Here is a 40,985-nt window from a genome sequence, read left to right as displayed (position 1 = left end):
AGATCGTGATCCTTGTCCTCGGCGACGCGGTCGGCGTTGCCGTGGCCTGCGATCGCGATCGCAAGACAGCTGTCGGTGACCTGGCGGTCGGCAATGATGGCGCCGTCGGCGCTGACGACGATGCCGGTGCCGTATTCGACGGTCTTGCGCGGCGGCGGGCCGGCGACCTGCGCGCCCGCCGGGAACGGGTTGAAGGCGCTCGACATCGCGATCACCACCGGCTCGACGGTGTTCTCGGTGGCCTGGTCGTACAGGATGGTGAGGATGCGGACCTCATCGCCCCTAAACGTCCCGCGCACATAGAATTTCTTCAGGCCCTGCAATCCCGACAGCACGAAGAAATCCGGCTTCACCACGGTGTAGTCGATCTTGCGCCCGGCGGGCTCCTTCTTCTCCTGCTCGGCGAGTTTGGCGGTGGTCGGATTGGCCTGCTTGCGGCGGGCCAGCTGAATCTGCACGGTGCCGGTGGCCGAAGTCCATCTGGCGCCATTGTTGTCGGAAGCTTGCTGCGGCACCAGCTTGGTCGGCACGCCAAGCCGCGCGCCGGTGCCGGGATCAGTGACGATCTTCCAGCCGACGTTTTCCTGCTTGCGCTTCGCCGTCTCGGCAAGCATGCCGCGTTCCTGCGGATTGAGCACGCCGGTCTGCTTGCTGCCACGGCCCTTCTGGAATTCCTTGATGGCGGCGACCATGCGCTCGCTGACTTCGCCCGTGATCGCGCCATTGTACTGCCCGACCCAGGCCAGATCGGACTGGATCGCCAGGCGCTCCGCCTGCGGCATCGCATTGGCGGTATCGGCCGGGGTCTGCAGCGCGGGGCGGATCGGTACGGTGGTGACGGGCTTCGGCCTGGCGCCTGCCGTGGCCGGCGGCGTCAACTGAGCCTGGGCGGAAGCCCCCATCGCCGCGAACATCAATGTTGCCGTCAGCAACGATCTCATGACAGGTCCCGGTCGATTGAAGTAAGCGTAATTAAGCACATCTGCCTGGTCGGCAACAGCTGCGCCATGGTTCAGGCAGGAGTATTGGTAGTGGCGATCAAAAAGGATCAAGCTAGATCATGCTGAGCGCGGAGGAACTCGAACGATACGCCCGCCACATCGTGCTGCGCGAGGTCGGCGGCCCCGGCCAGGCTGCGCTGAAGGAAGCCGCCGTGCTGGTGATCGGGGCCGGCGGTCTCGGCGCGCCGGCGCTGATGTATCTCGCCGCGGCCGGTGTCGGCACGCTCGGCGCGGTCGACGACGACCTGGTGTCGCTGTCCAATCTGCAGCGTCAGATCATCCATTCCACGCCGGATATCGGCCGCCAGAAGGTCGACAGCGCCGCAGGGCAAATCTATGCGCTCAATCCCCATGTCCGCTTCGCCGCGCACGCCTCGCGGCTGACGGCCGGCAATGCGATGGAGCTGATCGGCAGTTACGATCTGGTGCTCGATGGTTCCGACAATTTCGAAACCCGCTATCTGATTTCAGATGCGTGTTTCCTCGCGGGAAAACCGCTGATCACGGCAGCACTCGGCATGTTCGACGGGTCGCTGACCACGATCCGCGCGCATGAAACCAACGCCGGGGGTGAGTTCAATCCGACCTACCGATGTCTGTTTCCCGAACCGCCGCCGCCTGGCACGGTGCCGGCCTGCGCCGAAGCCGGCGTGCTGGGCGCGCTGGCGGGCGTGCTGGGATCGATGATGGCGCTGGAGGCGATCCGCGAAATCGTCGGCTTCGGCGAGGGGCTGGTCGGCCGGCTGTTGATGATCGACGCCCGCGCGATGCGGTTCGAGACCCTGCGCTACAAGCGCGATCCGTCCAATCCGCTCAACGGCGATGCGTCTGTCATTGTCGATCTGAGTGCGCACCGCTGAATATTCAGCGTGCCGCGGCATACTATATCTGGTGTTTTATCAGGTGCCCGTGATCTATCCGTTCTTTACATGGGGTTGTTTTGCGAATTTTTGCAAACGGCCCTGCCGGCCTCACAGCATGCTTGGCAACACGCGGTCCGGCGGCTTGTGGTTGTCGAGGAAGGTTCTGATGTTGATGATCACCTTCTCGCCCATCTCGACGCGGCCTTCGATGGTGGCTGAACCCATATGCGGCAGCAGGGCGACCTTGCCGGCCCTGGCCAGACGCACCAGCTTCGGGCTGACCGCGGGCTCGTTCTCGAACACGTCGAGGCCGGCGCCACCGATCTCGCCGGTTTCGAGCAGCTTGATCAGCGTGTCCTCGTCAATCACCTCGCCGCGCGCGGTGTTGACGATATAGGCGTCCTTGCGGATCAGCTTCAGCCGCCGCGCCGACAGCAGATGAAACGTCGCCGGGGTGTGCGGACAGTTCACCGAGATGATGTCCATCCGCGCCAGCATCTGGTCGAGGCTTTCCCAGTAGGTCGCGCCCAATTCGTCGGCGATCATGGGCGCGACGGGACGGCGGTTGTGGTAGTGAATCTGCAGCCCGAAGGCGCGGGCGCGGCGTGCCACGGCCTGGCCGATGCGGCCCATGCCGATGATCCCCAGGCGCTTGCCGCCGATGCGATGGCCGAGCATCCAGGTCGGCGACCAGCCCGGCCAGTTCTTGCCCTCGGTGAGGATCGAGGCGCCCTCGAACAGCCGCCGCGGCACCGCCAGGATCAGCGCCATGGTCATGTCGGCGGTGTCTTCGGTCAGGACCTTCGGGGTGTTGGTGACGGTGATGCCGCGCGCATGGGCCGCGACCACGTCGATATTGTCGACGCCGTTGCCGAAATTGGCGATCAGCCGCAGCTTGCAGTCGGGGTCCTTGAGAAGCTGTTCCGAAATTTCGTCGGTGACGGTCGGCACCAGCACGTCGGCGGTCCGCACCGCCTCGGCGATCTGTTCCGGCGTCATCGGCGTGTCGTCGAGATTGAGCCGGGCGTCGAACAGCTCGCGCATCCGGGTCTCGATCGAGTCCGGCAATTTGCGCGTGACAACAACGAGCGGTTTTCTCTTAGCCGGCATTTCCTGCTCTCACGAGTCTGTTGCTCGCCATCCCTTTACGTCGTCAAAAGCTTCGCCGTTGAGGCCTCATTAACCCGGTTGTTCGACACTGCGGCGTGCCGCGCGGTCCCGGTGTTTGGTAACGGTTTTGTTGTCGTTTTCTTGGGTTCCCCGATATTTCCCGCTGATTTCCGGCGAGAAATTCCGGGCGCGTCCTGGTTCAGAGCGTTCCGTCCTCTCTAGCAGAAGGCCGGGCCAAGACAAGAACCCCGACAAGGACCCGGGCCAACCGCCCGGAATGACAGATGGCGGGGCGAAATCGGTATCGCTGCGGCGCGATCGGGATCGCGGGGGCGGTCGGGCGAGTACAGGGCATTCCCGGTGTTTCAGCTCGAAGAATTTGAGTTGGGTTCTCGGCAGGAGACGAGTTGATGGCGTTGCGGCGTTTTTGCAAATTGGCGGTGCTCGCAGGCTGCATGCTGGGTGCGTCGGCCGGGCCCGGATTTTCGGCCAAGGAATCGGGCCAGACCACCAGCGGCCTGCCGCTGCCGCGCTATGTCAGCCTCAAATCCGATCATGTGAACGTCAGGGCCGGCCCGACCAAGGACAATGACGTGGCCTGGGTCTACACCCGCTCCGGCCTGCCGGTTGAGATCACCGCCGAATTCGAGAACTGGCGCCGGGTCCGCGATTCCGAGGGCGCCGAGGGCTGGGTCTATCACTCGCTGCTGTCGGGCCGCCGCACCGCCGTCATCACCATGAAGGCCAAGGACGAACTCGCGCCGCTGTACGATCGCGCCGACCCGGCCTCAGCCGTCGCCGCCCGCCTGCAGGCCGGCGTCGTCGCCCAGGTGAAGAAATGCTCCGCCGGCTGGTGCCGCGTGGTCGGTAACGGCTTTGACGGCTGGATCGAGCAGCAGCGGCTGTGGGGCGTCTACGCCGACGAGAAGGTGGATTAGGGCGCAAATTCTTAACGTCGTCCCGGCCAAGTGAGCGTAAGCGAACGCTGAACCGGGATCCATACGCCGCAGCCCATCGGTCAAGGCGATCGGTTGGTTGCCTTCCCTCAACAATTAACATCGGCGGTTATGGGTCCGGGCTGGGAGGCCGGGACGACTCGCTGAGGGAGCTCAGCGCTTCTTGCGCAGGCGCACGACCATGTCGACCCGGGCGATTTCGTAGCCTTCGGGCACATCCGGCATCTTCTGCAGCACCAGATGCGGGTCCGGAATGTCGACCAGCTCGTGGCTGTTTTCGAGATAGAAGTGGTGATGCGTCGTGACGTTGGTGTCGAAATAGGTCTTGGTGCCGTCGACGCTGACCTGGCGCAGCAGGCCGGCATCGGTCAGCTGGTTGAGGGTGTTGTAGACGGTGGCGAGCGATACCGGGACCTTGGCGAGGGTGGCTTCCTCGTAGAGCATTTCCGCGGTGAGATGGCGGGCGCCCTTGCCGAACAGCAGCCAGCCCAGCGCCATGCGCTGACGGGTCGGGCGTAGCCCGGCCGCCTGCAGCATTTCGTTGACGTCATGCCATGGGCAGCCGGTCAGCGCCGGCTGGTGACCCGCGGGGCGGGATGCAGGATGGGCGGCGTCGTCATTCAAAATCGAAGTGTCCACGCTTATTTCCACGTCAGGCACCGCACTCGCTGTCGCACTAATATTGTCATGGAATATAGAGGGAAATCCGTTAGATGCAAGTATTTCGCAACTAGAATGCCGCCATGGTAACTAGAACGATCCTAAGTTAAATGGAACCGGGTGACAGGCGCGGCGATTTACCTGGCGGTGGTGCTTGCCACCGGCGGGGCCTATGATAGAGAGCGCGCGGACTTAACTTTGCGAATCCGGCAAAGTCGAGCGCAGTTGGCCGCAGGACCATCCTGAACTGCGGTATTCGCGCCAACACGCGACAACTGGCGCACCTTCCTGCGCGAATCGGGCCCTTTTCGCTCAAAAGCACTCATCGGGACATTTGAGAGGCTGAATACGATGCTGGACCGGCGCGGCAGTTACGAATACGAGGATTTGCTGGCATGCGGCCGCGGCGAATTATTCGGTCCGGGCAACGCACAATTGCCGTTGCCCCCGATGCTGATGTTCGACCGGATTACCGAGATCTCGGAAACCGGCGGGGAATACGGCAAGGGCATCGTTCGGGCCGAACTCGACGTGAATCCGGACATCTGGTTTTTCGGTTGCCATTTCAAGGGCGATCCGGTCATGCCGGGTTGTCTCGGCCTGGATGCGCTCTGGCAGATGGTGGGTTTCTACCTTGGCTGGAGCGGCGGCGAGGGGCGGGGCCGGGCATTGGGCCTCAACGAGTTGAAGTTTACCGGCCAGGTGATGCCGAACGTTCGCAAGATTGTGTACAACGTCGACATCAAGCGCGTGATGCGCCTAAAGCTCTGGCTGGGCATCGCCGACGGCTGGCTTTCGGCCGATGGCGAGATTATCTATCGCGCGAAGGATCTGAGGGTCGGGCTCTTGAAGCAGGGAGCCGCGCTGCAGCCGGGGGCCTGAGGTTTCCTGCTGCGGCGTGCGGTTTGGACCGCTATCACACAAAACGGTAACGACAGGGCGAGGCGATCATGAGGCGGGTTGTCATCACGGGGATGGGCATCGTCTCGTCCATCGGAAACAACACCCAGGAAGTACTGGCGAGCCTGCACGAGGCGAAGTCCGGAATCACGCGCGCGGACAAGTATGCCGAGCTCGGTTTCCGCTCCCAGGTGCAGGGTGCTCCCACGCTCGATCCGGCGGGCGTCATCGACCGCCGGGCGATGCGCTTCCTCGGCCAGGGCGCGGCCTGGAATCATATCGCCATGGAGCAGGCGATCCAGGATTCCGGTCTGGAGCCGACGGACGTTTCCAACATTCGCACCGGCATCATCATGGGCTCCGGCGGACCGTCGGCCCGCACCATCGTGGAAGCCGCCGACATCACCCGCACCAAGGGGCCGAAGCGGGTCGGACCTTTCGCGGTGCCGAAGGCGATGTCCTCGACGGCGTCGGCGACGCTCGCCACCTGGTTCAAGATCAAGGGCGTCAACTATTCGATCTCGTCGGCCTGCGCCACCTCGAACCATTGTATCGGCAACGCCTACGAGACCATCCAGATCGGCAAGCAGGACGTCATCTTCGCCGGCGGCTGCGAGGAACTCGAATGGTCGCTGTCGGTGCTGTTCGATGCGATGGGCGCGATGTCGTCGAAATACAACGATACTCCCGCGACCGCGTCGCGTCCCTATGACGTCAGCCGCGACGGCTTCGTCATCGCCGGCGGCGCCGGCGTCGTGGTGCTGGAAGAGATCGAGCACGCGAAGGCGCGCGGCGCCAGGATCTACGGCGAAATCATCGGCTACGGCGCCACCTCCGACGGCTACGACATGGTGGCGCCTTCGGGCGAGGGCGCCGAGCGCTGCATGCGCATGGCCATGGAACATGTGAGAACCCCGATCGACTACATCAACCCGCACGCCACCTCGACGCCGGCCGGCGATCCGCCGGAGATCGAGGCGATCCGCAAGGTGTTCGGCGTCGGCGACAAGTGCCCGCCGATCTCGGCGACCAAGGCGTTGACCGGACATTCGCTCGGCGCCACCGGCGTGCAGGAGGCGATCTATTCGCTGCTGATGATGCAGAACGGCTTCATCTGCGAGAGCGCCAACATCACCGAGCTCGATCCCGTGTTCGCCGACATGCCGATCGTGCGCAAGCGCATCGACAATGTGAAGCTTGGCACCGTGCTGTCGAATTCCTTCGGTTTCGGCGGCACCAACGCCACCCTGGTGTTCAAGCGGATGGATGCGTGATCCTTTCATGCCCCGTGCATGCGGGGCATCCGGTAATCCGCGGCTGCTCGATTCATTCACCGACGTCTCTGCAATACTGCATCACCCGCTTTCGCGGATGATGACGATGGCAATAAAGGACAAGCGATGCAGGACCTGATGAAGGGCAAGCGCGGGCTGATCATGGGCGTCGCCAATGATCATTCGATCGCGTGGGGCATTGCCCGGGCGCTGGCGGCGCAGGGCGCGGAGCTGGCCTTTACCTATCAGGGCGATGCGCTGGGCAAGCGCGTCAAGCCGCTGGCCCAGTCGCTCGGTGTCGACATGGTGATTCCTTGCGACGTCGAAGACCTGGCCAGTGTCGATTCCCTGTTCGCCACGCTCCGGGAAAAATGGGGACAGCTGGATTTCCTGGTTCATGCCATCGGCGCCTCCGACAAGAATGAGCTGAGAGGCCGCTATGCCGACACCAGCCGCGAGAACTTTTCCCGCACCATGGTGATTTCGTGCTTCTCCTTCACGGAACTGGCCAAACGCGCGGCCGAGTTGATGCCCGAATCCGGCGGCGCAATGATCACGCTGACCTTCGGCGGCTCGATGCGCGTGATGCCGAATTATAACGTGATGGGCGTCGCCAAGGCGGCGCTGGAAGCCTCGGTGCGCTATCTGGCTGCCGATTTCGGCTCGCGCGGCATTCGCATCAACGCGATCTCGGCCGGACCGATCCGGACGCTGGCGGGATCGGGCATCGGCGATGCGCGCGCGATGTTCGCGTTCCAGCAGAAGCACTCGCCGCTCGGCCGCGGCGTGACACTGGACGAACTCGGCGGCTCGGCGCTCTATCTCCTGTCGGAACTGTCGGGCGGCGTCACCGGCGAAATCCACTACGTCGATTCCGGCTACAACATCATCTCGATGCCGCGGCCGGAAGAATTGAAGAACCTTGGGGAATAGGCCTCAAGAGTAGATTTCAGCATGACGGTGTACCGGGTTCAAGCCGATGACAGTCGTGAGCGCGATAAAGCGGGGGCTTCGGTCTACCCAGCCGCGATCTTCTCCGCGCGTTGAAACGCCGGGCGCGCCGCGCAGCGATCGAGATAGGCGTCGAAGGACGGGCGCGGCGGCACCATCTTGAACATCCGCACCGCGAAATTCAGCCCCGACCCGATGACGATATCCGCGGCCGAGAATGTGTCGCCGAGGATCCACGGGCCTTTGCTCACCGCCGTGTCGAGGACGTCGAACACGCGCCGCGCCTCGCCCCAGCCGGCAGCGACCGGGTTCATCTCGATCTTGGTGGCGATCTGCACGATCGCGGGCTCGATGCAGCCGGGCGAGAAGAACAGCCAGTACAGATATTTTGCGCGCAAGGGATCGCCGAGCGGCGGCGCCAGCTTGGCTTGCGGATAGCGCTCGGCCACATAGGCGCAGATCGCCGCGGCCTCCGCCAGCGTGGCGTCGCCATCCCCCAGCGCCGGCACCTTGCCCATCGGATTGATCGCGAGGTATTCGGGCGTCTTCTGCGCACCGGTGGCGATGTCGGTCAGCACGCGCTCGTAAGGCTGGCCGGTTTCTTCCATCAGCCACAGCGCGGTGAACGATCGCGTGCGTGGCGCCCAGTACAGTTTCATCATCGGATAATTCCCTGCTTCTTCCCTCGATACATGCCGAACCCGACAATCGGCTCGACCTGTGTCGTTTCTACAGGCAAGTCCCTGGCAAGAAAAAGGGGCGGCCTTTCGGCCGCCCCCAATCACTCTTTGTTGGTCGCCGCGCCGGCTATTCCGCCGCTTGCAGCTGCGGCGCAAGATCGAAGCGATCGGCATTCATCACCTTGGTCCATGCCGCCACGAAGTCTCTCGCGAACTTCTCCTTGGCGTCGGCGCTTCCATAGACTTCCGCGAGGGCGCGGAGCTGGGAGTGCGAGCCGAAGATCAGGTCGACGCGGCTGCCGGTCCACTTCACCGCCTTGGTCTTGCGGTCGCGCCCCTCATACCCGTCACCGGAGCCGGCCGGCTGCCATTCCGTGCCCATGTCGAGCAGGTTGACGAAGAAGTCGTTGGTCAGCGTTTCCGGCTTCTTGGTGAATACGCCATGCCTGGAGTTGCGGGCATTGGCGCCGAGCACGCGCAGGCCGCCCACTAGCACGGTCATCTCGGGTGCCGTCAGCGTCAACAGCTGTGCCCGATCCACCAGAGCTTCCTCCGGCTTCATGAACTGCGTCCTGGCGCTGATGTAGTTGCGAAAGCCGTCGGCACGGGGCTCGAGCGGTGCGAAGGAGGCGGTGTCGGTCTGCTCCTGCGATGCGTCCATGCGGCCGGGCGTGAACGGCACCGTCACGGTCAGGCCGGCATCCTTCGCCGCCTTCTCGATCGCGGCGCCGCCGCCGAGCACGATCAAATCGGCGAGCGACACTTTCTTGCCGAACCCCTTCCGGATCGCTTCGAGGCCGGAGAGCACCTTCGCCAGCTCCGGCGGATTGTTGACCTCCCAATCCTTCTGCGGGCTCAGGCGAATCCGCGCACCGTTGGCGCCGCCGCGCTTGTCGGAGCCGCGGAACGTCGAGGCCGATGCCCATGCGGTGGAGACCAGCTGCGACACGGTAAGGCCGGAGGCGAGGATCTTCGCCTTCAGCGCGGCGACATCCGCGGCGTCGATCAGGGGATGATCGACCGTGGGGATCGGGTCCTGCCAGATCAGCGTTTCCTTCGGCACCAGCTTGCCGCGGTAGCGCACGGCCGGCCCCATGTCTCGATGCGTGAGCTTGTACCAGGCGCGCGCGAACGCATCGGCGAACTGATCCGGATTCTCGAGGAAGCGCCGCGAGATCTTCTCGTAGGCCGGGTCGAAGCGCAGAGCGAGGTCCGTGGTCAGCATGGTCGGAACGTGCTTCTTCGACTTGTCGAACGCGTCCGGAATCGTGGGCTCGGCGCCCTTTGCCTTCCATTGTTGCGCGCCGGCACGGCTCTTGGTCAGCTCCCATTCGAAGTTGAACAGGTTCTCGAAGAAGTGGTTGCTCCACTTCGTCGGCGTCTGCGACCATGTCACTTCAGGACCGCCGGTGATGGCGTCGGCGCCGATGCCGGTGCCGTGTTTGCTCTTCCAGCCGAGGCCCTGATCCTCGATGGCGCCGCCTTCCGGGTCCGCACCGATCAGCGACGGATCGCCGGCGCCGTGCGTCTTGCCGAAGGTGTGGCCGCCGGCGATCAGTGCGACGGTTTCTTCGTCGTTCATCGCCATGCGGAAGAAGGTCTCGCGGATGTCCTTCGCCGACTTGACCGGATCAGGATTGCCGTTCGGGCCTTCCGGATTGACGTAGATCAGGCCCATCTGCACCGCGCCGAGCGGTTCGGAGAGCTCGCGTTCGCCGCTGTAGCGTTCATCGCCCAGCCAGGTACCTTCGGGACCCCAATACAGCTCTTCAGGCTCCCACACATCGGCGCGGCCGCCGGCGAATCCGAACGTCTTGAAGCTCATCGATTCCAGCGCGACGTTGCCGACGAGAACGAAAAGATCCGCCCAGGACAGCTTGCTGCCGTACTTCTGCTTGATCGGCCACAGCAGCCGGCGCGCCTTGTCGAGGTTCGCGTTGTCGGGCCACGAGTTGAGCGGCGCAAAGCGCTGCTGGCCGGCGCCGGCGCCGCCACGGCCGTCGGTGATGCGGTAGGTGCCGGCGCTGTGCCAGGCCAAACGGACGAACAGTCCGCCGTAGTGACCGAAATCGGCCGGCCACCACTCCTGACTGTCGGTCATCAGGGCATGCAGGTCCTTGATCACGGCGTCGAGGTCGAGGCTTTCAAACTCCTTGGCATAGTCGAAGCCCTTGCCCATCGGATCAGCGGAAGGGTGGCGCGAATGCAGCACGCCGATATCGAGGTGCTCGGGCCACCAGTCGCGGTTGCTGTGTCCGCGGCTGCCGCCGGTGAACGGGCACTTGCCCGCGCTGTCGTCAGTCTTCTTGTCCATGTTTCTCTCCGATCGTGCTGTGTAATTTTGTCGGGTCGCTCCGCGTGGAGCGACGGGTGATGGGTTCTGTGGCCGGCTTCGGTTGCCCGCGCCGGCGGTTATCGGGGGCGGTCAGCCATGGCTGTCGTTCCTTCCGGCAGGTGGGGCGGAGCCCGCATTTGACCAAGGGGGAGGCCGCGGGCGCATTGATCTGGAGCAACCACGTCAGCCGGATCCGCAGGGGTGCTCGTTGCCTTCAGTCAATTCGCTGCATCGCCACCTTGGAAGATATCTAAGATCAGGTCCAGTCGAATTGTCTTGGTCTCTCGATCAGTTTATCTGATCGATATGATCACGCTCCGACAGCTACGTTATCTTTCGGCACTGGCCAAACACGGCCATTTCGGCCGCGCCGCCGAGGCCTGCGCCGTCACCCAGCCCGCGCTGTCGATGCAGATCCGCGATCTGGAACGCACCCTCGGTGTCGCCGTGGTGGAGCGGCGGCCCGGCGATGTGATGCTGACCGATGTCGGACGCGAGATCGCGCGGCGCGGCGAGGAGGTGTTGACGGCCTCGCGCGATCTGGTCGACTTCGCCCGCCACCGCAGCGGTCTCCTGACCGGGCGGCTGACGCTCGGCGTCATTCCCTCGCTGGCGCCCTATCTGCTGCCGCGGATTCTTCCGTTGTTGCAGAGTCGGTTTCCGGAACTGCAGCTGGAGCTGCGCGAAACCCAGACAAGGCAGTTGATCGAGGACATCAAGAGCGGCGCGCTCGATGCCGCCATGCTCGCGCTGCCGGTGGCCGAGCCCGACATCGATACGATTACGCTGTTCGAGGATCTGTTCCTGCTGGCGGTGCCGGCGAGCGATCCGCGAAAGGAGACCGCGCGGGTGGCCGCGGAAGATATCGACCAGAGTCGGCTGATCCTGCTTGAGGACGGTCACTGCCTGCGCGACCAGGCGCTGGCGTTCTGCGCCAACGCGACGCGCGTCCGCAGCGGTGCTGGCGGGGGCACCGTGTTCGGCGCCAGCAGCCTGAATACGGTGATGCAGATGGTCGCGGGCGGTTACGGCGTCACGCTGATTCCGCAGATCGCCGCCGATGTCGAGCGGCGCGACGCCCGCGTCAAATTCCTGCGGCTGGAAGACCCGCAGCCCGGCCGCAGCATCGGCCTCGTGTACCGCCGCACCTCGCCGCGGAAGGCGGACTTTGCCGCGTTGGGCGAGGTGGTGAAGGAGAGTGTTGGAGAGTCTCGTGCCCCGGAACGCGGCGCAGCGTGAAACGTTGCGCCGCTGAGCCGGGGCCTTCTTCTCCCTCTCCCGCGCTTGCGGGGGAGGGCCGGGGTGGGGGTACCTCAGCGGGTACACTGCTTGCAGATAACGGATGAGAGAGCCCCCACCCTAACCCTCCCCCGCAAGCGCGGGAGAGGGGACAGACCGTGCGGTGCCGTGCGACTGAACTCAAACCCCCAGTGTGCCGGCCTTGGCGGCGGCGTAGCGCTCGGCGACCTTGGTCCAGTTCACCGTGTTCCACCATGCCTTGAGGTAATCGGCGCGGCGGTTCTGGTAGTTGAGATAATAGGCATGCTCCCAGACGTCGTTGCCCATCAAGGCGCGCTTGCCGTCCATGATCGGATTGTCCTGGTTCGGACGGGTTTCGATCGCGAGCTTGCCTTCCTTGGAGACGGTGACGAACACCCAGCCCGAGCCGAACTGGCGGCCGCCCGCGGCGTTGAAGTCGGTCTGGAATTTTTCCATGCCGCCGAGGTCCTTGTCGATCGCGGCCAGCACCTCGCCCTCGGGCTTGCCGCCGTTCGGTCCCATGATCTCCCAGAACATGGTGTGGTTGGCGTGGCCGCCGAGGTTGTTGCGAACAGCGAATTTGATGTCGTCGTTCAGCGCGTTGATGTTGCCGAGCACGTTCGGGATGGCAGCAGTGCCGAGCTGCGGATTGGTCTTGGCCAGATTGTTGAGATTGGTGATGAACGCCTGATGATGCCGGCCATGATGGATTTCCATGGTCTTGGCGTCGATGTGCGGTTCGAACGCATTGGTTGGATAGGTCAGCGGCGGGAGTACGAAGGGGCCTGCGGCCGCCGGCGCGGCAGCGGGAGCCGCGGCGGGCGCCTGGGCAAACACAGCGCGTGGCGCGGCGGCGACGGCAGCGATGCCTGCGGCCATCGTGACCAGATGGCGACGAGAAATGGCGGACATGAGAGGTCTCCCTGGCTTTGGCGAGCATGGTTGCTCGATTGAGGAACATGGTAACGAACGGCACCGGCGGTTGAGGCCGGATGGGCCCGACTGCCGGCCGCCTGTGGCCGAAAGAACGCGCGAATATCAATTACGTGCCGGGCGTACCGGTGGATTCGGTCCTCCCTGCGGCGTAAGCGCGCATGCCGGTCATCGATATGGCATCGGTGGAATGCTTTTAGCCAGCAAAAAGGGCGGCTGAAAAGCCGCCCTTCGTTGTCAGGCACAGTTGCGACGATTACTCGCCGGCGGCTTCGCGCGCCGGAGCCTCGGTCTTCTGGCTGGCTTCCAGGTCTTCGCCGGTGGTCTGGTCGACCGCCTTCATCGACAAGCGGGTCTTGCCGCGATCGTCGAAGCCGAGCAGCTTGACCTTGACCTTGTCGCCTTCCTTGACGACGTCGGAGGTCTTCTGCACGCGGTTGGCCGCGAGCTGGCTGATGTGGACGAGACCGTCCTTGGCGCCGAAGAAGTTCACGAATGCGCCGAACTCCATCACCTTGACCACGGTGCCGTCATAGATCTGGCCGAGCTCCGGATCGGAAGCGATCGACTTGATCCACTTGATCGCCGCCTTGATCGATTCGCCGTCGGCGGAAGCGACCTTCACGGTGCCGTCGTCGTCGATGTTGACCTTGGCGCCGGTTTTCTCGACGATCTCGCGGATCACCTTGCCGCCGGTGCCGATCACTTCACGGATCTTGTCGGTCGGGATCTTGAAGGTCTCGATGCGCGGCGCGTATTCGCCGAGCTCGGCGCGGGCGTTGGTGAGCGCCTTCGACATCTCGCCGAGGATGTGGATACGGCCATCCTTGGCCTGGCCGAGTGCGACCTTCATGATCTCCTCGGTAATGCCGGCGATCTTGATGTCCATCTGCAGCGAGGTGATGCCGACGTCGGTGCCGGCGACCTTGAAGTCCATGTCGCCGAGATGATCCTCGTCGCCGAGGATGTCGGACAGCACCGCAAAGCGCGAACCTTCCAGGATGAGGCCCATGGCGATGCCCGCCGTCGGCCGCTTCAGGGGAACGCCGGCATCCATCAGCGCCAGCGAGGCGCCGCACACCGATGCCATCGACGACGATCCGTTCGACTCGGTGATCTCCGAGACCACACGCACCGTGTAGGGGAATTCGTGGTGCGGCGGCAGAACCGGGTGGATCGCGCGCCAGGCCAATTTGCCGTGACCGATTTCACGCCGCTTGGTGCCGCCCATGCGTCCGGTTTCACCGACCGAGTAGGGAGGGAAGTTGTAATGGAGCAGGAACTGCTCCTTGTAGGTGCCCGACAGCGAGTCGATGTACTGCTCGTCCTCGCCGGTGCCGAGCGTGGTCACCACCATCGCCTGGGTTTCACCGCGGGTGAACAGCGCCGAGCCGTGGGCGCGCGGCAGCACGCCGACTTCGGCGATGATCTGACGCACGGTCTTGGAGTCGCGGCCGTCGATGCGCTTGCCGGTGTCGAGGATGTTCCAGCGAACGATCTTGGCTTCCAGCTCCTTGAACACGCCGGCGATGCGCAGCTTGTCGTATTTCGGCTCCTGGCCTTCCGGGAAGAAGTGCGCCATGACCTTTTCCTTGGCCTTGCCGACCGCCGCGTAGCGGTCCTGCTTGATCGGGATGGCGTAGGCGGCGCGCAGCTCGGCTTCGATCAGTCCGAGGATTTCCTTCTCCAGCACGCTTTCGTCGACGACCTTGACGTCGCGCGGTTCCTTGGCGGCCTTCTCGGCGAGTTCGATGATCGCGTTGACCACCGGCTGGAAATGCCGGTGTCCGAACATCACGGCGCCGAGCATGATGTCTTCGTTGAGTTCCTTGGCTTCGGATTCCACCATCAGCACGGCGTCGGCGGTGCCGGCGACGACGAGGTCGAGCTGGGTTTCGACCATCTCGTCGAGCGTCGGGTTCAGCACGTACTCGTCATTGATGAAGCCGACGCGGGCGGCGCCGATCGGACCCTTGAACGGGGCTCCGGAAATGGTCAGCGCCGCGGAGGCGGCAACCAGCGCCAGAATGTCGGGGTCGTTCTCCATGTCGTGCGACAGCACGGTGACGATGACCTGGGTCTCGTTGCGCCAGCCATCGACGAATAGCGGACGGATCGGACGGTCGATCAGGCGGGAGACCAGCGTTTCCTTCTCGGTCGGCCGGCCCTCGCGCTTGAAGTAACCGCCGGGAATGCGTCCCGCAGCGTAGGTCTTCTCGATGTAGTCGACGGTCAGCGGCAGGAAGTCGACGCCGTCGCGGGCGTTCTTGGCGGCCACCACGGTGGCGAGCACTACGGTCTCTCCGTAGGTGGCGAGCACGGCGCCATCGGCCTGACGGGCGATCTTGCCGGTTTCAAGCCTGAGGGGACGCCCACCCCAGTCGATTTCGACTGAATGAATATTGAACATGTAGGTCTTCTTTCATGGGTTTACGAAAGAACGGCAGCCCAGAAACACAAAGACCATGCGCAAGATTGCTAGACGCTGATCACGATACGAGATCAGCGTCTAGCGATCCTGCCATGGTCTTTACATTTCGGATGGCGTCCATCCCTTCGGTAGTACGGGCATCTTGCCCCGCCCAGCTGCCGGATTGCTGCTGGACGTGTCTGCACATGATCATCTTTCGAAAATCGAAAGTCCGGGTTCCGGAAGATCATGCGAAAACGCGCGCGAGATTGCGCGCGCGAACTTTGCTCAACGACGAATATTGTGCTTTTCGAGCAGCGCCTTGTAACGCCCTTCGTCCTTGCGCTTGATGTAATCGAGCAGGGAACGGCGCGTGGCGACCATTTTCAAAAGGCCCCGGCGTGAATGATTGTCCTTCACGTGGGATTTGAAATGCCCGGTGAGGTTATTGATGCGTTCCGACAGGATCGCAACCTGAACCTCGGGCGAGCCGGTGTCGCCGGCCTTGTTGGCATTCGTCTTGATGACTTCCGCTTTGCGTTCGGCGGTAATCGACATCGTCAAACTCTTTCATTGCTGCGAGCCGAACTGGCGGTCAGTCCGGTCAGGTTAAACACGCGCTTGGGGATGAGTTCGCCATTGCCAATTTCGGCGAGGGCCAAAAGCCGGCCTGCCACCGTGACATAGACTGTGCCGCTAGTATTGGGCGCATCCCGTCCGCGCAACAAAACGGCTTGGCCCCGATGGAGCCTTGCCGCATCAGCCCGTGTGACGGCCAGTGCCGGGATGTCGTCCAGCGCGGTCTCAACGGGCAAAAGCGCGTCGGCGAGGCTACCCTCGCCAGACGCGGCTCTATCGCACAAAGCCTGCAACTGTTCCAGCGGAATCATGTCCTTTTCGCCGAACGGACCGACCAGGGTCCGGCGCAGCGCGCAGATATGGCCGAAACAGCCGAGAATCCGGCCGATATCGCGGGCCAGCGCCCGCACATAGGTTCCCTTGCCGCACTCGGCCTCGAACACCGAATGGGAGCTATCGGGTTGTTCTACAAGGGATAAATGGTGAATCTCGACCGGCCGCGGCTTCAAATCGACGGTCTCGCCGTCGCGCGCCAGATCATAGGCGCGCTCGCCCTGGACCTTGATCGCGGAGTATTGCGGCGGGATCTGCTCGATCACCCCGGTAAAGCGCGGCAGCAGGGCCCGGATGTCCTCGGCGGAAGGCCTGAGGTCGCTGGTTTGCGTGGCCCGGCCCTCGGTATCGTCGGTGTCGCGTTCCTCGCCCCAGGCCACCGTAAAACGATAACGCTTGCGGCCGTCCATCACGAACGGAACCGTCTTGGTGGCTTCCCCGAGCGCGATCGGCAGGCCGCCGGAAGCCAGCGGATCGAGGGTGCCGGCGTGGCCGGCACGCTTGGCCGTGAACAGCCGCTTCACCACCGCGACCGCCTGGGTCGAGGTCATGCCGATCGGCTTGTCGAGGATCACCCAGCCGTGGACGTCGCGCTTGTCGCGCCGCATCTGGTTGTTGGGGCGCGGCTGCTTGCCGGAGCGCGGCCGGCTCTCGTCGCGAAACTGATTCGCGTCGCGATTCGCTTCAGAAGAAATATTTTTTTCAGGCGCTTCCGAATCGCCGATTTCCGGCTCGATCACGCTGTTGGCGGTGGTCACGATCATTCCTTGTCGTCCGAATCGGGTGCGAGATCTCTTTGCACCGCAGGTGTTCGCAGTAATTTCTCTATTCGTTCCGCTTCGTCGAATCGCTCGTCGACGCGGAAGCGGATATCAGGCGCGAATTTCAGGTTAACGCGGTGCGCGATCTCGCCGCGCAGGAACTTCCTGTTGCGCTCCAGCGCCGCGATCACCTTGTCGGTATCGCGGCCGCCGAGCGGCATCACGTACACCGTCGCGAGCTTCAGGTCCGGCGACATCCGTACCTCGGGTACGGTGATGATGTGACCCTCGAGTTCCGGATCGTGCACGCTGCCTTGCGACAGAATGTCGGCGACGGCATGGCGCACCACTTCGCCGACCCGCAACTGACGCTGCGAGCCGCCGGGGGCGGAGTCCTTCTTGTGGTGACTGGGCATGGCGGTCTCTCGAAAACAAATCGTCATGGCCGGGTTTGTCCCGGCCATCGACGTCCTTCCTGCGATTGAATCCCTGAAGACGTGTATGCCCGGCACATTCAGTGCGATGGCCGGGCAATGACGTCGAACTGGCTCAATATCCTTCTGACGAAGCCGTAAGGTTCAGACTTACAGGCTGCGCTGAATCGTCTCCACGCGATAACATTCGATGACGTCGCCGGCCCGCATGTCGCCGTAATTCTCGAACGCCATGCCGCATTCCTGGCCGGACTGCACTTCCTTCACTTCGTCCTTGAAACGCTTCAGCGTCGACAGCTTGCCTTCATGCACGACGACGTTGTCGCGAATCAGGCGGACATTGGCGCCGCGTTCCACGGTGCCGTCGGTGACGCGGCAACCCGCGACCTTGCCGACCTTGGAGATGTTGAACACTTCCAGGATCAGGGCATTGCCCAGCATGGTCTCGCGCAGCGTCGGCGCCAGCAGGCCGGACATCGCCTTCTTCACGTCATCGACGAGGTCGTAGATGATGTTGTAGTAGCGGATTTCGATGCCGTTGCGCTTGGCGGCGGCGGCCGCTTCCTTGTGGGCGCGGACGTTGAAGCCGATGATGGCGGCGTTGAAACCTTCCGCCAGCGTCACGTCGGATTCCGAAATGCCGCCGACACCTGCGTGCAGGATGCGCGCCATGACTTCCTCGGTGCCGAGCTTGTCGAGCGAGCCGAGAATGGCTTCCAGCGAGCCCTGCACGTCGGCCTTGATGATCAGCGGGAAATCCTTGCGGCCCGTGGTCTTGAGCTGCGACATCATCTGCTCGAGCGAGCCGCGCATGCCGGAAATCGAGGCAGCCGCGTTCTCGCGCTTCTGATGCGCGCGATAGCTCGTGACCTGGCGGGCGCGGGCCTCGTTCTCGACGACCGCGAGACGATCGCCGGCTTCCGGCGGGCCGTTGAAGCCGAGTACTTCCACCGGAACCGACGGTCCGGCCTCGTCGATGGTGACGCCCTGATCGTTGATCAGCGCGCGAACACGGCCCATTTCGGCGCCCGCGACGATGATGTCGCCGACGCGCAATGTGCCGCGCTGAACCAGCACGGTCGCGACCGGACCGCGGCCGCGATCGAGCTTGGCTTCGATCACGGTGCCTTCGGCCGGACGCTCGACATTGGTCTTGAGGTCGAGCAGATCGGCCTGCAACGCCACCATTTCCAGCAGCTTGTCGAGGTTTGTCTTGTTCTTGGCCGAAACCTCGACGTCGACGACGTCGCCGCCCATCGATTCGACCTGCACTTCGTACTGCAGCAGCTCGGTGCGCACGCGCTCCGGCTTGGCGTCGGGCTTGTCGATCTTGTTGATCGCGATGATCATCGGAACCTTGGCCGCCTTGGCGTGATTGATCGCCTCGATGGTCTGCGGCATGACGCCGTCATCGGCCGCGACCACCAGGATCACGATGTCGGTGACCTTGGCGCCGCGCGCCCGCATCGCGGTGAACGCGGCGTGGCCCGGGGTGTCGATGAAGGTGATCTTCTTGCCGCTTTCCGGCGAGGTCACCTGATAGGCGCCGATATGCTGGGTGATGCCGCCGGCTTCGCCCGAGACCACATTGGCGTGGCGAAGCGCGTCGAGCAGCGAGGTCTTGCCGTGGTCGACGTGGCCCATCACGGTGACGACGGGCGAACGCGGCTCGGTGTCGGAAGAATCGTCGATGATGTCGAACAGGCCTTCCTCGACGTCCGAGGCGGCGACGCGCTTGACGGTGTGGCCGAGTTCCTCGGCGATCAGCTGCGCGGTGTCGGCATCGATCACATCGGTGATCTTGTGCATCGCGCCCTGTTTCATCAGCAGGCGGATGACGTCGACCGCGCGCTCCGACATGCGGTTGGCGAGTTCCTGGATGTTGATGGCTTCCGGAATCACCACTTCGCGAATCAGCTTTTCCTTCGGCTCATTGGACTGGTGTCCCTTGAGGCGCTGGGTGCGGCGGCGGAACGAGGCGATCGAACGCTCGCGGACGTCGTCGGCGGTCAGCGCCGTGACCAGCGTCAGGCGGCCGCGCTGCTTGGCGGGCGCCGGCTTGGCGGTGGTCTTCGGCGGCACGGCGGGGCGCACGGCGCCGCCCGGCCCGCGACGGATCTGGCGCGGACCTTCGTCTTCATCGGTGGCCTCGGCGGCAACCCCCGGCGCGCGTGCGGCCGGCGCAGCGGCAGCCTTGGCCGCGGCGGCGGTCTTGGCTTCGGCTTCGCCGAAACGCTTCTTGGCTTCGAGTTCCGCCTTGCGCTTGGCTTCCTCGTCTGCGCGATGGCGATCTTCCTCGGCCTTGCGGCGGGCTTCGGCGGCTTCGCGCTCGGCCTGCTCGATGCCTTCCTTGGAATTGCGGCGCCGGGCTTCCTCTTCGGCCAGCCGGCGCTCTTCGATATCGCGGACCTTGGCGTCGGCAAGCGCGCTGGCGCGCGCGGAACGCTCGTCCTCGGTGAGGGTACGCAGCACCACGCCCGAACCGCCGCGCGGCGCGACCGGCGGGGCGGGACGGGTCATCGGCGCCGGCCTCGGCGGCGCTGCCTTGGCAACGACCGGCTCCGGCGCGTGCGGCGCATCGGCTGGCCCATCGCCACCGACGCGGCGCTTGCCACGCTTTTCGACCACGACCTGCTTGGTCCGGCCGTGGCTGAAGCTCTGGCGCACGGTGCCCGTCTCGACCCGCGGCTTCAGCGTCAAGGTCTTGGTCGGAACACTCAGTGTCTTGTCGCCAGGCGTTTTCGTATCAACCATTCAGCAGTCCTAATCTTGTTCTGTTGTGCGTGTCCGCACAGTCTGTTCAGGCGAGTTCTTGTTCGACAAATTCTTGGCACCGGCGGTCTTGTCGTCATCCGCCATCCGGTATCGGACCAGGAGTTGGCTGCGCGACAGGAACGTCTTGCTCGCCGGGCCCGCGAGCACGGCAGCATGTATCACATTTGACCGCCCTAGTGCCAAATCCAATTGTTCTGACGTCAGCGCCGTGACGACAGGCAATTCGGGCGATTCCTCGCCGATTCCGGCGTTTTGCCTGACGACGGCGTCCAATTTGCGGATTCCGTCAGCGGCGCCGTCCGAAGCATGGATCAGGGCCTGCGCCTGCCCCAGTTTCAGGGCGCCCTCGACCTTGCTGAAGCCGGATACCACCTGGCCGGCCTTGGCGGCCATGGCCAGCGCCTCGCTGACGCTGCGCACCAGCAGGGCTTCGGTATCCGCCGCCAGGGTGGCGGCGGCACGGACCTCGCGCTTGAAGCCCTTGCCGAACTGGTTACGCCGGACGGCTTCCGCCACCGCCTGTCGAGAAGCCGAAACCCACAGACCCCGGCCGGGAAGCTTGCGCTTCAGATCCGGGATCACCTCGCCCTCGGGGGCGACGACAAACCGGATCAGTTCGTCGACCGGCCGCACCGCTCGCGTGACCGCGCACATCCGCTCCGTCGCAGACCTGTTGGTCCGCGGTCCGTTGTCGAGATCGGGGTCGGCGAGTGCAAGCATGCGTGCGACATCTCTCCTGTCATCTGCGCGTTACGGTCGCGCAGAACCGGTATTCCATTTCGAAGGATCGCCGCATCAAACCGGCTGGTCTTCGGTGGCCTCGGCCTCGTCGGTCTTCTTGACGAGGTCGGCCTCGGTGATCCAGCCGGCGATGACGCGGGCCTGCATGATCATGTTCTCGGCATCGTCGCGCGAAATTTCGTTGGCGTCGAGAATGCCGGGATGCTTGGTCGGCTCGGCGCCTTCCTTGCGCTCGGTCCAGCCCACCAGATCGTCCGTGGCGCAACCGGCGAGGTCCTCGACCGTCTTGATTTCGTTCTCGCCGAACTTCACCAGCATCTTCGAGGTCACGCCGGGCACCGTCTTCAGAGCGTCATCCACACCGAGTTCCTTACGTTTGTTTTCGAGCTCGCTTTCGAGCGTTTCCAGATATTCGCGGGCCCGGCTCTGCAACTCGGTGGCGGTTTCGTCGTCGAAGCCTTCGATGCCGGCCAGTTCCTTGATGTCGACCAGCGCCAGTTCCTCCACCGAGGTGAAGCCTTCGGACGCCAGCAATTGTCCGACCACTTCGTCGACATTGAGCGCTTCCATGAACACCCGCGTAGAGTTCTCGAAATCGGCCTGGCGTCGCTCGGATTCTTCCTGCTCGGTCAGAATGTCGATGTCCCAGCCGGTCAGCTGCGAGGCGAGGCGAACGTTCTGGCCGCGCCGGCCGATCGCCAGCGACAGCTGGTTATTGGTGTCGGGAACCACGACCTCGATGCGCTCGCGGTCCTCGTCGATCACGACCTTGGCGACTTCGGCGGGCGCCAGCGCGTTGACGACGAAGGTCGCGATGTCGGGCGACCACGGGATGATGTCGATCTTCTCGCCCTGCAATTCGTTGACCACGGCCTGCACCCGCGAGCCGCGCATGCCGACGCAGGCGCCGACCGGATCGACCGAGGAATCCCTTGAAATCACGCCGATTTTCGCGCGTGAGCCGGGATCGCGGGCCACCGCCTTGATCTCGACGATGCCGTCATAGATCTCGGGCACTTCCTGCGCGAACAGCTTCGCCATGAACTGCGGATGGGTGCGGGAGAGGAAGATCTGCGGTCCGCGGGTTTCGCGGCGCACGTCGAAAATATAGGCGCGGACGCGGTCGCCGTTGCGGAACACCTCGCGCGGCAGCATTTCGTCGCGGCGGATGATGGCTTCGCCGCGGCCCAGATCGACAATGACGCTGCCATATTCGACGCGCTTGACGATGCCGTTGACGATATCGCCGATGCGGTCCTTGAATTCCTGGTACTGCCGGTCGCGCTCGGCCTCGCGCACCTTCTGCACGATCACCTGCTTGGCGGATTGCGCGGCGATGCGGCCATATTCCAGCGGCGGCAGGGTGTCGGCGATGGTGTCGCCGACCTGGGCACCGGGATTGGCGCGTTGCGCGTCGATCAATGAAATCTGGTTCGACGAATTCTCGACCTGCTCGACCACCAGCATGTGGCGCGAAAGCCGCAACTCGCCCTTCTTGGCGTCGATCTCGGCGTGGACGTCGGTTTCGCTGCCGTAGCGGGCCCGCGCCGCCTTGGCGATGGCGTCCTCCATCGCCGCGATCACGATCGAGCGGTCGATCGATTTTTCCCGCGCCACCGCGTCCGCGATCTGCAGCAGTTCAAGTTTATTGGCGCTGACAGCTGCCATGGTTCAGTCTCCTTCAGTGGGATCGATTTCGCCTCTTCGCAGCCTGTCTGCGGCGAGGCGGTGTTCCTTGGTGTTTTTCGGGGCGGGCTTCTTGACCGGCTTCAACTTCAACTTCGCCTTCGGCGCGTTGCTCTTGGTCGGGTCGCTCTTTTTCGCGTGCGGCGGCGGCGGCGGCTTGATTCCGAGATTCTGCTTCATCTCGCGCTCGGCCAGCTTGCCGCGTCGCATCGACTCCGCGACCAGCTCATCGGTCAGCACCAGCCGGGCGTCGGCGATGTCCTCCATGACCAGCAGGACCTCGGCATCCTCGTCGCCGCGAACGTCATCGCGCCGCAAATGCACGGCATCGCCCTCGACGCCACCGAGCATGCCGCGAAACCGCTTGCGGCCCTGATGGGCGACCGCCATGTCGATCTTCACGAGATGGCCGGCATAGCGTCCGAAATCGGAGCGGCGCACCAGCGGCCGGTCGATCCCGGGCGACGAAATCTCCAGCCGATAGGCCTTCTCGATCGGATCGGCGACATCAAGCACCGGCGACAATGCCTTTGAGATCGCTTCGCAATCGTCGATCAACATGGTTCCGTCGGGCCGTTCCGCCATGATCTGGACGGTGCAGCCGAATTCGCCTGAAATCTTGATCCGCACCAGCCGGTAGCCCATGCCCTGCAGCACCGGACCGGCCACGGCCGATACCCGCGCCGCGACGCCCGGCTCGACCACGAGACGCGGCTCGGCAAGCAGATCGAAGTCCACGGAACCAGTAGTTGGATCGGTCATATCAAGGGTCAAATTTGGTCTAACTTGCAGTGGGTTAGCCGGGCTTAAGCACGGTCCGGCAGTGCTGCACCCGAATGGAACCCAGGCGCCGTACTCTGCGTCAGGCTCGTTCAGGTAATAAAAAAGAGCGGGTCCCGAGGGGCCCACTCTCAATACGCGATCGTATGAGAACCATAAGTTGCGGCTGATATAGCGGTTTTCCGCTGCGACGGCAAGGCCCGAGAAGCCGCAAACCCGTGATTTTACGGCCTTTCCGGCAGATTTCAGCCTAACCCTTCCTTCACGAACCCGACCTAACGTGCCGAAATATACGCCATTGCGGCGCGTTTGAGTGTTCTGGATGACCGTCGCCACATCGCTGATCCCCGGGCTTGATGAGATCGTCAGAAATGGCGACCCAAAGCGTCGCGCCGAGGCCGCGCGGCGGATCACCGAGTTGTATCTGCAGGGCGCGGCGAATTACCGGGCCGATCATGTCGCGCTGTTCGACGGCATCCTGACCGGTCTCGTTCCGCATGCCGAACTCGCCGCGCGCGCCGATCTGGCCGAGCGGCTGTCGATCCTCGCCAACGCGCCGCGCACCCAGGTCGGACAACTCGCGCGCGAAGACGAGATCGCGATCGCAGGTCCGCTGCTGCGCCGCTCGCCCGTGATCGACGAGCAGGCGCTGGTCGAAATCGCCCGCAGCAAGGGCCAGGGCCATTTGCTGGCGATGTCGGAGCGGCCGACGCTTTCTCCCGATCTCACCGATGTCATGGTCCGCCGCGGCGATCGCGAAGTGGTACGCCGCACCGCCGGCAATGCAGGCGCGCTGTTTTCGCATGCCGGATATTCCGGCCTGATCAAGCGTGCCGGCCAGGACGCCGTGCTGACGCTCGCGGTCGGTCAGCGCGCCGATCTCTCGGCGCCGCATTTGAAGGAATTGGTGGCAGGATCGGTAGAGGTGGTCCGCCGCCGCCTGTTCGAAGTGGTGAGGCCCGAGCGGCAGGCCGATATCGAGGCGGCGATGGGCGAAATCATCGGCACACCGGGGCAGGCCGAGAGCCGTCGCGACTTCGCGCCGGCGCAGCGCACCGTGCTGGCGCTGCATAATTCCGGTGAACTGAACGAAGCCGCACTGCTAGGCTTTGCCAAGGCCTTCAAATACGAGGAATCGATTGCGACGCTGTCGGCGATGGCGGCGGTGAAACTCGCAACCCTCGACCGCCTGATTGCCGGCGACCGGCACGATCCGATCCTGATCGTCGGCAAGGTGATCGGCCTCGAATGGGCCACCGTGCGCGCGCTGATCCTGCTGCGGCTCGGCTCCAACCGGGTGCCGTCGCCGTCGGACATCGAGAGCGCACGGGTAAACTTCGCGCGGTTGATGCCTTCCACGGCGGAGCGCGTGGTGAGCTTCTGGCAGGCCCGCCAAACGGCGTGAAGCGCAACCGTCATTCCGGGGCGATGCGTTACGTTAGCATCGAACCCGGAATCTCGAGATTCCGGGTCTGGCGCCACGCACCATCCCGGAATGACGAACTCTGGGTTCCTGCGTCGCTTCCGGAGTCCTTTCCCTCTCCCAAACAGCCGCGCTATGCTGCCGGCACAGGCGCGGCACAGCGCCACCGGGGAGAAGCGAAATGCTGACGGAATCCGAAATTCAATCGCATGCCGACAGAATCCGCGACGACGGATACACCGTGATCGAGCGCGCCGCCGGCCCCGATCTGGTCGAGGCGTTGAAGCAGGCGCTGGAGCGAACCGAGCGGGAGCATCATCTTGGTCCCGCCAAAACCTCGTTCGAAGGTTTCAAGACGGTCCGCATCAACAATCTCCTGACCTATGACGACATCTTCTGGGAAGTGCCGCTGCATGAGAACGTGCTGCCGGTGGTCGAGCGCGTGCTGGACAAGGAATGCCTGCTGTCCTCGTTCTGCTCGCTGGTGCTCGGTCCCGGCCAGGAGGCGCAGCCGATCCACGAGGATACGCAGTTGATCCCGCTGCCGCGTCCGCACATCCCGATCACGGTCAATGCGATCTGGGCGCTGTCGGATTTCCGGAACGACAACGGCGCGACGCGTATTATTCCGGGCAGCCACAAATATCCATCTTCGCCGGAATACGGCAAGGACTATGACGCCGTCACCGCGACCATGCCGGCCGGCAGCGTGATGCTGTTCGACAGCGCGCTCTGGCATGGCGGCGGCGCCAACAGCAGCGACAGCAGGCGCTTCGCGTTCTCCTGCGCCTATTGCTGGGGCTGGATGCGGCAGCAGGAAAACCTGCAGCTCGGCATTCCCCATGACACCGTCAGGCGGTTCCCGCGGCGCTTGCAGGAACTATGCGGTTACAGCGTCTACAAGGGACAGTTCGGACACATCGACAATCACGACCCGATCGAGTTGCTGGGCCGCGAGCGCGGCAAGCGCATGGTGTGGGAAGCCACCGACATCCGCAAGGCGCGGATGGGCGAGGCGGCGAAGGGGTAGCGACGTTGGTTTAGGCTACCTTCCGAAACCTCAAATACGCCGCGCGTCGCCCTTCGCGCTCGGCTTTCCGCCCGTAACGCGTCATGGTGTAGCCGGGCCACGGCTGGCGCCAGTCATCGGCGCGCTCCGCCAGCCACGCGAAATCAGGCGAGCGCAACAGATGCGCCAGCGTCCAGGCGACGTAGCCGTCGATGTCGCACACGAAACGGAATTCGCCATCGGGTTCGAGTACGCGCGCCATCGCGGCGACGGTCAAATCCTGCACGAAGCGCCGCTTCCAGTGCCGCCGCTTCGGCCACGGATCGGGATGGATCAGATCGATTCGGGCCAGCGACAGCGCCGGCGCCCAGGCCACCAGGTCGGCGGCGTCGCCCGCGAACAGCCTGATGTTGCCGATGCCATGCGCCTCGATCTGCGTCAGGATCTTGGCCATGCCGTTGACGTAGGGCTCGCAGCCGATGAAGCCGGTGGTGGGAAAGGCGAGCGCTTCGGCGACCAGATGCTCGCCACCGCCGAACCCGATTTCGAGCCGGACGTGGTCGACATCAGGACCGAAAAGCCTGGCGAGGCCGTCCGGACTCGGCGCGGTGATGTCGAGCGCGAGGCGCGGCAGCAATTGCGCGATCAGGTCGGCCTGGTGTGAGCGCAGCTTGTGGCCCTTGCGCCGTCCGAAGAACGAGCCGTGCCGGTGCGCGCTCACGTCATCGTCGGGCGATGGGTCGCGGTCGTCGGGATCGCGGGGCGCGATATTCATCGCAGCGTCTGGTACAGCCGGTACAGCAGCCGTGCCCTCGGCTCGATCGACGAAATGTACATCTGCTCGTAATGGGTATGCGCGCCCTGGCCATCGACGCCGAGGCCGTCGAGCGTCGCGGTATGCGGCGCGGTGAAATTGCCGTCGGAGCCGCCGCCGGTGAAGGTGTCGACCAGATCGAAGCCGATTTCCGCGGCGAGCTCCCTGGCATGTTCGTAAAGCGCGGCGCCGGCATTGCCCTTCTCGTAAGGCGGCCGGTTCAATTCGCCTGTCACCTTGACGCTGACGCCATCGGTTCGGGATTTCAGGTTCAGGATTCTCGCGACGAGATCGTCGGCATCCGCTGTGGTCGGTACGCGAAGATCGACTTCCGCATAGGCTTCCTCCGCAATGACGTTCGGCCGGCTGCCGCCCCTGACGACGCCGACATTGACGCTGACGCCGCGCTTCAGGTCGTTCATGGCTTCGAGGGTCAGGATGATATTGGCGAGTTCGCGGATCGCGCTGCGGCCGTCCTCGGGCCTGGTGCCGGCATGGGCCGGGACGCCCTTGATGGCGATGTCGAACCGCGCGACACCCTTGCGCCCGGTGACGATCTTGCCGCCGTCGCGGGCAGGCTCGGTTACCAGCACGTATTTGGCCTTGCGTCCCTCGGCTTCGATCAGCGCACGCGAAGTCGGGCTGCCGATCTCCTCGTCGGAAACGTATAGCTGGGTCACGCCAAGCGGCGGCTGCTCGCCACTGGCGCAGAGCTGCCTGAACGCGTGATAGGCGAGGTAGGCGCCGCCCTTCATGTCGTAGATGCCGGGACCGAACGCGACGTCGCCCTCGATCCTGAACGGCAGCCGCTCGATGAATCCCATCGGGTGGACCGTATCGAGATGGCTGAGCACCAGGATGCCCGGCTCATGCTGGCCCCATGACGAACGCACCACGAGATGATCGCCGCAGCCGGAATGTCCCGCGATGCGTTCGATCGCAACCGGCAAGTCGCGATAGCCGTCCGCGACCATGGTCGCCAGCCTGTTGACCTGCTCCGGCGCTTCCGTCGGAGTCTCGATCTCGACCCAGCGGCGGATGCCGTCGAGAATGGCTCTGGAATCGAAAGGATCGGTTGTGGTCGGCATACTGAAGCCCTTTTGCAGGAACTCCCCTATCGTCATTCCGGCGCACGCGCCAGCGCGAACCTCGGATGTGCAATTGCACATCGGGGATGCGCGTCGCGCATCGGAGATGCACAAAGCGCATCGGGCAATGACGTGTGCCCTCAGCGCTTGTCGGGGGCCTCGCGTGTGGCGATCTGCTCGACCAGTTCGACGATGCTGCGCCGAAGCTTGGCATCGGCGATCCGCGTGAACGCACGGGTCAGGGCCAAACCTTCCGATGTCGCGAGGAAATCGGAAACATAGGCGGGCGAGCTTCCTTCGCTGAAGCCGCCCGCAGCGGCAGTGCCGCTGGGGCCTCCCTCGAACAGGAACGAAACCGGCACCTGAAGAATTTCTGAAATTTGCTGAATGCGGCTTGCCCCGACCCGGTTGGTGCCCTTTTCGTACTTCTGCACCTGCTGGAATGTGAGGCCCAATGCTTCGCCGAGCTTTTCCTGGCTCATGCCAAGCATGATGCGGCGCATGCGCACGCGACTGCCGACATATCTGTCAACAGGGTTGGGCGCTTTAGTCGACATTTCCAACACTCCCTGGGATTACGCCTGCAGGATGACGCAGTGAAGTTAGGCCTCAGGCGTCAGCGCCGTCAAACCTTGCTCTGAAGCTTCGGCACGAAGGCGGAAAATTCGAGCAATGATCTGACTCACTCTCGGTGAGCGGGCGCAGAATGCGAATGGCTTGGTCGGTCTGTCAACTGGTCGGGGGATTTTTCAATCGACCATTTCTGCGGGTAACCGAACCAAGTGTGAACATACAGGAGTCAGGAGGCGCGCTTTATGACACGGCGGCGAAGCACGACGAGCAGGCCGGCGGCGACCATGACCGCGGCGGGAATATCGCCAAGGCGCGCATAGACCGTCGGCGCGATGGCGGACGGCAGGTTGGCGTCCAGTACACCTTCGACGCCGAGACCGAGCCGGGCGATAATCCGTCCCACGGGATCGATCACCGCGGAAACGCCGGTGTTTGCCGCTCGAACCATCGGCAATCCCTGCTCGATCGCGCGAACCCGCGCCTGCTGCAGGTGCTGATAGGGCCCGGTCGAATTTCCGAACCAGCCGTCATTGGTCAGGTTGATCATCCAGCCCGGGCGATCGTCGCGTGACGCAACGTCACCGGGAAAAATCGCTTCGTAGCAGATCAGCGGTAGCATGCGCGGCGCGTTCGGCAGATTCATCGGGCGACGCCGCGCGCCCGCAATGAATCCGCCGTGAACCTTGGTGAGCTGCACGAAGCCGAGCTTTTCCATCCAGTCCTGGAACGGCAGAAATTCGCCGAACGGCACCAGATGCACCTTGTCGTAGACCGATAGCACGCTGCCGTCATGATCGATGACGTAGATCGAATTGTAGGCGCGGGTTGCCCGGACGCCGGGCGGCAAGTCGGGTGCCCGCACCGAGCCGGTGATCAGGACGGTGCCCCTCGGCAACAGTTCGGCGATCTGCGCCATCGCATCGGCTTCGCGCGTCAGGAAAAACGGAAACGCCGATTCCGGCCAGATCAGGATGCTGACGTCGCGCACGCCGGTGGATTGCGGCCCGGACGCGCGGTCGGACAGCGCAAGATATTTCTGCATCACCTCTGCCTTGGCGGCGTAGTTGAACTTGACGTCCTGTCGCAGATTGGGCTGCATGATCCGCAGCTTGACCTTGGCGACGAGTTCGGTCGGTTGCAGCGCCAGACGCACGCCGCCGAAAATCCCCATCGCGATCAGCAGCGCCAGCGCCAGGGCCGGCGCGATCCACGGTCGACGCCCGCGCGTGCCGCCATCGATCAGGGTCGCGGGGCTGGCGAAGATCGCAACGCTCAGGAACGTCAGGCCCCACAACCCGATCAGCGACGCCGTCTGCGCCAGCGCCAGCGGCTCGGTCAGCGCATAGCCGAACGCATTCCAGGGAAAGCCGGTGAGCACCTGGCCGCGCAGCCATTCGCTTAACGTCAGGCTGGCCGCAAGCGCGATCACCCGCGTGCCTTCCCGGGTCCAGATCAGCCTCGCCAGCGCGAACCCGAATGCGGTGAACAGCGCGAGATAGGCCGGCAGGCCGAGCACGGCGAACGGCAGTAGCCAGGCGAAGGTCGGCGCATCGACCAGGAACGCGTAGCCGATCCAGTACAGGCCCGGCACGAAATAGCCGAGGCCGAACCACCAGCCCGTCAACGCGGCCGCCGGCACGCCGCGCCAGCGTCCGGCGCCGGCGCCGTCGATCAGCCAGACCATCACCGGAAGGGTCAGGAACAGCACCGGCCATGCATTGAACGGCGCCATCGCCAGCGCCGACAACGCGCCTGCGACGAGTGCAATGGCGGCGCGTTTCCAGCCCCATGCCAGGAGGATCGCCAGAATAGCGCCGCGGAGTTTTTCTGCGGCGATCACTGCGAACCGGCTCCATCGCCGGGCCGCGGGCTCGCATTGTCGTTGGCCTGCGGCTGACTGGCCTCCGTCGCGGTGTCGCGGCGGCGGCTTTCGCGCGGCGGCCGTGGCGCGGGGCGCTCCTTGCGGGTGGCGATGCGCAACCGCTTGACCCGCCGCGGGTCGGCGTCGAGCACCTCGATCTCGAAATTGCCGGGACCGGAAATGACCTCGCCGCGCACCGGCAGGCGGCCGACATGGGTCACCAGATAGCCGCCGAGGGTTTCGACTTCTTCGCCGGCCTCGCCGGTGACGAAGTCCTCGCCGATCACCGTGCGGACGTCGTCGAGGCTGGCGCGCGCGTCGGCGATGAAGGAATTGTCGGCCTGCCGCACGATTGCCGGCGGCTCGTCGCTGTCATGCTCGTCGTCGATCTCGCCGACGATCTGCTCGACGATGTCCTCGATCGAGACCAGCCCGTCGGTGCCGCCATATTCGTCGACCACCAGCGCGAGGTGAATGCGCGAGGCCTGCATCTGCGCCAGCAGATCGATCGCCCGCATCGACGGCGGCACGAACAGCAATTTGCGGATGATGCTGGCGTCGGCGAGCGGCATAGCGAGGTTGACCGCGCGCAGATCGAGCCCGGCCGGCAACGGCTTTTTCCGCTTGGCCTTGCTGGTATCGGGCACGCGCGCGCTGGATGTCATGAAGGCCAGCAGGTCGCGGATGTGAACGATGCCTTCGGGATCGTCGAGGGTCTCGTTGTAAACCACCAGCCGTGAATGCGCCGCGCTTTCGAACAGGCCCATCAGTTCGCCGATCGGAATGTCGCGCTTGACCGCGACGATGTCGGCGCGATGCACCATCACGTCGGCGATGCGGCGCTCGTGCAGGCCGAGAATATTGCGCAGCATGGTGCGCTCGATGGCGGAGAATCCCACCTCGTCGGGCGTAGAGGCGTCGAGCACGACCTGCAGATCGTCGCGCACCGATCCCGGCTTCCAGCCGAACAGGGTGCGGATGGCGCGGGTCAGCCAGTTGTCGGCGGCGGGGCGCATCACCTCGCCTTCCTGCACCACCGCCGGCAGGTTGCTTGTATTGCGTGGATTGTCGTGGATCGGGTCGGAGTCCGGCATCTCAGTCCATCCGCTCCCGGCCGGCGTCGGGATCCCGGTCCGCATACGGATCGGGAATGCCGAGTTGCGCCAGGATCTGCCGCTCGAGGGCTTCCATGGCTTCGGCCTCGCCGTCCTTTTCGTGGTCGTAGCCGATCAGATGCAGGAAGCCATGGATCGCCAAATGGCTGAGGTGATGGTCGAACGGTTTTTGTTCGTCGTCGGCTTCCTTGCGGGTGGTCTGGTAGGCGATGGCGATGTCGCCGAGCATGCGCGGCGCGTCGTCGGGTCCGGCAGGACCGGTCGGCTGCAGCGCCGGAAACGACAGCACGTTGGTCGGCTTGTCGATGCCGCGCCAATTGCTGTTCAGCGTGCGAATGCCGGCATCGTCGGTCAGCATGATCGCGAGCTCGGCGTCGCCGACATCCGCATCGACGCTCTCGGCCGCGGCCGCGATGGCGCGATGGACCACCGCTTCGGCGTCGGGCTCGGCCTGCCAGCAATCGGCGACGACGAGAACCTCGGATATGGGAAGCGCAAGGGGTGGCATCGGTCCGGAATTTCTGTTGCGGCCGGGGCTCGTCCCCGGCGCGCGCCTGGCATCAGATATGGGCATCAAGGCCTGCTGGTTACCGGCTTCTGCGGCAATCCTTCATAGGCGGCGACGATCCGCGCCACCAGTTCGTGGCGGATCACGTCCTCGGCGGTGAATTTTACCTGGCTGATGCCTTCGACGCCATCGAGCAGCCGTGCGGCTTCCGCAAGTCCCGATGTCTGGCCGTTCGGCAGATCGACCTGGGAGGGATCGCCGGTGATGATCATGCGGCTGTTTTCGCCGAGCCGGGTCAGGAACATCTTCATCTGCATCGAGGTGGTGTTCTGCGCCTCGTCCAGGATGATGACGGCGTTGGTCAGGGTACGGCCGCGCATGAAGGCGAGCGGCGCGATTTCGATTTCACCGGCCTGCAGCGCGCGCTCGACGATCCGCGAATCCATCAAATCGTACAACGCATCATAGATCGGCCTCAAATAAGGATCGACCTTCTCGCGGAGATCGCCGGGCAGGAAGCCGAGCCGCTCGCCGGCCTCGACCGCGGGGCGCGACAGGATGATGCGATCGACTTCCTTGCGTTCGAACAATTGCGCGGCATGCGCAACGGCGAGCCAGGTCTTGCCGGTGCCCGCCGGGCCGATGCCGAACACCATTTCGTGGCGCTTCAGCGCGCGGATGTAGGAATCCTGGGCGGCGGTCCGCGCCCGCACCGGGCGCTTGCGCAAATTGATGGTCTCGAACGCGGTCTTGGCGGTCTTGGCGTCGAATTCGAACAGCGACCCCTGCGCGATCACGGCGCGAATCGCGCCCTCGACGTCGCCCTGCGCCAGTTCCTGGCCCTGCGTGGCCTGCGCATACAGCGTCTCCAGCACGCGCCGCGCGGCATCGCAGCCGTCGCGCGAGCCGGCGATGGTGATGTGATTGCCGCGCGAATCGACCACGATGCCGAGCCGGCGCTCGATCAGCGCCAGGTTCTGTCCGTAGGGGCCGACCAAAGCGGACGCCGCGCGGTTGTCGTCGAAATCGATGACGACCTGCGTTTCGGGCGGGATTTGCATGTCGCGGTCAAATTTGCGGCTGGGAGCGAGTGCAGGCGAATCCGATGCGCTTTTGGGCAAGGGTTCAGGCTCCCGTTATCGTTTGAGAGGAATTGGTCATTTGCGCAGATATCGACGGTGCATGGAGCGTGCCGGCGAGTTCGCCGAGCAGGCTGTAGCGCTCGAGGCTGGCGATGGTCACCGGCAGCACCTGTCCGATGATGTCCGATGACGCCATCACATGCGCCGGCTGCAAATAGGCGGTGCGGCCGACGATCTGGCCGGGGTTGCGGGCGGCGCGTTCGAACAGCACGTCGACGGTGCTGCCGATCGCAGCCAGATTGAAGGCCGCTTGCTGGCCGTCGATCAATTCCTGAAGCCGCACCAATCGCTCGTCCATTTCAGCCGCTGACACCGTCTCCCGCATGTCCGCCGCCGGCGTGCCCGGCCGTGGCGAATACTTGAACGAATAAGCCCCAGCGTATCCGATTTGCCGGACCAGCGCGAGGGTCGCGGCGAAATCTTCCTCGGTCTCGCCGGGGAAGCCCACGATGAAATCCGATGAAAAAGCAATGTCTTGCCGGACCGCACGGAACCGGTCGATGACGCGGCGATAATCGTCGGCGCTGTGCTTGCGGTTCATCGCGGCCAGAATCCGGTCGGAACCCGACTGCACCGGCAGGTGCACGAACGGCATCAGTTCCGGCAAATCGCGGTGCGCCGCGAGCAGCGTATCGTCGACGTCGCGGGGGTGGCTGGTCGAATAGCGCAGGCGCGCGATGCCGCGGATCCCGGCGAGGCGATGCAGCAACGCGCCGAGCGACCAGGTGCGGCCGTCCGGTCCTTCGCCGTGATAGGCGTTGACGTTCTGGCCGATCAGGGTGATTTCGCGCACGCCATTGTCGGCGAGCCTGAGCACGTCGTCGACGATCTTCGCGACCGGGCGCGATACTTCGGCGCCGCGGGTATAGGGCACCACGCAGAACGTACAGAACTTGTCGCAGCCTTCCTGCACGGTGACGAAGGATGAGACGCCGCGCGCGCGGATCGCAGCGGGTTTCGGGGCTGCGAGGAAGCCGAACTTGTCCTCGATCGGAAATTCGGTCTCCACCGCGCGGCCGTGGCTCTTCGCCCGCGCCAATAGCTGCGGCAAATGATGATAGCTTTGCGGGCCGACCACGACATCGACCGCGGGCGCGCGGCGGATGATCTCGGCGCCTTCCGCCTGCGCGACGCAACCGGCCACCGCGATGCTCATCCGGCGGCCGGCTCTAGCGGCCTCGTCCTTGACGACGCGCAGTCGTCCGAGTTCGGAGTAAACCTTCTCCGACGCCTTTTCCCGGATGTGGCAGGTGTTGAGAATCACGAGGTCCGCGTCATCCACGCTGGACGTCTCGACAAAGCCTTCGGGTGCCAGCGTGTCCACCATGCGTTGCGCATCGTAGACATTCATCTGACAGCCGTATGACTTGATATGCAGCTTGCGCGGCGGGCTCATGGAACCTGAATGCTGTGCTGAGGTGGCGCCAATGCGGCGCGGGCCTCATTATAGGCCAAAGCGCTGAAAATCCAGCGCGATAGAGTCGTCATTCCGGGGCGATGCGTCAGCATCGAACCCGGAATCCCGGGATTCCCTGGTGCGCAATTGCGCACCTGAGGTCTGGTCCTTCGGACCATCCCGGAATGACGAGGCCTAATTCGCCCCGATTTGTCCGATTAGCCCCGGTAATTGCCGCATATCGTCGAATATCGCGACGGCGCCGCCGGCGCGCAGCCGGTCGCCGTGTCCGGGGCGGCAATGGCTGCCGCCGTGGAAACCGAGCACGGGCATCCCGGCGGCGACCGCGGCGGCGATGCCGGCGGGGCTGTCCTCGATCACCAGGCAGCGCGCCGGTGCCGTCCGCATCTGCCCGGCGGCAAACAGGAACAGATCCGGCGCCGGCTTGCCGCGCTCGACTTGCGTGGCGGAGAAAATGTTTGGCGCCAGCAGATCGTGGAGCCCGGCGCAAGTGAGGCCGTGGCGGATTTTGTCCGGTGTGCCGCTCGACGCCACGCATTTCGCGAGATCGATCGCGGCGAGCGCCTCGTTGATATTTGGAATAGCTCTGAGATCGTCGGCGTAGCGCCGCAGCGTTGCCTGCTTCATCTGCGATTCGAAATCGTCAGGCAGCGCCCGGCCGAGTTCGGTCTCGATGGTTTGTCGTGCTTCGCGATCCGACACGCCGAGAAATCGCTTGAGCACTTCGTCCGGTGTGATCGGATAGCCGTGGCGCGTCAGGGTTTCCGCATGCGCGGCGCAGGAGATCACTTCGCTGTCGACCAGCACGCCGTCGCAGTCGAAGATGACGAGATCGAAAGGGACTTTGTCCTGAAGCGGTGTCTTCACGCGATCAGGATTTGTCGTCGTCCAGCGGGACGCAATACAGTTCCAGCCGGTGATCGACCAGCTTGTAGCCGAGCTTGCGGGCGATTTCGGCCTGCAGCTTCTCGATTTCCTCGTTGGTGAATTCGATCACCTTGCCGTCGCGCAGGTTGATCAGGTGATCGTGGTGGCTGTCGCGCATCTGCTCGTAGCGGGCACGACCCTCGCGAAAATCATGCCGTTCGATGATGCCGCCGTCCTCGAACAGTTTGACGGTGCGATACACCGTCGAGATCGAGATCTTGTCGTCGACCGCGACGCAGCGGCGATACAGTTCCTCGACGTCGGGATGATCGACGGCTTCCGCCAGCACGCGGGCGATGACGCGGCGCTGTTCGGTCATGCGCATGCCGGTGGCGGCGCAACGGGATTCGATATCGCTGGCCTTGTCGGTGACCCTGGGCACGGGCGTGGATTTCAATGCAGTCATGTCTAGTCCGCCTTCGGCACGCGATCAGATCATGCGCCCCTTGCAAGCGCCTTTCTGCCACTCCGGGCGCGTTACGACAAGTCGCGGCGCATCAGAAGGGCGTTCAATTGTTCCCCGTTGGGCTCCCGGTAATAGCGTTCGCGGCGCCCGACGACGGCAAATCCGGCCCGTTCGTACAGCCGGCGCGCCGGCTGGTTATTTTCCTCGACCTCGAGGAATATGGTGCGCACGCCACGGCCCGCCAGATGGCCGAGATGCGTCATCAGCAGGTCGCGGGACAGCCCGCGGCCGCGCTGATCGGCGGCCACGGCGATCGACAGGATCTCGGCCTCGTCCGCGGCCAGCCGCGACACCGCGAAGCCGATGATCTTTCGTCCCTGCCGGAGGCGATGCACCAGCGTGTTGCGCTCGGTCAGCATGGTCTCGAATTCAGCTTCGCCCCAGCCGCGGTGAAACGAGGCGCCGTGCAGTTGCGCCAGGCGGGCCGCATCGCGCGGGATCGCGGGCTCGACCACGGCAGCGCCGCCGCCCCACCATCCGCGCAGCCAGGAAGTCATGTGACTCATCATGACGACGGCGGCGCGGCTCGCTGCAGCGCGTCCTGTGAAGGCTTGGCGTCGGGCGCGCGCAGGTAATACGGCCGCGCCGGCGCCGCATCCGGACTGACCGCGGCCCCCAGCCACGCCACCCACGTAATGTCCGGCGCCGGTTGCTGGTCGACCCTGAACGGCGGCTCTGCATCGGCGGGCCAGCGCTGGCCGAGAATCTGGGCGGCGTTGCCGACCAGATGCGGCGCGCCGAATCGCGCGGCGTCGAGCGCCTCTTCGATCGGCGCGACGCGCGCCCGGACCAGCGAGCCGCCGTCGCCGCTCACCACCTGGAAATAGACATGATCATGCCGCGCATCGATCGCCGAGATCACCGGCTGCGCGGCGTTCTGGGCGACGACGGGCGCGGCATAGGCGGTCAGCGTGGTCAGCCCGACCACAGGTCTGTTGGCGGCGAGGCCAATACCGCGCGCCGCGGAGAGCCCGACCCGCAAGCCGGTAAAGCTGCCGGGGCCGGTGGTCACCGCGATGCGGTCGAGCGCGGTGAAGGCAACGCCGGACGCCTTCATCACGCGCGCGATCAGCGGCATCAGCGCCTCGGCGTGGCCGCGCTTCATCGGCTGCGATTCCTGCGCGACGATTTGACTCGTGCTGGTGTCGAGTACGGCGGCGGCACAGGCATCCAGTGCGGTATCGATGGCGAGGATCAGCATGGGGGATTGGTAACATTATTTACGACGAAAGGCGCGCCGTTCTCGCCGTCATGGCCGGGCTTGTCCCGGCCATCCACGCGTTTTCCATATAGCCCAATTCCATATGGCCCAGAAACGCTGATGCCCGGGACAAGCCCGGGCATGACGCAGAAAATACCGAGATTTCGGCGATGTAATCACATCGGCCGGACTTCGACCACGTCCGGCACGAAATGCTTCAGCAGGTTCTGGATGCCATGCTGCAGCGTCGCGGTGGAGGAGGGGCAGCCGGCGCAGGCGCCCTTCATGTTGAGATAGACGATGCCGTCCTTGAAGCCGCGGAAGGTGATGTCGCCGCCGTCATTGGCGACCGCGGGGCGCACCCTGGTTTCGATCAGGTCCTTGATGGTCGCGACCGTTTCGGCGTCGGCCTCGTTGAAGAACTCGTCTTCCTCGTCGGATGCCTCGTCGCTGGCAGCGGCACCGTCGGCCAGAAGCGGCGCGCCGGACATATAATGTTCCATGATGGCGCCGAGGATCGATGGCTTGAGATGCTGCCAGTCGCTCGAATCCTTGGTCACGGTGACGAAATCGGAGCCGTAGAACACGCTGGTGACGCCGGGCACGTCGAACAGCCGTTCGGCCAGCGGCGACCGCGCCGCGGCTTCGCGATTGGCGAATTCCATGGTGCCGCCGTCGAGCACGACGCGGCCGGGAATGAATTTCATTGTGGCGGGATTGGGCGTGGCTTCGGTCTGGATGAACATGATTTTCTCCTGCGACACCGGTTCAAGGCCGGCACGTGGCTGATTCCTTAGCAGATGGCGACGGCGGATGCACGATCAAGGGGCGGGGACCTGTCATGCTTTCGTCGTCCCCGCGAACGCGGGGACCCATAATCCCAGAGGTCAGTTGATGAAAGAGGGTTTCTAACACCGATGTCTCACCGTTAGGCCACGGTCTATGGGTCCCTGCGTTCGCAGGGACGACAAACCCTACGACAACCCGTCGATATCCGCGTCGCTGAGATCGCCGGGCACGATTGTGACGGGAATCGGGAATGAACCGACCGTCTTGGCCATGGTGGTGATGATCGGGCCGGGGCCCTCGGGGCCGGGATTGGCCGCCAGCACCAGCATCGCGATGTCGACGTCCTTGTCGATCACGTCGAGGATCTGGTCGGTGGGATCGCCCTCCCGGATCACGCGTTCGGGGGTGATCGCGGCGATGCCGTTGGCGCGGCCGGCGGCGCGGTCGAGCGCGGCGTTGGCGTTCTCCTCCGCCTCGGCGCGCATGATGTCGGCGACCCCCAGCCATTGCTGGTTCTGGTCTTCGGTCTCGATCACGCGCAGCATCACCACGCCGCCGCCGACCCGGATCGCCCAGCGGCTGGCATAGTAGACCGCGCGGTCCCATTCCGCGGTGTCGTCAACGATGACAAGGCATTTCGGCTTGTGACCGGTCTCGTAGCTTCGTCGCTGGGTGGTCATGCATGTCCCGATGCTGCGCCAAACCGACCCATGCTGCCACGGCGCGGCCATGCTCCACAAGCGGCAGGGCGGGCGCTGTGTGCTGGATCAATTGTGGCGAAGGTCAGGAAACCTGGCGCTTGCTGACGAAACCGACGATGTCCCGGGTCGCCTGCATGGTTTCGGCGGCGATCGCGCGGGCGCGGGCGGCGCCGTCGAACAGCACTTCGTCAACATAGCCGGGATCCGCCACCAGCCGCTTCATCTCGGAGGCGATCGGCGACAGCTTCGTCACGCACAGCTCGACCAGCGAATTCTTGAAGGCCGAAAATTGCCCGCCGCCGAAATCGCCGAGCAGATCGGCCTTGGTTCGGCCCGACAAGGCCGCGTAGATCCCGACCAGATTGTCGGCCTCGGGGCGCGCCTCGAGACCCTTTTCCTCCGACGGCAACGGCTCCGGATCGGTCTTTGCCTTGCGGATCTTCTGCGCGATGGTGTCGGCGTCGTCGGTGAGGTTGATGCGCGAATTGTCCGACGCATCCGACTTCGACATTTTCTTGGTGCCGTCGCGCAACGACATCACCCGCGTCGCGGGGCCGGTGATCAGCGGCTCCGGCTGCGGAAAGAACAGGCCATCCTCGAAGCCGCGGCCGCGGATCGAATCGGCAAAGTCGTTGTTGAATTTCTGCGCGATGTCGCGCGACAGTTCGAGGTGCTGCTTCTGGTCCTCGCCGACAGGCACATGGGTGGCGCGATACACCAGGATGTCGGCCGCCATCAGCACCGGATAAGCATAGAGTCCGACCGAGGCCGCCTCGCGATCCTTGCCGGCCTTGTCCTTGAACTGCGTCATGCGGTTGAGCCAGCCGATCCGCGCCACGCAATTGAAGATCCAGGCCAGTTCCGCGTGCTCAAGCACTTGGCTCTGGTTGAACACGATATGTTTCTTCGGATCGATCCCGCTGGCGATGAAGGCCGCGGTGACTTCGCGGGTGTTGCGCGCGAGCTCGGCCGGGCCGCCCCACACTTCCACCGGCTGCGTGATGGCGTGCATGTCGACGACGCAATAAAGACAATTATGCGTCTCCTGCAATTTGACGAAATTGACGATCGCGCCGAGGTAATTGCCGAGATGCAGATTGCCCGTCGGCTGGACGCCCGAAAATACCCGTTCAACCCTGCCCATTGTCAGCTTCCCGCGAATGTCATTCGTTTCGCGCCGTCCATTGCCACGGAGGGCCTAGCCGCGCAAGCCGGAAGCCTTGCTTTGCCGGATCGCGGTCGCCGCTTCGGCCCAACTGGTGACGCCGAGCAGGGCCAGCAGGCCGCCGTATACTGCGATTCCGCCTGAGATCAGCACCCCCAGCAGTGCGGTCTGCGCGAGGCCGTGCGCGGTCGCTGCCAGCGGCAACGCGAATGCCGCCGCCAGCCACAGCAGTCCGCCCATTGCCAGCGCCGCCGCCACGATGCGCGGCAGCTGCCGGCGCGCGGCGGCATCGATCGAGAAGCCGAATGTCGCAGCACCCTGCCGGAGCAGGCTGAGCGCGCTGCTCCAGGCCCCGAGCGCGATCGCGGCGGCGATGCCGCTGATGTCATAGACATGGCCGAGCACCAATGCGAGCACGATAGCCACGACAAATCCCTTCACCGTCGCCCACAGCGGCGTGCGTGTATCCTCGCGGGCGAAAAAGGCGGGCGACAGCGCCTTGACCAGCACATGCGCGGGCAGGCCGAGCGCCAGCCACGTCAATGCCTGCGCGGTCGCCGCGGTATCGGCCGCGGTGAAGGCGCCGTGCTGAAACAGGAGCCGCACGATCGGTTCGCTGAGCACGATCAATCCCAGCGTTGCCGGCAACGCGAGGGCAACGCTGAGTTCGAGCCCGCGCGACTCCGCATGCGCGATGGCGCCGGAATCGTTCGCGCGCACGCCGCGCGTCAGTTCCGGAACCAGCACGCTGCCCATGGCGACGCCGACCAGGCCGAGCGGCAGTTCGATCAGGCGATTGGCAAAATACAGCCACGACACCGCCGAGGGCGACGACGAGGCGATGACCGCGCCGCCGAGGATCAGCAATTGCGGTCCGGCGCTGGCGATCATGCCGGGGACCGCCTGGCCGAGAAAGCCGCGCATCGGCGCATCGAAGGCGATGCGCATCGGCGTTGCGATGCCGCCGCCATGCAACACCAGGATCAGCAATTGCAGCAGCCCGGCCACGCCTACCGTGGCGGCAACGGCCCATGCGGCGAAGCCCGCATCCTGCCGCCACAGCAGCAGCGCCGCCATCACCGCGATCAGCGCGATGTTGAACAGCAGCGGCGAGAACGCGGCCAGCGCAAAACGGCCTTGCGCATTCAACAGCGCCATCATCACCGTGACGGGACCGGCGAAGGCCAGATAGGGCAGCATCAGCCGCGCATCGTCCACCGCCATCTGCAGCGTCGGCGTCGCGGCAAAGCCCGGCGCCAGCGCTGTTATCACCAGCGGCATCATGAGCCCGATCAGGGCCGCCGCCGCCACCAGCGCGGCGCTGACGGTGCCGCGCACGCGGCCAGCAAACGCCGCGGCCGCCG

The 40,985-nt window shown here is 64.5% G+C and carries 38 protein-coding genes; 8 read left to right on the top strand and 30 right to left on the bottom strand.

What is annotated here, in order from left to right; genetic code table 11:
• On the bottom strand, window positions 1-941 hold a 941-nt coding region (locus tag Q8N40_RS12650; RefSeq protein WP_305712059.1), incomplete at its 3' end, for a peptidoglycan-binding domain-containing protein.
• 119 nt (window positions 942-1,060) lie between these two features.
• Here Q8N40_RS12650 and Q8N40_RS12645 point away from each other — a divergent pair.
• On the top strand, window positions 1,061-1,861 hold the full coding sequence (locus Q8N40_RS12645; RefSeq protein WP_305712058.1) for a molybdopterin-synthase adenylyltransferase MoeB: 801 nt from the start codon (window positions 1,061-1,063) through the stop codon (window positions 1,859-1,861).
• 111 nt (window positions 1,862-1,972) lie between these two features.
• Here Q8N40_RS12645 and Q8N40_RS12640 read toward each other — a convergent pair whose 3' ends face one another.
• A complete protein-coding gene (locus Q8N40_RS12640; RefSeq protein WP_305712057.1) occupies window positions 1,973-2,974 on the bottom strand; it encodes a D-glycerate dehydrogenase in 1,002 nt (333 codons plus the stop codon).
• Window positions 2,975-3,384: 410 nt separating this feature from the next.
• Between Q8N40_RS12640 and Q8N40_RS12635 the strand changes: the two genes are divergently transcribed.
• Window positions 3,385-3,912, top strand: a complete 528-nt coding sequence (locus Q8N40_RS12635; protein ID WP_305712056.1) for an SH3 domain-containing protein — start codon at window positions 3,385-3,387, stop codon at window positions 3,910-3,912.
• Between the two features lie 171 nt (window positions 3,913-4,083).
• Here the strand turns inward: Q8N40_RS12635 and irrA are convergent, their stop codons facing one another.
• Window positions 4,084-4,569, bottom strand: coding sequence for an iron response transcriptional regulator IrrA (gene irrA / locus Q8N40_RS12630; protein ID WP_305712055.1), 486 nt, complete (start codon window positions 4,567-4,569; stop codon window positions 4,084-4,086).
• A 372-nt stretch (window positions 4,570-4,941) separates the two neighbouring features.
• Between irrA and fabA the strand changes: the two genes are divergently transcribed.
• From fabA to fabI, 3 genes are all read left to right on the top strand, one after another.
• Window positions 4,942-5,472 (top strand): 3-hydroxyacyl-[acyl-carrier-protein] dehydratase FabA, encoded by a 531-nt coding sequence (gene fabA / locus Q8N40_RS12625; RefSeq protein WP_305321977.1) that lies wholly within the window; start codon window positions 4,942-4,944, stop codon window positions 5,470-5,472.
• Window positions 5,473-5,540: 68 nt separating this feature from the next.
• Window positions 5,541-6,764, top strand: a complete 1,224-nt coding sequence (fabB, locus tag Q8N40_RS12620; protein ID WP_305712054.1) for a beta-ketoacyl-ACP synthase I — start codon at window positions 5,541-5,543, stop codon at window positions 6,762-6,764.
• Between the two features lie 126 nt (window positions 6,765-6,890).
• Entirely contained in the window at window positions 6,891-7,697 is an 807-nt protein-coding gene (gene fabI, locus Q8N40_RS12615) for an enoyl-ACP reductase FabI (RefSeq protein ID WP_305712053.1), read from the top strand.
• A gap of 83 nt (window positions 7,698-7,780) precedes the next feature.
• Here fabI and Q8N40_RS12610 read toward each other — a convergent pair whose 3' ends face one another.
• Window positions 7,781-8,377, bottom strand: a complete 597-nt coding sequence (locus Q8N40_RS12610; protein WP_305321974.1) for a glutathione S-transferase family protein — start codon at window positions 8,375-8,377, stop codon at window positions 7,781-7,783.
• 145 nt (window positions 8,378-8,522) lie between these two features.
• Window positions 8,523-10,709 (bottom strand): catalase/peroxidase HPI, encoded by a 2,187-nt coding sequence (gene katG / locus Q8N40_RS12605; protein WP_305712052.1) that lies wholly within the window; start codon window positions 10,707-10,709, stop codon window positions 8,523-8,525.
• Between the two features lie 327 nt (window positions 10,710-11,036).
• Here katG and Q8N40_RS12600 point away from each other — a divergent pair, with 327 nt between their 5' ends.
• Complete coding sequence (locus tag Q8N40_RS12600; RefSeq protein WP_305712051.1) at window positions 11,037-11,969, top strand: LysR substrate-binding domain-containing protein; 933 nt, start codon at window positions 11,037-11,039, stop codon at window positions 11,967-11,969.
• A gap of 180 nt (window positions 11,970-12,149) precedes the next feature.
• On the opposite strand, the gene Q8N40_RS12595 is transcribed toward Q8N40_RS12600, so the two are convergent.
• The 9 genes from Q8N40_RS12595 to rimP form a co-directional block, all read right to left on the bottom strand.
• Window positions 12,150-12,902 carry a superoxide dismutase gene (locus tag Q8N40_RS12595; RefSeq protein WP_305321971.1) on the bottom strand — a complete coding sequence of 251 codons (753 nt, stop codon included), beginning with the start codon at window positions 12,900-12,902 and terminating at the stop codon, window positions 12,150-12,152.
• Between the two features lie 277 nt (window positions 12,903-13,179).
• Window positions 13,180-15,333: a polyribonucleotide nucleotidyltransferase gene (pnp, locus tag Q8N40_RS12590; protein ID WP_305321970.1), complete on the bottom strand. Its 2,154-nt coding sequence runs from the start codon at window positions 15,331-15,333 to the stop codon at window positions 13,180-13,182.
• A 288-nt stretch (window positions 15,334-15,621) separates the two neighbouring features.
• Window positions 15,622-15,891: a 30S ribosomal protein S15 gene (rpsO, locus tag Q8N40_RS12585; protein ID WP_304744400.1), complete on the bottom strand. Its 270-nt coding sequence runs from the start codon at window positions 15,889-15,891 to the stop codon at window positions 15,622-15,624.
• Window positions 15,892-15,893: 2 nt separating this feature from the next.
• A complete protein-coding gene (gene truB / locus Q8N40_RS12580) occupies window positions 15,894-17,009 on the bottom strand; it encodes a tRNA pseudouridine(55) synthase TruB (protein WP_305712050.1) in 1,116 nt (371 codons plus the stop codon).
• Window positions 17,006-17,422 carry a 30S ribosome-binding factor RbfA gene (gene rbfA, locus Q8N40_RS12575; protein ID WP_305712049.1) on the bottom strand — a complete coding sequence of 139 codons (417 nt, stop codon included), beginning with the start codon at window positions 17,420-17,422 and terminating at the stop codon, window positions 17,006-17,008. The genes truB and rbfA overlap by 4 nt, the downstream gene beginning before the upstream one ends.
• A gap of 168 nt (window positions 17,423-17,590) precedes the next feature.
• A complete protein-coding gene (infB, locus tag Q8N40_RS12570) occupies window positions 17,591-20,194 on the bottom strand; it encodes a translation initiation factor IF-2 (RefSeq protein WP_305712048.1) in 2,604 nt (867 codons plus the stop codon).
• A 9-nt stretch (window positions 20,195-20,203) separates the two neighbouring features.
• Window positions 20,204-20,935, bottom strand: coding sequence for an RNA-binding protein (locus tag Q8N40_RS12565; RefSeq protein WP_305712047.1), 732 nt, complete (start codon window positions 20,933-20,935; stop codon window positions 20,204-20,206).
• 75 nt (window positions 20,936-21,010) lie between these two features.
• The gene (gene nusA, locus Q8N40_RS12560; protein WP_305712046.1) at window positions 21,011-22,624 is read right to left on the bottom strand and encodes a transcription termination factor NusA; all 1,614 of its coding nucleotides are present in this window, start codon (window positions 22,622-22,624) and stop codon (window positions 21,011-21,013) included.
• 3 nt (window positions 22,625-22,627) lie between these two features.
• A complete protein-coding gene (gene rimP / locus Q8N40_RS12555; protein ID WP_305712045.1) occupies window positions 22,628-23,404 on the bottom strand; it encodes a ribosome maturation factor RimP in 777 nt (258 codons plus the stop codon).
• A gap of 340 nt (window positions 23,405-23,744) precedes the next feature.
• On the opposite strand from rimP, the gene Q8N40_RS12550 reads away from it, so the two are divergent.
• Window positions 23,745-24,827 (top strand): DUF2336 domain-containing protein, encoded by a 1,083-nt coding sequence (locus Q8N40_RS12550; RefSeq protein ID WP_305712044.1) that lies wholly within the window; start codon window positions 23,745-23,747, stop codon window positions 24,825-24,827.
• Window positions 24,828-25,026: 199 nt separating this feature from the next.
• The gene (locus tag Q8N40_RS12545) at window positions 25,027-25,875 is read left to right on the top strand and encodes a phytanoyl-CoA dioxygenase family protein (RefSeq protein WP_305712043.1); all 849 of its coding nucleotides are present in this window, start codon (window positions 25,027-25,029) and stop codon (window positions 25,873-25,875) included.
• 10 nt (window positions 25,876-25,885) lie between these two features.
• Here the strand turns inward: Q8N40_RS12545 and Q8N40_RS12540 are convergent, their stop codons facing one another.
• The 16 genes from Q8N40_RS12540 to murJ all read right to left on the bottom strand — a co-directional run.
• Window positions 25,886-26,629, bottom strand: a complete 744-nt coding sequence (locus tag Q8N40_RS12540) for a tRNA (guanine(46)-N(7))-methyltransferase TrmB (RefSeq protein WP_305318573.1) — start codon at window positions 26,627-26,629, stop codon at window positions 25,886-25,888.
• Window positions 26,626-27,756, bottom strand: coding sequence for a M20 family metallopeptidase (locus Q8N40_RS12535; protein ID WP_305712042.1), 1,131 nt, complete (start codon window positions 27,754-27,756; stop codon window positions 26,626-26,628). Before Q8N40_RS12535 ends, Q8N40_RS12540 begins: the two co-directional genes overlap by 4 nt.
• A 140-nt stretch (window positions 27,757-27,896) precedes the next feature.
• The gene (locus Q8N40_RS12530) at window positions 27,897-28,313 is read right to left on the bottom strand and encodes a helix-turn-helix domain-containing protein (RefSeq protein WP_305712060.1); all 417 of its coding nucleotides are present in this window, start codon (window positions 28,311-28,313) and stop codon (window positions 27,897-27,899) included.
• 242 nt (window positions 28,314-28,555) lie between these two features.
• Entirely contained in the window at window positions 28,556-30,169 is a 1,614-nt protein-coding gene (gene lnt / locus Q8N40_RS12525) for an apolipoprotein N-acyltransferase (protein WP_305712041.1), read from the bottom strand.
• Window positions 30,166-31,284 carry a hemolysin family protein gene (locus Q8N40_RS12520; RefSeq protein ID WP_305712040.1) on the bottom strand — a complete coding sequence of 373 codons (1,119 nt, stop codon included), beginning with the start codon at window positions 31,282-31,284 and terminating at the stop codon, window positions 30,166-30,168. The genes lnt and Q8N40_RS12520 overlap by 4 nt, the downstream gene beginning before the upstream one ends.
• Before the next feature lies 1 nt (window position 31,285).
• Window positions 31,286-31,813, bottom strand: coding sequence for an rRNA maturation RNase YbeY (gene ybeY, locus Q8N40_RS12515; RefSeq protein WP_305712039.1), 528 nt, complete (start codon window positions 31,811-31,813; stop codon window positions 31,286-31,288).
• Between the two features lie 65 nt (window positions 31,814-31,878).
• Window positions 31,879-32,934, bottom strand: a complete 1,056-nt coding sequence (locus Q8N40_RS12510; RefSeq protein WP_305712038.1) for a PhoH family protein — start codon at window positions 32,932-32,934, stop codon at window positions 31,879-31,881.
• 4 nt (window positions 32,935-32,938) lie between these two features.
• Window positions 32,939-34,351: a tRNA (N6-isopentenyl adenosine(37)-C2)-methylthiotransferase MiaB gene (gene miaB / locus Q8N40_RS12505; RefSeq protein WP_305712037.1), complete on the bottom strand. Its 1,413-nt coding sequence runs from the start codon at window positions 34,349-34,351 to the stop codon at window positions 32,939-32,941.
• 195 nt (window positions 34,352-34,546) lie between these two features.
• The gene (locus Q8N40_RS12500) at window positions 34,547-35,239 is read right to left on the bottom strand and encodes an HAD family hydrolase (RefSeq protein WP_305712036.1); all 693 of its coding nucleotides are present in this window, start codon (window positions 35,237-35,239) and stop codon (window positions 34,547-34,549) included.
• Window positions 35,240-35,243: 4 nt separating this feature from the next.
• Window positions 35,244-35,705 carry a Fur family transcriptional regulator gene (locus tag Q8N40_RS12495; RefSeq protein ID WP_305712035.1) on the bottom strand — a complete coding sequence of 154 codons (462 nt, stop codon included), beginning with the start codon at window positions 35,703-35,705 and terminating at the stop codon, window positions 35,244-35,246.
• A 71-nt stretch (window positions 35,706-35,776) separates the two neighbouring features.
• Window positions 35,777-36,262: a ribosomal protein S18-alanine N-acetyltransferase gene (gene rimI / locus Q8N40_RS12490; RefSeq protein WP_305322876.1), complete on the bottom strand. Its 486-nt coding sequence runs from the start codon at window positions 36,260-36,262 to the stop codon at window positions 35,777-35,779.
• A gap of 8 nt (window positions 36,263-36,270) precedes the next feature.
• Complete coding sequence (gene tsaB, locus Q8N40_RS12485) at window positions 36,271-36,966, bottom strand: tRNA (adenosine(37)-N6)-threonylcarbamoyltransferase complex dimerization subunit type 1 TsaB (RefSeq protein ID WP_305712034.1); 696 nt, start codon at window positions 36,964-36,966, stop codon at window positions 36,271-36,273.
• A gap of 176 nt (window positions 36,967-37,142) precedes the next feature.
• Window positions 37,143-37,712: a NifU family protein gene (locus Q8N40_RS12480; RefSeq protein WP_305320965.1), complete on the bottom strand. Its 570-nt coding sequence runs from the start codon at window positions 37,710-37,712 to the stop codon at window positions 37,143-37,145.
• Between the two features lie 228 nt (window positions 37,713-37,940).
• Window positions 37,941-38,435, bottom strand: coding sequence for a universal stress protein (locus tag Q8N40_RS12475; RefSeq protein ID WP_305320964.1), 495 nt, complete (start codon window positions 38,433-38,435; stop codon window positions 37,941-37,943).
• Window positions 38,436-38,538: 103 nt separating this feature from the next.
• Complete coding sequence (gene trpS, locus Q8N40_RS12470; protein WP_305712033.1) at window positions 38,539-39,600, bottom strand: tryptophan--tRNA ligase; 1,062 nt, start codon at window positions 39,598-39,600, stop codon at window positions 38,539-38,541.
• A gap of 54 nt (window positions 39,601-39,654) precedes the next feature.
• On the bottom strand, window positions 39,655-40,985 hold a 1,331-nt coding region (murJ, locus tag Q8N40_RS12465; protein WP_305712032.1), incomplete at its 5' end, for a murein biosynthesis integral membrane protein MurJ.

Origin of the sequence: Bradyrhizobium sp. (assembly GCF_030693485.1) — a bacterium.
Lineage (GTDB): Bacteria > Pseudomonadota > Alphaproteobacteria > Rhizobiales > Xanthobacteraceae > Bradyrhizobium.
This window is presented reverse-complemented; position numbering and strand designations above follow the sequence as displayed.

What these genes read in the sequence shown, in the direction of transcription:
- Q8N40_RS12645 (WP_305712058.1), top strand. Translation starts at nt 1,061, where the DNA reads ATGCTGAGCGCGGAGGAACTCGAACGATACGCCCGCCACATCGTGCTG.
- Q8N40_RS12640 (WP_305712057.1), bottom strand. Translation starts at nt 2,974, where the DNA reads ATGCCGGCTAAGAGAAAACCGCTCGTTGTTGTCACGCGCAAATTGCCG.
- Q8N40_RS12635 (WP_305712056.1), top strand. Translation starts at nt 3,385, where the DNA reads ATGGCGTTGCGGCGTTTTTGCAAATTGGCGGTGCTCGCAGGCTGCATG.
- fabA (WP_305321977.1), top strand. Translation starts at nt 4,942, where the DNA reads ATGCTGGACCGGCGCGGCAGTTACGAATACGAGGATTTGCTGGCATGC.
- fabB (WP_305712054.1), top strand. Translation starts at nt 5,541, where the DNA reads ATGAGGCGGGTTGTCATCACGGGGATGGGCATCGTCTCGTCCATCGGA.
- fabI (WP_305712053.1), top strand. Translation starts at nt 6,891, where the DNA reads ATGCAGGACCTGATGAAGGGCAAGCGCGGGCTGATCATGGGCGTCGCC.
- Q8N40_RS12610 (WP_305321974.1), bottom strand. Translation starts at nt 8,377, where the DNA reads ATGATGAAACTGTACTGGGCGCCACGCACGCGATCGTTCACCGCGCTG.
- katG (WP_305712052.1), bottom strand. Translation starts at nt 10,709, where the DNA reads ATGGACAAGAAGACTGACGACAGCGCGGGCAAGTGCCCGTTCACCGGC.
- Q8N40_RS12600 (WP_305712051.1), top strand. Translation starts at nt 11,037, where the DNA reads ATGATCACGCTCCGACAGCTACGTTATCTTTCGGCACTGGCCAAACAC.
- Q8N40_RS12595 (WP_305321971.1), bottom strand. Translation starts at nt 12,902, where the DNA reads ATGTCCGCCATTTCTCGTCGCCATCTGGTCACGATGGCCGCAGGCATC.
- pnp (WP_305321970.1), bottom strand. Translation starts at nt 15,333, where the DNA reads ATGTTCAATATTCATTCAGTCGAAATCGACTGGGGTGGGCGTCCCCTC.
- rpsO (WP_304744400.1), bottom strand. Translation starts at nt 15,891, where the DNA reads ATGTCGATTACCGCCGAACGCAAAGCGGAAGTCATCAAGACGAATGCC.
- truB (WP_305712050.1), bottom strand. Translation starts at nt 17,009, where the DNA reads ATGATCGTGACCACCGCCAACAGCGTGATCGAGCCGGAAATCGGCGAT.
- rbfA (WP_305712049.1), bottom strand. Translation starts at nt 17,422, where the DNA reads ATGCCCAGTCACCACAAGAAGGACTCCGCCCCCGGCGGCTCGCAGCGT.
- infB (WP_305712048.1), bottom strand. Translation starts at nt 20,194, where the DNA reads ATGGTTGATACGAAAACGCCTGGCGACAAGACACTGAGTGTTCCGACC.
- Q8N40_RS12565 (WP_305712047.1), bottom strand. Translation starts at nt 20,935, where the DNA reads ATGCTTGCACTCGCCGACCCCGATCTCGACAACGGACCGCGGACCAAC.
- nusA (WP_305712046.1), bottom strand. Translation starts at nt 22,624, where the DNA reads ATGGCAGCTGTCAGCGCCAATAAACTTGAACTGCTGCAGATCGCGGAC.
- rimP (WP_305712045.1), bottom strand. Translation starts at nt 23,404, where the DNA reads ATGACCGATCCAACTACTGGTTCCGTGGACTTCGATCTGCTTGCCGAG.
- Q8N40_RS12550 (WP_305712044.1), top strand. Translation starts at nt 23,745, where the DNA reads ATGACCGTCGCCACATCGCTGATCCCCGGGCTTGATGAGATCGTCAGA.
- Q8N40_RS12545 (WP_305712043.1), top strand. Translation starts at nt 25,027, where the DNA reads ATGCTGACGGAATCCGAAATTCAATCGCATGCCGACAGAATCCGCGAC.
- Q8N40_RS12540 (WP_305318573.1), bottom strand. Translation starts at nt 26,629, where the DNA reads ATGAATATCGCGCCCCGCGATCCCGACGACCGCGACCCATCGCCCGAC.
- Q8N40_RS12535 (WP_305712042.1), bottom strand. Translation starts at nt 27,756, where the DNA reads ATGCCGACCACAACCGATCCTTTCGATTCCAGAGCCATTCTCGACGGC.
- Q8N40_RS12530 (WP_305712060.1), bottom strand. Translation starts at nt 28,313, where the DNA reads ATGTCGACTAAAGCGCCCAACCCTGTTGACAGATATGTCGGCAGTCGC.
- Q8N40_RS12520 (WP_305712040.1), bottom strand. Translation starts at nt 31,284, where the DNA reads ATGCCGGACTCCGACCCGATCCACGACAATCCACGCAATACAAGCAAC.
- ybeY (WP_305712039.1), bottom strand. Translation starts at nt 31,813, where the DNA reads ATGCCACCCCTTGCGCTTCCCATATCCGAGGTTCTCGTCGTCGCCGAT.
- miaB (WP_305712037.1), bottom strand. Translation starts at nt 34,351, where the DNA reads ATGAGCCCGCCGCGCAAGCTGCATATCAAGTCATACGGCTGTCAGATG.
- Q8N40_RS12495 (WP_305712035.1), bottom strand. Translation starts at nt 35,705, where the DNA reads ATGACTGCATTGAAATCCACGCCCGTGCCCAGGGTCACCGACAAGGCC.
- rimI (WP_305322876.1), bottom strand. Translation starts at nt 36,262, where the DNA reads ATGACTTCCTGGCTGCGCGGATGGTGGGGCGGCGGCGCTGCCGTGGTC.
- tsaB (WP_305712034.1), bottom strand. Translation starts at nt 36,966, where the DNA reads ATGCTGATCCTCGCCATCGATACCGCACTGGATGCCTGTGCCGCCGCC.
- Q8N40_RS12480 (WP_305320965.1), bottom strand. Translation starts at nt 37,712, where the DNA reads ATGTTCATCCAGACCGAAGCCACGCCCAATCCCGCCACAATGAAATTC.
- Q8N40_RS12475 (WP_305320964.1), bottom strand. Translation starts at nt 38,435, where the DNA reads ATGACCACCCAGCGACGAAGCTACGAGACCGGTCACAAGCCGAAATGC.
- trpS (WP_305712033.1), bottom strand. Translation starts at nt 39,600, where the DNA reads ATGGGCAGGGTTGAACGGGTATTTTCGGGCGTCCAGCCGACGGGCAAT.